At 71.0% G+C, this 56,155-nt stretch carries 51 protein-coding genes and 1 riboswitch (1 of these 52 running past the window's edge); of the genes, 15 read left to right on the top strand and 36 right to left on the bottom strand.

Translation table 11 applies throughout. The features are described from left to right. Window positions 1-212: 212 nt before the first annotated feature. The 3 genes from OG709_RS27875 to OG709_RS27865 all read right to left on the bottom strand — a co-directional run bounded on the left by OG709_RS27875 (window position 213) and on the right by OG709_RS27865 (window position 4,951). Window positions 213-488: a hypothetical protein gene (locus OG709_RS27875; RefSeq protein ID WP_329167979.1), complete on the bottom strand. Its 276-nt coding sequence runs from the start codon at window positions 486-488 to the stop codon at window positions 213-215. Window positions 489-1,272: 784 nt separating this feature from the next. Next, window positions 1,273-2,601, bottom strand: a complete 1,329-nt coding sequence (locus OG709_RS27870; RefSeq protein ID WP_329167977.1) for a class I SAM-dependent RNA methyltransferase — start codon at window positions 2,599-2,601, stop codon at window positions 1,273-1,275. Window positions 2,602-2,860: 259 nt separating this feature from the next. Next, window positions 2,861-4,951, bottom strand: a complete 2,091-nt coding sequence (locus tag OG709_RS27865; protein ID WP_250304753.1) for an APC family permease — start codon at window positions 4,949-4,951, stop codon at window positions 2,861-2,863. A gap of 218 nt (window positions 4,952-5,169) precedes the next feature. On the opposite strand from OG709_RS27865, the gene OG709_RS27860 reads away from it, so the two are divergent. Together OG709_RS27860 and OG709_RS27855 are read left to right on the top strand one after the other, a co-directional pair. Further along, window positions 5,170-5,844, top strand: coding sequence for a potassium channel family protein (locus OG709_RS27860; RefSeq protein ID WP_250304754.1), 675 nt, complete (start codon window positions 5,170-5,172; stop codon window positions 5,842-5,844). Further along, window positions 5,844-6,521, top strand: a complete 678-nt coding sequence (locus tag OG709_RS27855; protein WP_250304755.1) for a potassium channel family protein — start codon at window positions 5,844-5,846, stop codon at window positions 6,519-6,521. The genes OG709_RS27860 and OG709_RS27855 overlap by 1 nt, the downstream gene beginning before the upstream one ends. A gap of 64 nt (window positions 6,522-6,585) precedes the next feature. Here the strand turns inward: OG709_RS27855 and OG709_RS27850 are convergent, their stop codons facing one another. The 13 genes from OG709_RS27850 to OG709_RS27790 form a co-directional block, all read right to left on the bottom strand. Continuing rightward, a complete protein-coding gene (locus tag OG709_RS27850; RefSeq protein ID WP_250304756.1) occupies window positions 6,586-7,320 on the bottom strand; it encodes a DUF3159 domain-containing protein in 735 nt (244 codons plus the stop codon). Window positions 7,321-7,323: 3 nt separating this feature from the next. Next, window positions 7,324-7,674 carry an OB-fold nucleic acid binding domain-containing protein gene (locus OG709_RS27845; protein WP_250304848.1) on the bottom strand — a complete coding sequence of 117 codons (351 nt, stop codon included), beginning with the start codon at window positions 7,672-7,674 and terminating at the stop codon, window positions 7,324-7,326. Window positions 7,675-7,740: 66 nt separating this feature from the next. After that, window positions 7,741-8,436 (bottom strand): response regulator, encoded by a 696-nt coding sequence (locus tag OG709_RS27840; protein WP_250304757.1) that lies wholly within the window; start codon window positions 8,434-8,436, stop codon window positions 7,741-7,743. Further along, a complete protein-coding gene (locus tag OG709_RS27835; RefSeq protein ID WP_250304758.1) occupies window positions 8,433-10,982 on the bottom strand; it encodes a sensor histidine kinase in 2,550 nt (849 codons plus the stop codon). The genes OG709_RS27840 and OG709_RS27835 overlap by 4 nt, the downstream gene beginning before the upstream one ends. Before the next feature lie 216 nt (window positions 10,983-11,198). Next, a complete protein-coding gene (locus tag OG709_RS27830) occupies window positions 11,199-11,933 on the bottom strand; it encodes an ABC transporter ATP-binding protein (protein WP_250304759.1) in 735 nt (244 codons plus the stop codon). A 190-nt stretch (window positions 11,934-12,123) separates the two neighbouring features. Continuing rightward, window positions 12,124-12,789 carry a potassium-transporting ATPase subunit C gene (locus OG709_RS27825; RefSeq protein ID WP_250304760.1) on the bottom strand — a complete coding sequence of 222 codons (666 nt, stop codon included), beginning with the start codon at window positions 12,787-12,789 and terminating at the stop codon, window positions 12,124-12,126. 5 nt (window positions 12,790-12,794) lie between these two features. Then, on the bottom strand, window positions 12,795-14,888 hold the full coding sequence (kdpB, locus tag OG709_RS27820; RefSeq protein WP_266640392.1) for a potassium-transporting ATPase subunit KdpB: 2,094 nt from the start codon (window positions 14,886-14,888) through the stop codon (window positions 12,795-12,797). Beyond that, entirely contained in the window at window positions 14,885-16,549 is a 1,665-nt protein-coding gene (gene kdpA, locus OG709_RS27815; RefSeq protein ID WP_250304762.1) for a potassium-transporting ATPase subunit KdpA, read from the bottom strand. Before kdpA ends, kdpB begins: the two co-directional genes overlap by 4 nt. 6 nt (window positions 16,550-16,555) lie before the next feature. Further along, entirely contained in the window at window positions 16,556-16,654 is a 99-nt protein-coding gene (gene kdpF, locus OG709_RS27810) for a K(+)-transporting ATPase subunit F (protein ID WP_250304763.1), read from the bottom strand. Then, window positions 16,651-16,821 carry a hypothetical protein gene (locus OG709_RS27805; RefSeq protein WP_250304764.1) on the bottom strand — a complete coding sequence of 57 codons (171 nt, stop codon included), beginning with the start codon at window positions 16,819-16,821 and terminating at the stop codon, window positions 16,651-16,653. Before OG709_RS27805 ends, kdpF begins: the two co-directional genes overlap by 4 nt. Window positions 16,822-17,004: 183 nt before the next feature. Continuing rightward, a complete protein-coding gene (locus OG709_RS27800; RefSeq protein WP_250304765.1) occupies window positions 17,005-17,772 on the bottom strand; it encodes a DUF3710 domain-containing protein in 768 nt (255 codons plus the stop codon). A gap of 1 nt (window position 17,773) precedes the next feature. Next, the gene (gene dut / locus OG709_RS27795) at window positions 17,774-18,289 is read right to left on the bottom strand and encodes a dUTP diphosphatase (RefSeq protein WP_250304766.1); all 516 of its coding nucleotides are present in this window, start codon (window positions 18,287-18,289) and stop codon (window positions 17,774-17,776) included. Beyond that, entirely contained in the window at window positions 18,286-18,870 is a 585-nt protein-coding gene (locus OG709_RS27790) for a PaaI family thioesterase (protein ID WP_250304767.1), read from the bottom strand. The genes dut and OG709_RS27790 overlap by 4 nt, the downstream gene beginning before the upstream one ends. A 58-nt stretch (window positions 18,871-18,928) precedes the next feature. On the opposite strand from OG709_RS27790, the gene OG709_RS27785 reads away from it, so the two are divergent. After that, window positions 18,929-19,375 carry a DUF3093 domain-containing protein gene (locus tag OG709_RS27785; protein ID WP_250304768.1) on the top strand — a complete coding sequence of 149 codons (447 nt, stop codon included), beginning with the start codon at window positions 18,929-18,931 and terminating at the stop codon, window positions 19,373-19,375. On the opposite strand, the gene OG709_RS27780 is transcribed toward OG709_RS27785, so the two are convergent. The 4 genes from OG709_RS27780 to OG709_RS27765 all read right to left on the bottom strand — a co-directional run bounded on the left by OG709_RS27780 (window position 19,353) and on the right by OG709_RS27765 (window position 23,027). After that, entirely contained in the window at window positions 19,353-20,420 is a 1,068-nt protein-coding gene (locus OG709_RS27780) for a hypothetical protein (RefSeq protein WP_326693858.1), read from the bottom strand. The genes OG709_RS27785 and OG709_RS27780 overlap by 23 nt on opposite strands. A gap of 10 nt (window positions 20,421-20,430) precedes the next feature. After that, window positions 20,431-20,727, bottom strand: a complete 297-nt coding sequence (locus tag OG709_RS27775; RefSeq protein ID WP_164260119.1) for a DUF4193 domain-containing protein — start codon at window positions 20,725-20,727, stop codon at window positions 20,431-20,433. A gap of 394 nt (window positions 20,728-21,121) precedes the next feature. After that, window positions 21,122-22,366 carry a sensor histidine kinase gene (locus OG709_RS27770; RefSeq protein WP_250304770.1) on the bottom strand — a complete coding sequence of 415 codons (1,245 nt, stop codon included), beginning with the start codon at window positions 22,364-22,366 and terminating at the stop codon, window positions 21,122-21,124. Between the two features lie 7 nt (window positions 22,367-22,373). Continuing rightward, window positions 22,374-23,027: a response regulator transcription factor gene (locus OG709_RS27765; RefSeq protein WP_250304771.1), complete on the bottom strand. Its 654-nt coding sequence runs from the start codon at window positions 23,025-23,027 to the stop codon at window positions 22,374-22,376. A gap of 308 nt (window positions 23,028-23,335) precedes the next feature. Between OG709_RS27765 and OG709_RS27760 the strand changes: the two genes are divergently transcribed. Beyond that, window positions 23,336-23,509 (top strand): hypothetical protein, encoded by a 174-nt coding sequence (locus tag OG709_RS27760; protein ID WP_250304772.1) that lies wholly within the window; start codon window positions 23,336-23,338, stop codon window positions 23,507-23,509. Window positions 23,510-23,623: 114 nt separating this feature from the next. Here the strand turns inward: OG709_RS27760 and OG709_RS27755 are convergent, their stop codons facing one another. Next, window positions 23,624-24,424 (bottom strand): inositol monophosphatase family protein, encoded by an 801-nt coding sequence (locus tag OG709_RS27755; RefSeq protein WP_250304773.1) that lies wholly within the window; start codon window positions 24,422-24,424, stop codon window positions 23,624-23,626. A gap of 10 nt (window positions 24,425-24,434) precedes the next feature. Beyond that, window positions 24,435-25,547: a ferrochelatase gene (locus OG709_RS27750; RefSeq protein ID WP_250304774.1), complete on the bottom strand. Its 1,113-nt coding sequence runs from the start codon at window positions 25,545-25,547 to the stop codon at window positions 24,435-24,437. A gap of 139 nt (window positions 25,548-25,686) precedes the next feature. Here OG709_RS27750 and OG709_RS27745 point away from each other — a divergent pair, with 139 nt between their 5' ends. Both OG709_RS27745 and OG709_RS27740 read left to right on the top strand, forming a co-directional pair. Next, the gene (locus OG709_RS27745; protein WP_250304775.1) at window positions 25,687-26,949 is read left to right on the top strand and encodes an MFS transporter; all 1,263 of its coding nucleotides are present in this window, start codon (window positions 25,687-25,689) and stop codon (window positions 26,947-26,949) included. Continuing rightward, on the top strand, window positions 26,894-28,228 hold the full coding sequence (locus OG709_RS27740; protein ID WP_326693859.1) for a D-arabinono-1,4-lactone oxidase: 1,335 nt from the start codon (window positions 26,894-26,896) through the stop codon (window positions 28,226-28,228). Before OG709_RS27745 ends, OG709_RS27740 begins: the two co-directional genes overlap by 56 nt. Window positions 28,229-28,266: 38 nt before the next feature. Here the strand turns inward: OG709_RS27740 and OG709_RS27735 are convergent, their stop codons facing one another. Continuing rightward, window positions 28,267-29,271, bottom strand: a complete 1,005-nt coding sequence (locus OG709_RS27735; protein WP_329167966.1) for a hypothetical protein — start codon at window positions 29,269-29,271, stop codon at window positions 28,267-28,269. A gap of 475 nt (window positions 29,272-29,746) precedes the next feature. Between OG709_RS27735 and sepH the strand changes: the two genes are divergently transcribed. Further along, a complete protein-coding gene (sepH, locus tag OG709_RS27730; RefSeq protein ID WP_250304778.1) occupies window positions 29,747-30,802 on the top strand; it encodes a septation protein SepH in 1,056 nt (351 codons plus the stop codon). A gap of 103 nt (window positions 30,803-30,905) precedes the next feature. Here the strand turns inward: sepH and OG709_RS27725 are convergent, their stop codons facing one another. After that, the gene (locus tag OG709_RS27725; protein WP_250304779.1) at window positions 30,906-31,736 is read right to left on the bottom strand and encodes a sulfurtransferase; all 831 of its coding nucleotides are present in this window, start codon (window positions 31,734-31,736) and stop codon (window positions 30,906-30,908) included. A gap of 204 nt (window positions 31,737-31,940) precedes the next feature. Between OG709_RS27725 and OG709_RS27720 the strand changes: the two genes are divergently transcribed. The 5 genes from OG709_RS27720 to OG709_RS27700 all read left to right on the top strand — a co-directional run bounded on the left by OG709_RS27720 (window position 31,941) and on the right by OG709_RS27700 (window position 36,588). Beyond that, a complete protein-coding gene (locus OG709_RS27720; protein ID WP_250304780.1) occupies window positions 31,941-32,714 on the top strand; it encodes a VOC family protein in 774 nt (257 codons plus the stop codon). Window positions 32,715-33,076: 362 nt separating this feature from the next. Next, complete coding sequence (locus OG709_RS27715) at window positions 33,077-34,417, top strand: MGDG synthase family glycosyltransferase (RefSeq protein ID WP_329167962.1); 1,341 nt, start codon at window positions 33,077-33,079, stop codon at window positions 34,415-34,417. Continuing rightward, window positions 34,414-35,199 (top strand): polysaccharide deacetylase family protein, encoded by a 786-nt coding sequence (locus OG709_RS27710; protein ID WP_329167961.1) that lies wholly within the window; start codon window positions 34,414-34,416, stop codon window positions 35,197-35,199. The genes OG709_RS27715 and OG709_RS27710 overlap by 4 nt, the downstream gene beginning before the upstream one ends. 89 nt (window positions 35,200-35,288) lie before the next feature. After that, the gene (locus OG709_RS27705) at window positions 35,289-35,663 is read left to right on the top strand and encodes a BlaI/MecI/CopY family transcriptional regulator (RefSeq protein ID WP_308409509.1); all 375 of its coding nucleotides are present in this window, start codon (window positions 35,289-35,291) and stop codon (window positions 35,661-35,663) included. Window positions 35,664-35,667: 4 nt separating this feature from the next. Beyond that, entirely contained in the window at window positions 35,668-36,588 is a 921-nt protein-coding gene (locus OG709_RS27700; protein ID WP_250304784.1) for a M56 family metallopeptidase, read from the top strand. 25 nt (window positions 36,589-36,613) lie between these two features. Here OG709_RS27700 and OG709_RS27695 read toward each other — a convergent pair whose 3' ends face one another. The 4 genes from OG709_RS27695 to OG709_RS27680 form a co-directional block, all read right to left on the bottom strand. Then, the gene (locus tag OG709_RS27695; protein ID WP_250304785.1) at window positions 36,614-37,264 is read right to left on the bottom strand and encodes a thymidine kinase; all 651 of its coding nucleotides are present in this window, start codon (window positions 37,262-37,264) and stop codon (window positions 36,614-36,616) included. A gap of 65 nt (window positions 37,265-37,329) precedes the next feature. Next, on the bottom strand, window positions 37,330-38,526 hold the full coding sequence (locus tag OG709_RS27690) for an alkaline phosphatase family protein (protein ID WP_250304786.1): 1,197 nt from the start codon (window positions 38,524-38,526) through the stop codon (window positions 37,330-37,332). After that, window positions 38,526-39,113, bottom strand: coding sequence for a DUF5998 family protein (locus OG709_RS27685; RefSeq protein ID WP_250304787.1), 588 nt, complete (start codon window positions 39,111-39,113; stop codon window positions 38,526-38,528). Before OG709_RS27685 ends, OG709_RS27690 begins: the two co-directional genes overlap by 1 nt. 100 nt (window positions 39,114-39,213) lie before the next feature. Further along, on the bottom strand, window positions 39,214-42,051 hold the full coding sequence (locus OG709_RS27680) for a bifunctional acetate--CoA ligase family protein/GNAT family N-acetyltransferase (RefSeq protein WP_329167959.1): 2,838 nt from the start codon (window positions 42,049-42,051) through the stop codon (window positions 39,214-39,216). A gap of 129 nt (window positions 42,052-42,180) precedes the next feature. Between OG709_RS27680 and OG709_RS27675 the strand changes: the two genes are divergently transcribed. Then, entirely contained in the window at window positions 42,181-42,462 is a 282-nt protein-coding gene (locus OG709_RS27675) for an HPr family phosphocarrier protein (RefSeq protein ID WP_250304789.1), read from the top strand. A 289-nt stretch (window positions 42,463-42,751) separates the two neighbouring features. Here the strand turns inward: OG709_RS27675 and OG709_RS27670 are convergent, their stop codons facing one another. The 4 genes from OG709_RS27670 to OG709_RS27655 all read right to left on the bottom strand — a co-directional run bounded on the left by OG709_RS27670 (window position 42,752) and on the right by OG709_RS27655 (window position 47,633). Continuing rightward, on the bottom strand, window positions 42,752-43,429 hold the full coding sequence (locus OG709_RS27670) for a GntR family transcriptional regulator (protein WP_250304790.1): 678 nt from the start codon (window positions 43,427-43,429) through the stop codon (window positions 42,752-42,754). Between the two features lie 184 nt (window positions 43,430-43,613). Continuing rightward, window positions 43,614-44,414 (bottom strand): M23 family metallopeptidase, encoded by an 801-nt coding sequence (locus OG709_RS27665; RefSeq protein ID WP_266640404.1) that lies wholly within the window; start codon window positions 44,412-44,414, stop codon window positions 43,614-43,616. 13 nt (window positions 44,415-44,427) lie between these two features. Continuing rightward, a riboswitch (cyclic di-AMP (ydaO/yuaA leader) is annotated at window positions 44,428-44,586 on the bottom strand. A 309-nt stretch (window positions 44,587-44,895) separates the two neighbouring features. Then, on the bottom strand, window positions 44,896-46,263 hold the full coding sequence (locus OG709_RS27660; protein WP_250304849.1) for a M16 family metallopeptidase: 1,368 nt from the start codon (window positions 46,261-46,263) through the stop codon (window positions 44,896-44,898). Between the two features lie 20 nt (window positions 46,264-46,283). Next, the gene (locus OG709_RS27655) at window positions 46,284-47,633 is read right to left on the bottom strand and encodes a M16 family metallopeptidase (protein ID WP_266640406.1); all 1,350 of its coding nucleotides are present in this window, start codon (window positions 47,631-47,633) and stop codon (window positions 46,284-46,286) included. A 180-nt stretch (window positions 47,634-47,813) separates the two neighbouring features. Here OG709_RS27655 and OG709_RS27650 point away from each other — a divergent pair, with 180 nt between their 5' ends. Beyond that, complete coding sequence (locus tag OG709_RS27650; protein WP_266640407.1) at window positions 47,814-50,261, top strand: DNA gyrase/topoisomerase IV subunit A; 2,448 nt, start codon at window positions 47,814-47,816, stop codon at window positions 50,259-50,261. A gap of 46 nt (window positions 50,262-50,307) precedes the next feature. Here the strand turns inward: OG709_RS27650 and OG709_RS27645 are convergent, their stop codons facing one another. Both OG709_RS27645 and OG709_RS27640 read right to left on the bottom strand, forming a co-directional pair. Next, on the bottom strand, window positions 50,308-51,432 hold the full coding sequence (locus tag OG709_RS27645) for a CobW family GTP-binding protein (protein ID WP_329167956.1): 1,125 nt from the start codon (window positions 51,430-51,432) through the stop codon (window positions 50,308-50,310). Window positions 51,433-51,470: 38 nt separating this feature from the next. After that, complete coding sequence (locus OG709_RS27640) at window positions 51,471-52,616, bottom strand: citrate synthase/methylcitrate synthase (protein WP_250304795.1); 1,146 nt, start codon at window positions 52,614-52,616, stop codon at window positions 51,471-51,473. A 167-nt stretch (window positions 52,617-52,783) separates the two neighbouring features. Here OG709_RS27640 and OG709_RS27635 point away from each other — a divergent pair, with 167 nt between their 5' ends. After that, window positions 52,784-54,031 carry a citrate synthase gene (locus OG709_RS27635; RefSeq protein WP_250304796.1) on the top strand — a complete coding sequence of 416 codons (1,248 nt, stop codon included), beginning with the start codon at window positions 52,784-52,786 and terminating at the stop codon, window positions 54,029-54,031. Between the two features lie 21 nt (window positions 54,032-54,052). Here OG709_RS27635 and OG709_RS27630 read toward each other — a convergent pair whose 3' ends face one another. Both OG709_RS27630 and OG709_RS27625 read right to left on the bottom strand, forming a co-directional pair. After that, window positions 54,053-55,642, bottom strand: a complete 1,590-nt coding sequence (locus OG709_RS27630; RefSeq protein ID WP_250304797.1) for a glycoside hydrolase family 13 protein — start codon at window positions 55,640-55,642, stop codon at window positions 54,053-54,055. A 121-nt stretch (window positions 55,643-55,763) separates the two neighbouring features. Then, window positions 55,764-56,155, bottom strand: partial view of a carbohydrate ABC transporter permease gene (locus OG709_RS27625; protein WP_250304798.1) — the end only. The gene runs 484 nt beyond the window's last position; 392 of the gene's 876 nt are visible here — the last part of the coding sequence; its start codon lies off the right edge, out of view; the stop codon is at window positions 55,764-55,766.

Below are 56,155 nucleotides of genomic sequence, written 5' to 3'. Positions count from 1 at the left end.
GATGGTCACCAGCTGCACCGTGCCGTCGTCGGTGATGCCACGCCGCCGGTCGGCACGGACCATGACCGGCTTGTCGCTTCTCCTCGGCGACGTCGACCACCGCCTTGCCCACCCGCTCCTGGGTGATCAGGTCCCAGCACGCGACGACCGCGCGGGCTGCGAATTCGGCGTTAGCGCCGGTTTCCGTTCCGATGCCGCCGCTGGGTGTTCGCTCACTGCAGGAGTCGGTCCGTACGGGAGCTATCGGCAGGTTGCCCGCTCCGGGTGTCGCCAGCGGCCGGAGTTTCCGTTGTAGCGTCGGACGTCGTTTCGGCAGCAGCAGCGGTGCGGCGTTTGCTCCACTTGTCGTAGGCGACGGTCCCCGCGATGGAGGCGCTGGTGATGGCGCCGCCGATGATGATGCCCCGCCCGGTGTAGAAGGCGCGCAGCGCGGTGGGACCGCCGCGCTTAGCTGCTTCCTTGGCCAGTTCCGCGTAGGCCCACGCCATGGTGCTCCTCAATTCGTGTCGCTCACTCAAAGATGGATCAATGATCGCAGGGCGACACGTCGTGGGTGGGGCGTTCACGGACGTACGTCACCGGGTGCGGGAGCCTCCGCCGCCGATGGTGCGGCCGTAGGGTGAGGCGCTGCGGGCACCCTGTCCGTTGCTCGACGGTCCTGGCAGTGTCGGTGAAGGAGACCGACCGGCCCTGAAACCGGACGCCGTTCGCGATCACGCATGGTCACGAGCCGGTTGGAGTACCCGGCGAACTCGCGACAGTTGAATACGAGAGCCCACCAGTACAAGGCCGTTGAAAGAATGGGACGGCTGAGGCAAGGGGAAGGGAAATCTTCACCCTCGCATTCGAGGCCCTCGTCAAGGACCGCGGGGACACCTGATGGGGCCGGGACGAACTCGTCCCGGCCCCATCAGGCACTTGTACTTTCGAACTGAACTCCACCATGTCAGGCACGTGGTGGAGTTCACAAACTGAACCGGAATTCGACCACGACACGACGCGCTGACGTCGGCCGGTGGCGACCGACTCCACCGTAGCCCTCTCACCCGAGGCCAACCCGCTGTACCGAATCCGCCGCGAAAGACACGGCAAAGACCGAGCTCCCACTAACCCGTACCTGACGTTCCATCAGGGACGTCCACGATCTCCTGACACCCCATCAGGACGTGCGTCAACCGTGCGTCAAACGTGCGTCACGTGCGTCGCTCATGCGTCAAGATATCGCCCGTAACGCCCACAGCGCACATAACGCACACTCGGTGAAACCGCAGGTCAGACACCCTTTGCGGCGGGCTCAAGGATCGCGACGCACTCGACATGGTGGGTCATCGGAAACAGATCGAACGCCCGCAGCACCCGCACCTTGTACCCGCCCTCCCGGAAGTAAGCCAGGTCCCGCGCCAGCGCCGCCGGGTCGCATGCGACGTACGCGATGCGACGCGCGCCGAGGCCCGCGAGGTGCTTGACCGTCTGCTTGCCCGCTCCCGCGCGCGGCGGGTCCAGGACGATCAGGTCGGTCTCCGTGATGCCGGTGCGCGGGAGGGCCGCCTCGACCTTGCCGTGTTCGATGCGGACCCGCGGCAGGTCCTTGAGGTTGTGGCGGGCGTCCTCGCAGGCGCGCTTGGAGGACTCGATGCCGAGTACCGCGCCCTGTTCGCCGACGCGTTCGGCGATGGCTCCGGCGAAGAGGCCCACGCCGCAGTACAGGTCGATGGCCGAGTCGCCCTTGCGGGGCATGAGTCCCTGCATCACGGCCTTCAGCAGGGTGTCGGCGGCCTGCGGGTGGACCTGCCAGAAGCCGCCCATGCCGACGCGGTACGTGCGCTCGTCGGCCCGTTCGCGGACGAAGGGGCGGCCGTGGACGCGGTGCACTCCCCCGTCGTGCTCCTCGACCCGCAGGACCGAGACCGCCTTGTCGAGTTCGACCAGGGGCAGTCGGCCGCCGGGCTTCGGGGTGAGTACGACCTGGCGGTCGCCGGAGCCGGTGGCGGCGATGGCCTCGACCGATGCCAGCTGCGGCCATTCCCGCTTCTCGATGCCCAGTTCGGTGACGCCCGGCGCCGCGATGAGGCAGCGGTCGATGGCCTCGACCTCGTGCGAACGGTGCTTGCGCAGGCCCGCGCGGCCCGCTTCGTCCACGGTGTACTGGACGCGGGTGCGCCATGCGGGCACCTCGCCCGGCGGCAGTTTGTCACCGGCCGCGGGCATCACGGTGCCGTCCCAGCCCGCTTCCTCGGGGGTGAGTCCGGCGAGACGCTGGAGCTGCTCGGCGATGACCTCGCCCTTGAGCCTGCGCTGCGCGCCCGGCTTGGCGTGCTGCCAGTCGCAGCCGCCGCACTTCCCGGGGCCCGCGTAGGGGCAGGGGGCCTCGACGCGGTCCTTGGACGCCTCGATGATCCGGACGGCGTCGGCACGCAGGAAGCGCGAGCTCTCCTCGCCCTCGGTCACCCGGGCGACGACCTTCTCGCCGGGCAGGGTGTGACGTACGAAGAGGACACGGCCCTCGGCGTTGCGGGCGATGCAGTGGCCGCCGTGCGCGACGGGGCCGACCTCGACCTCGTACTCCTCCCCGACCAGCGATGACGTGGGTTCTGTCTGCATGGCGGGGGGACTCCAGAAGATCAAAAGGGAACAGCCGGACAACGACCCACCAGTCTACGTGGGTGTTCTCCGGCTGCTCACCAGTCGGACCGGATGCGGCTGTGCGTCTGCTCTCAGCGCGGGTGCCCGTACCCGTCCCAGCGCCGGTGCCGGTGCCGGTGCCCGTACCCGTCCGAGCACCGGTGCCTGTAGCCGTCCCGGTCGCTGTACCGGTCCCGGTCGCTGTACGCCGGGGCCGGCACGGGTCCCGGCGTACCGCTCAGCTCTTGCTCTTCGGGGTCTTGGCCGCGCCCGACCCCTTGCCGCTGCCGGGGCCCATGGGTTCCCTGGGCCGGGCCACCGGACCGCGGCGGACCGCGCCCGGCGCGTTCCATTCGGCCCGCTTCCTCGCGCGCTTCTTCGCGACTTCGGAGGACTCCAGCTGGTACGGCACCGAGGTGACCATCACGCCGGGGGTGAAGAGCAGCCTGCCCTTGAGGCGCAGGGCGCTCTGGTTGTGCAGGACGTGCTCGTACCAGTGCCCCACCACGTACTCGGGGATGTACACGGACACGACGTCCCGCGGGCTCTCGCGCCGCAGCCCCCGCACGTATTCGACGATCGGCCGGGTGATCTCGCGGTACGGCGAGTCCAGGATCTTCAGCGGCACGTTGATGCCCCGCCGCTCCCACTCCTCCTTCAGCGCCTTCGTCTCCGCCGGGTCGACACCGATGGAGAGCGCCTCCAGCTGGTCGGAGCGCATCAGCTTGGCGTACCCGAGGGCGCGCAGCGTCGGCTTGTGGACCTTGGAGACCAGGACGATCGAGTGGACGCGGGAGGGGCGCAGGCTGTCGTCGGACGGTTCGTCCGGCGCCGCGATCTCCTCGGAGACCCGGTCGTAGTGCTTCCGGATCGCGGTCATCGTCCCGAAGAAGATCACCATGCCGAGCAGGGCGACCCAGGCGCCGTGGGTGAACTTGGTCGCCAGGACGACGACCAGCACCAGTCCGGTGAAGAAGGCACCGAAGGTGTTGATCGCGCGCGAGCGGATCATGCGGCGGCGCTTCTCCGCGTCCTTCTCGGTCGCCAGGTGGCGGTTCCAGTGCCGGACCATGCCGGTCTGGCTGAGGGTGAAGGAGACGAACACGCCGACGATGTACAGCTGGATCAGCCGTGTCGAGTCGGCTCCGTAGATCACCACGAGCAGTACGGCGGCCCCGGCCAGCAGCACGATGCCGTTGGAGAAGGCGAGCCGGTCGCCCCGGGTGTGCAGCTGACGGGGCAGGTAGCGGTCCTGGGCGAGGATCGAGCCGAGCAGCGGGAAGCCGTTGTACGCGGTGTTGGCGGCCAGGAAGAGGACCAGCGCGGTGGCCGCGGAGAGCACGATGAAGAGGAAGGTGCCGTTGCCGAACACGGCGGCGGCCACCTGGGAGATCACCGGGTCCTGGTTGTAGCCGGAACCGACGGCGACACCGTGGTCGAGCAGGTCGGTGGCGGGGTTGGACGCCATCCGCACGTTGGTGGCCATGGCGAGCCCGATGATCCCGCAGAACATCGTGACGGCCAGGATGCCCATCAGGGCCAGCGTGGACGCCGCGTTCTTGCTCTTGGGCTTGCGGAAGGCCGGGACGCCGTTGCTGATCGCCTCGACACCGGTGAGCGCCGCACAGCCGGACGAGAAGGCCCGCAGCAGCAGGAAGACCATGGCGAAGCCGCCCAGTCCGCTCCGTTCCGCGTGGATGGTGAAGTCCGCGGTCGGCGCCTTCATGGTGTCGCCGAGTACGAGCCCGCGGAACGCGCCCCAGCCGATCATGATGAAGACACCGGCGACGAAGACGTACGTCGGGATGGCGAAGAGCTTCCCGGACTCCTTCACCCCCCGCAGGTTCATCAGCGTCAGCAGCACGATGGTGCCGACGGCGCAGAGCACCTTGTGTTCGACGACGAACGGGACGGCCGAGCCGAGGTTCTCGACGCCGGAGGAGATCGACACGGCGACGGTGAGGACGTAGTCGACCAGCAGGGCGCTGGCGACCGTCAGCCCGGCCTTCGGCCCGAGGTTGGTGGTGGCGACCTCGTAGTCACCACCGCCGCTCGGGTAGGCGTGCACGTTCTGCCGGTACGACGCCACCACGGTGAACATCAGCACCACGACCGCGACGGCGATCCACGGGCTGAAGTGGTAGGCCGACACACCCGCGACGGAGAGGACGAGCAGCACTTCTCCCGGGGCGTACGCCACCGAGGACAGGGGGTCGGAGGCGAAGACGGGAAGCGCGATGCGCTTGGGGAGGAGCGTCTCCCCCAGCTTGTCGCTGCGCAGCGCCCGGCCGATCAGGATGCGTTTGGGCACGTCGGTCAGTTTGGACACGGTGAGGATCGTAAGCGTTCGATATGGAGCCCGCGCACCCCCCACCCCCCGATCAGCACGGAATCTCCCGCTCCCCTCGCGGAGGGGTCCGTACCCCTACCGTGCGTGTGTAGCTTGGCCGCACGTCTGAGACTCTTTATTCCTCTGCCGGACGTTTTCCGGTGGAACAGCGCCGAACAGTTATGACCGAAAATTTACGGACGTGTGGAAGGACGGTCGTGCACATCGTCATCATGGGCTGCGGGCGAGTGGGAGCCGCTCTCGCGCAGACCCTGGAACAGCAGGGGCACACGGTCGCAGTCGTCGACCAGGACCCCACGGCCTTCCGCCGCCTGGGTGCCGGGTTCGGCGGGCGCCGGGTCACCGGAGTCGGGTTCGACCAGGACACCCTCCGCGAGGCCGGGATCGAAGAGGCCGGTGCGTTCGCCGCGGTGAGCAGCGGGGACAACTCCAACATCATCGCCGCGCGGGTCGCCCGTGAGATGTTCGGGATCGAGAACGTCGCCGCCAGGATCTACGACCCCCGTCGTGCCGAGGTCTACCAGCGCCTGGGGATTCCGACCGTCGCCACGGTCCGCTGGACCGCCGACCAGATGCTGCGGCGGCTGCTGCCGTCCGGCGCCGAACCCCTGTGGCGCGACCCGAGCGGTGGTGTGCAGCTCGCCGAGGTGCACACGTCCGCCGCCTGGATCGGCCGCAAGATCAGCCAGCTCCAGGAGGAGACGGGCGTCCGTGTCGCGTTTCTCACGCGTCTGGGTGAAGCCATGCTGCCCACCTCGCAGACGGTGCTCCAGGAGGGCGATCTGGTGCACGTGATGATGCACACGGACGACGGCGACATCCAGCGGGTCGAGGCGGCCTTCGCCCAGGGTCCAGAGGAAGGCGGTCACTGATGCGCGTGGCTATTGCCGGGGCCGGTGCGGTGGGACGTTCCATCGCGGGCGAGCTGCTGGAGAACGGGCACGAGGTCCTGCTGGTCGACAAGGCGCCCACCGCCATCTCGGTGGAGCGGGTGCCGCTGGCCGAATGGCTGCTGGCCGACGCCTGCGAGATCACCTCGCTGGACGAGGCGGCGCTGCAGCGGTGCAACGTGGTGATCGCGGCGACCGGTGACGACAAGGTCAACCTGGTCGTCTCGTTGCTGGCGAAGACGGAGTACGGGGTGCCTCGGGTGGTGGCCCGGGTGAACAACCCCAAGAACGAGTGGCTGTTCAACGAGTCCTGGGGCGTCGACGTCGCGGTGTCCACCCCGCGCCTGATGTCGGCGCTGGTCGAGGAGGCGGTGAGCGTCGGCGATCTGGTACGGCTGCTGCGCTTCAGCCACGGTGACGCCAACCTCGTCGAGCTGACGCTGCCGCCCGAGTCGGCGCTGGCCGGCACCCAGGTCGGTGATGTGGCGTGGCCGGAGGACACCTCGCTGGTCACGATCATCCGCGGCACGCGCGTCCTGACGCCGAGCCCGGAGGAGACGCTGGAGCCGGGCGACGAGCTGCTGTTCGTCGCCGCGCAGGCGCGCGAGGAGCAGCTGGAGGACCTGCTGTCGGTACGGAGCGAGGGCGCCGCCGGTTAGGGACGTACGCCCGAAGGGCGGGGCCGCAACCGGCCCCGCCCTTCGGTGTGTGTCCGCGCGGTTGTTATGCCTCGCCGCGCTGTGCCTCGGCTGCGGCGGCCTTGCGGGCCTTCTCGGCCTGCTCCTCCGCCTCCATCTCCGCGAACACGTCGATCGGCGGCGGCGCCTTCGCCAGGAAGACCCAGGTCAGATAGACGGCGAGCAGGAACGGCGGGATCTTCAGCGCGATCAGCACCCAGCCGAACTTCGTGGTGTCGGCCCACCAGTACATCGGGAAGAGGATCGCGCACTTGGCCAGCAGGATCAGGCCCCAGGCCCAGCTGGACTTGGCGTACGCCGTCTTGCGGCCGGGGTTGCGGGTGCGCCAGGAGAGGTTCTCCTTGAACACCGGGCCGAGGATCACCCCGATCAGCGGGAAGCCCACCGCGGCGGTGACGATGTACGCGAGGGCCAGCCCCAGCGTGTAGATCATCCCCGGCAGATAGAAGTCCTTGGCGTTGCCGGTCATCATCGCGAAGACGACACCGAAGGCCACGCCGAAGACGCCGCTGAAGGCGTGCTTGACGGTGTCCTTGCGGACCAGCCGTACGGCGACGAGCACCAGGGAGACCGCGACGGCGGCGATCGCGGAGGACTTCAGGTCCTTGTTGACCGTGAAGATCGTCACGAACAGCAGGCCGGGGAGCACGGTCTCCACCATGCCCCGCACCCCGCCGAAGGCCTCGAAGAGAGCTGCCTCGGTGACAGCTCTCGCATCGGTGTCCTGGTCGGTTGCGGTCGGCTTGTCGAGAGACGTCACCGGCTACTCCTGTCCGAGCGGTCGCAGTTCGTATTTGGGGTTGAACAGCACCCGCCGGCCGTGGCTCATCGAGATCCGGCCGGAGGCGATCAGCCTGCGTCCCGGTTCTATGCCCACGATCGAGCGCCGTCCCAGCCACACCACGTCCAGCGGGGCCGTGCCGTCGAACAGCTCGGCCTCCAGGGCGGGCACACCGGCCCGGGGACGCAGGGTGACCGTGCGCAAGGTACCAGTCACCTTGACGATCTGGCGGTCGGTGCACTCGGAGATACGGGTGCACCCGGCGGCCTGTGCGTCCTCCTGCAGCTCCGCGGAGTGCAGGTCCTCCAGGGAGGTCGACAGCCGGTCGATCATCCGGCGGAAGCGGCCGGTCGGCTTAACACTCATACCCGAAGGGTACCGGGGAGCCGGGCCGTGGGATCAATGCTCGAACCGGTAGCCCATGCCCGGCTCGGTGACGAAGTGCCGGGGGTGCGAGGGGTCCGCCTCCAGCTTGCGGCGCAGTTGGGCCATGTAGACCCGCAGGTAGTTGGTCTCCGTGCCGTAGGAGGGGCCCCAGACCTCCTGGAGCAGCTGCTTCTGGCTGACGAGCCGACCGGTGTTCCGTACGAGCACCTCCAGGAGGTGCCACTCGGTGGGGGTGAGCCGTACGTCACGGCCCGCGCGCTGGACCTTCTTGGCCGCCAGGTCGACCGTGAAGTCCTCGGTCTCCACGAGCGAGACGTCCTCGCCGCCGCCGGATTCGGATCCGAGGGGTTCGGCCCTGCGGACCGCCGCGCGCAGCCGGGCCAGCAGTTCGTCCATGCCGAAGGGCTTGGTGACGTAGTCGTCGGCGCCCGCGTCCAGGGCCTCGACCTTCTCGTCCGAGGTGTGCCGGGCGGAGAGCACCAGGATCGGCACCCGGGTCCAGCCGCGCAGGCCCTTGATGACCTCCACGCCGTCCATGTCGGGCAGCCCGAGGTCCAGCAGGACCACGTCGGGGTGGCGGGCGGCGGCGAGCTGGAGGGCGGTGGCCCCGTCGGGGGCCGCGTCCACCTCGTACTTGCGTGCCTTCAGGTTGATCACAAGGGCGCGCACGATCTGCGGATCGTCCTCGACCACGAGCACCCGCGTCATAGCGAGATCTGCCTTTCTGCTGACGGTGTGGGGCATGCGGCGGCCCGTCCTCCGGCCGCCGCGAGTGTGAGGACCATGGTCATGCCACCGCCGGGGGTGTCCTCGGCGCCCAGCGTGCCGCCCATGGCCTCGACGAAGCCGCGGGCCACGGCGAGGCCGAGGCCGACCCCTACGCCGCGCGGGGCGTCGCCGAGGCGCTGGAAGGGCTCGAAGATGCGTTCCTTGGCCTCGTCGGGGACTCCGGGTCCCCGGTCGGCGACGCGGAGCTCCACCCGGTCGCCCAGGGCACTGGCCGCCACGGTGACGGGCACGTCGCCCGGGTTGTACTTGACCGCGTTCTCGACGATGTTGGCGACGGCCCGCTCCAGCAGGCCGGGGTCGACGGCCACCATGGGCAGCGTCTCGGGGATGTCGAGTTCGGCGCTGCCCTCGGGGACCCCGCCGAGGGCCATCGGGACCACTTCGTCGAGGTCGATCTCGCGGATCAGCGGGGTGACGGTGCCGGTCTGCAGCCGGGAGACGTCCAGGAGGTTCCCGACGAGGTGGTCGAGCCGGTCGGCGCCGTCCTCGATGCCTGCGAGCAGTTCCGCCTCGTCCTCGTCGGACCAGGAGACGTCGTCGGAGCGCAGGGAGCTGACGGCCGCCTTGATGGCGGCGAGCGGGGTGCGCAGATCGTGGCTGACGGCGGCGAGCAGAGCCGTACGGATGCGGTTGCCCTCGGCCAGCCTGCGGGCCTCCTCGGCCTCGCCGACGAGCCGCTGGCGGTCCAGTACGACGGCGGCCTGGGCGGCGAAGGCGCCGAGCACCCTGCGGTCCTCCGCGGGCAGGACCCGTCCGGAGAGCGCCATCGCCATGTGGTCGCCGATCGGCATGTCCACGTCCGCCTCCTCGGGGCGGGCGAGCGTACGGGGTCCGACGCTGCCCGCACAGACCCACGGGTCGACATCGCTCTTGCGTTCGAGGAGTGCCACGGAGTCCATGGCGAAGGTCTCCCTCACTCTTTCGAGAAGCGCGTCCAGGGTGGTCTCCCCGCGCAGCACGCTGCCCGCCAGGAAGGAAAGGATCTCCGACTCGGCCCGCAGCCTGGCCGCCTGGTGGGTACGGCGGGCCGCCTGGTCCACCACGGAGGCCACCGCCACGGCCACCGAAACGAAGATCACGATGGCGACGATGTTCTTCGAGTTCGAGATGGTCAGCAGGTGCAGCGGCGGGGCGAAGAAGTAGTTCAGCAGCAGCGAGCCGAAGGCCGCGGAGGCGAGCGCGGGCAGCAGACCGCCCAGCAGGGCCGCCGCCACGGTCAGCGACAGGAAGAGCAGCATGTCGTTGGCGAGGCCGAGGTCGGCGTCGATGTTGGTCAGCAGCACGGTGAGGATCGCCGGGCCGACCACGCCGGCCAGCCAGCCCCAGATGATCCGCACCTTCCCCAGCCGGGCGCCGCGGGCGACCGGCAGACCGCGCCCCTTGGCGACCTCCTCGTGGGTGACGATGTGGACGTCCAGGTCGGGCCCGGAATCGCGGGCCACGGTCTGTCCGACACCCGGGCCGAAGATGTACTGCCAGGTCTTGCGGCGGCTGGAGCCGAGCACGATCTGGGTGGCGTTCACACCCCGGGCGAATTCGAGCAGCGCGGAGGGGATGTCCTCCCCTATGACGTGGTGGAAGGTGCCGCCCAGGTCCTCGACCAGGGTCCGCTGGACCGCGAGCTCCTTCGGTGACGCCGAGGTCAGCCCGTCGCTGCGGGCGATGTAGACGGCGAGGATCTCGCTGCCGGAGCCCTTGGCGGCCATCCGGGCGGCCCGGCGGATGAGCGTGCGGCCCTCGGGGCCGCCCGTCAGCCCCACGACGATGCGTTCGCGGGCCTGCCAGGTGGAGCGGATGTTGTGCTCGCCGCGGTACTGCTGGAGGTATTCGTCGACCCGGTCGGCGACCCACAGCAGGGCGAGCTCGCGCAGCGCGGTGAGGTTTCCCGGGCGGAAGTAGTTGGACAGGGCCGCGTCGACCTTGTCCGGTTTGTAGATGTTGCCGTGCGCCATCCGGCGGCGCAGCGACTGGGGCGACATGTCGACGAGTTCGAGCTGGTCGGCACGGCGGACCACCTCGTCGGGGACGGTCTCCCGCTGGGCGACACCCGTTATCGACTCGACGACGTCACCGAGCGACTCCAGGTGCTGAATGTTGACGGCGGAGACGACGTCGATACCGGCCTGGAGGAGTTCCTCGACGTCCTGCCAGCGCTTGGTGTTGCGCGAGCCGGGGACATTGGTGTGGGCGAGTTCGTCGACCAGCGCGACGGCGGGCGCCCGCTCCAGGACCGCGTCCACGTCCATCTCGGTGAAGACGCTGCCCCGGTAGGTGATCTCACGGCGCCGGATCTGCTCCAGGCCGTGCATCATCACCTCGGTCCGCGGCCTGTCGTGGTGCTCGACGAAGGCCACGACGCAGTCCGTCCCCCGCTCCACCCTGCGGTGGGCCTCGGCGAGCATCGTGTACGTCTTGCCGACGCCCGGTGCCGCGCCGAGGAATATTCGAAGCTTGCCTCGTGCCATGGCCCCATTGTCTTTCAGAGAACAGGTGAGTACTCTCCGTCGACCATACGGCCAGGGATTCCGGCATAACGGACGGGGGGCCGTCCCGAGGGGGGTCTTGACACGATCCTGATGGGCCCGGCCGGCGCCCGCCTGGCCCGGATCCACGCTGGTCAGCCGCGACCGGACGGCTCTGGGCCGTCGGCAGCGCTCCCGCGGCAGGACGGTCAGCAGGGCTCAGCCGTGGTCGATGATCTGCCCGTCGCTGAGTTCCAGCACCCGGTCCGCGAGGTCGAGCAGCTGGGCGTCGTGCGTGGCCACCAGCGCCGTCACCCCCTCGCTCCGTACGACCGCGCGCAGCAGCTCCATCACCGCGAGCCCGGTCTCCGCGTCCAGCTGGCCGGTCGGCTCGTCCGCGATGAGCAGCGCGGGCCGGTTGGCGAGCGCACGGGCGATGGCCACCCGCTGCTGCTGCCCGCCGGACATCTCGCCGGGGCGCTGCGCCATGTGGTCGGCGAGGCCGACGAGGCCCAGCAGCAGAGCGACGCGCTCCTCCCGCTCGCGCGGGTCGGCCTTGCGCAGCCGCATCGGTACGCCGACGTTCTCGGCGGCCGAGAGGATCGGGATCAGTCCGAACGACTGGAAGATGAAGCCGATGCGGTCACGGCGCAGATCGAGCAGCCCGTTCTCACCGAGCCCGACCAGCTCCGTGCCGTCCACGGTGATCCGCCCCTCGCCGGGGGTGTCCAGACCGCCGACCAGATTGAGCAGGGTGGTCTTGCCGGAGCCCGAGCGGCCCTTGAGGGCGACGAGTTCACCGCGCGGCACGTCGAAGGAGACCCCGCGCAGCGCGTGCACGGCGGCGGCGCCCGTGCCGTACGAACGGTGCAGGTTCTCCACCCGCACCATCGGCTCGTCGGGCCGGTCGTCCGCCACGGCCGTGCCGGCCTGTCCGCTGGTGCCCTCGGTCATGCTCGCTCCCCCGTACGGTCCGGTCGATCGGCGTCAGTATGGTCACCGGACGCGCCGTCGGGCAATGGCGGGGCGCCGGTGCGTCCGCTGACAGCGGTGCGGCGGACCCGGTACGCGGGCGCGCGGAAGCGGCCCGCGGCGCTCTGGACACACCAGAACCACCGCGGGCCGCTGGGCAGTCGGCCGGGGATCAGCCCTTGACCAGCTGCTTCAGTGCCACGTTGAGTTCGAGGACGTTCACCCGGGGCTCGCCGATGAATCCCAGCCCCCGGCCGGTGGTGTGGTCGGCGACCAGCCTGTCCACCTGGGCCACGGTGAGGTGGTTGCGCTCCGCTACCCGGTGCACCTGGATCTCGGCGTACGCCGGGGAGATGTCCGGGTCGAGCCCGGAGGCCGACGAGGTGACGGCGTCGGCAGGCACCTCGGAGGGCTTCACCGTGTAGCCGGCCGCCGCGTTGTCCTCGATGACGGCGGCCTTGGCCTCCTTGACCGACTTGATCAGCCCGGCGTTGTCGCCGGACAGGTTGGTCGCGCCGGACACCAGCAACTTGTACTGGGTGTTGATGCTGTTGGTGCCGAGCCCGTTGGACGGCCGGGGCTGGAACCACTTGAGGTCGGGCGCCGGGGTCTCCTGCCCCTTCTTCAGCGGCAGGGTGTAGCTCTGCCCGATGAGGGAGGAACCGACGACCTTGCCCCCGGACTTGATCTCCGAGCCGTTGGCCTTGTCGTGGAACAGGGCCTGGGCGACGCCGGTGACGGCGAGCGGGTAGATCACCCCGCACACCACGGTCAGGACCAGAAGGGCACGCAGGGCGGCCCAGAGCAGCCGTCCCGTTCCGCTCACGGAGTTGTTCATGATGGTCACCCGATGCCAGGAATGAGGGAGAGGAGCAGGTCGATGATCTTGATGCCGACGAACGGCGCGACCAGGCCGCCGAGTCCGTAGATCCCGAGGTTGCGACGGAGCATCCGGTCCGCTCCCGTCGGCTTGTACTGCACGCCCTTCAGGGCGAGCGGCACCAGCGCGACGATGACCAGCGCGTTGAAGACGACCGCCGACAGGATCGCGGACTCCGGCGACGCGAGGTGCATGACGTTGAGCTTGTCCAGGCTCGGGTACGCCACCGCGAACATCGCCGGGATGATCGCGAAGTACTTCGCGACGTCGTTGGCGATCGAGAACGTCGTCAACGCGCCCCGCGTGATCAGCAGTTGCTTGCCGATCTCGACGATCTCGATCAGCTTGGTCGGGTTGGAGTCCAGGTCCACCATGTTCCCGGCCTCCTTGGCGGCCGAGGTCCCGGTGTTCATGGCCACCCCGACGTCCGCCTGGGCCAGCGCGGGGGCGTCGTTCGTACCGTCGCCGGTCATCGCCACGAGCTTGCCGCCGGCCTGCTCGCGCTTGATGAGCGCCATCTTGTCCTCGGGGGTGGCCTCGGCGAGGAAGTCGTCGACACCTGCCTCCTCGGCGATGGCCTTGGCGGTCAGCGGGTTGTCGCCGGTGATCATGACGGTCCTGATGCCCATCCGGCGCAGTTCGTCGAACCGCTCGCGCATGCCCTCCTTGACGACGTCCTTGAGGTGGATGACGCCCAGCACCCGGGCGCCCTCACCGTCCTCGACGGCGACGAGCAGCGGGGTGCCACCGGCCTGCGAGATCGCGTCGGTGAGCGTCCGGGCGTCCTCGGACACCTGACCGCCGCACTCCTCGACCCAGGCCACCACCGAGCCGCTCGCGCCCTTGCGGATCCGGCGCCCGCCGGTGTCCACCCCCGACATCCGGGTCTGGGCGGTGAAGGTGACCCAGTCGGCCCCGGTCAGCTCGCCCCGGCTCCGCTCGCGGAGCCCGTACTTCTCCTTGGCGAGTACGACGACCGAGCGTCCCTCGGGGGTCTCGTCGGCCAGCGAGGAGAGCTGCGCCGCGTCGGCGAGCACCGCCTCGGTGACTCCCCTGACCGGCACGAACGCGGCGGCCTGCCGGTTGCCCAGCGTGATGGTGCCGGTCTTGTCGAGCAGCAGTGTCGACACATCGCCCGCGGCCTCGACCGCGCGCCCCGACATGGCGAGGACATTGCGCTGCACCAGGCGGTCCATGCCCGCGATGCCGATCGCGGAGAGCAGGGCTCCGATGGTCGTCGGGATCAGGCAGACCAGCAGGGCGGTCAGCACGATCATGGACTGCTTGGCGCCCGCGTACGTGGCGAACGGCTGGAGGGTGACGACCGCCAGCAGGAAGACGATGGTGAGCGAGGCGAGCAGGATGTTCAGCGCGATCTCGTTCGGCGTCTTCTGCCGGGCCGCACCCTCCACCAGCTTGATCATCCGGTCGATGAAGGTCTCGCCCGGCTTCGTCATGATCTTGACGACGATCCGGTCGGAGAGCACCTTCGTACCGCCGGTGACGGCCGAGCGGTCACCGCCCGACTCCCGGATGACGGGGGCCGATTCACCGGTGATCGCGGACTCGTCGACCGACGCGACCCCTTCGACGACGTCGCCGTCGCCGGGGATGATGTCGCCGGCCTCGCAGACCACCAGGTCACCGATGCGCAGGCCGGTGCCGGGCACCTGCTCCTCCACCGAGCCGTCGAGCCGCCGTGCGACGGTGTCGCTCTTGGCCTTGCGGAGCGTGTCGGCCTGGGCCTTGCCCCGGCCCTCGGCGACCGCCTCGGCCAGGTTGGCGAAGATCGTCGTCAGCCAGAGCCAGCCGGTGATGGCCCAGCCGAACCAGTCGCCCGGATCCTTCAGGGCGAACACCGTGGTCACCACGGAACCGACCTCGACCACGAACATCACGGGCGACTTGACCATGAGCCGCGGGTCGAGCTTGCGTACCGCGTCGGGGAAGGACTTGATCAGCTGCTTGGGGTCGAACAGCCCACCGCCGACGCGCCCTTCGGGCTTCTGGTCGGGTGCGTCCGGGTGGGGCGCACGGGCCGGGGTGAGGGTACTCATGACGCCAGCCCTTCAGCGAGCGGACCCAGCGCGAGCGCCGGGAAATAGGTCAGTCCGGCGACGATCATGATCGTGCCGACGAGGAGCCCGGTGAAGAGCGGCTTGTCGGTACGGAGCGTGCCGGCGGTCGCGGGCACCGGCCGTTGTTCTGCGAGCGAACCGGCCAGCGCCAGCACGAACACCATGGGGACGAAACGGCCGAGCAGCATCGCCAGTCCGATGGTGGTGTTGAACCACTGGGTGTCCGCGCCGAGCCCGGCGAAGGCCGAGCCGTTGTTGTTGGCGCCCGAGGTGTAGGCGTAGAGGATCTCCGAGAAGCCGTGTGCACCGGAGTTGGTCATCGAGTGGCCCGGTGTCGGGAGTGCCAGCGCCGCAGCGGTGAAGCAGAGCACCAGCGCCGGGGTGATCAGGATGTAGCAGGCCGCGAACTTGATCTCGCGGACGCCGATCTTCTTGCCCAGGTACTCGGGCGTACGGCCCACCATCAGTCCCGCGATGAACACCGCGATGACCGCCATGATCAGCATCCCGTAGAGGCCGGAGCCGACACCGCCGGGGGCGATCTCGCCGAGCTGCATGCCGAGCATGGTGATGCCGCCGCCGAAGCCGGTGAAGGAGGAGTGGAAGGAGTTGACCGCGCCGGTCGAGGTGAGCGTGGTCGCCACCGAGAAGATCGACGAGCCGCCGATCCCGAAGCGCGTCTCCTTGCCCTCCATCGCGCCGCCCGCGAGGTCGAAGGCCGGGCCGCCGTGGTGGAACTCGGTCCACATCATCAGCGCGGTGAAGCCGATCCAGATCGTCACCATCGCGGCGAGGATCGCGTATCCCTGCTTGAGGGAGCCCACCATCCGGCCGAAGGTCCGGGTCATCGCGAAGGGGATGACCAGGATCAGGAAGATCTCCAGGAGGTTGGAGGTGCCGTTCGGGTTCTCGAAGGGGTGGGCGGAGTTGGCGTTGAAGTAGCCGCCGCCGTTGGTGCCCAGCTCCTTGATGGCCTCCTGGGAGGCGACGGCGCCGCCGTTCCACTGCTGCGAACCACCGCCGAACTGGCCGACCTCGTGGATCCCGGCGAAGTTCTGGATGGCACCGCAGGCCACCAGGATCAGCGCGCCGACGACGGCGATGGGGATCAGGATGCGGACGGTACCGCGCACCAGGTCGGCCCAGAAGTTGCCGAGTTCACCGGTGCGGGAGCGGGCGAAGCCGCGTACGAGGGCGACCGCGACGGCCATGCCGACGGCTGCCGAGACGAAGTTCTGCACCGCCAGGCCGCCGGTCTGCACGACGTGGCCCATGGCCTGCTCACCCGAGTACGACTGCCAGTTGGTGTTGGCGACGAACGAGGCGGCGGTGTTGAACGCCTGGTCCGGGTCGATCGACGCGAAGCCGAGTGAACCGGGCAGGCTGCCCTGCACCCGCTGGAGCAGGTACAGGAAGAGGATGCTCACCAGCGAGAAGGCGAGGACGCCCCGGAGATAGGACGGCCAGCGCATCTCGGATGCGGGGTTGGCGCCGATGGCCTTGTAGATCCACTTCTCGACCCGCAGATGCTTGTCGGAGGAGTAGACACGGGCCATGAAGTCGCCGAGCGGTCGGTAGGCCAGACCCAGCGCCACGATCAGCGCGAGCATCTGGAGCACACCGGCGAGGACGGGGCTCATCAGGGCTCAGAACCTCTCCGGGTGAACAAGGGCGAGGACGAGGTAGCCCAGCAGGGCGACAGCCACCACGAGGCCGACGACGGCCTCCACGGAAGAACCGCTCACAGCTTCGCCACCCCCTTGGCAATGAGCGCCACCAGTGCGAAGACCGCGATCATGGTGACGACGAAGGCCACATCGGCCATCGTGAGCTCCTGAAAGAGTTCGAAAATTCGGACTCCCTGAGCAAACCCTCTCGAACGGCCACAGAGCCTTCCGTTGACGGCACCCATACGGCGAGCGGCCCGCCCTTGATGCGATCCCTACGCGCAAGGCCGTGACCAGCAGAAAAGCCGGTGGCCCGCACCCCCGTGGGGGTGCGGGCCACCGGCTCTGCCGGATCGGGCCGATGGACGCGCGCCGACCTGGCCGATGTCCTGCCTGATGCCCTGGCCGATGTCCTGGCGGACGGCCGGTCAGCGCACCTCGGTGATCTCGGGACCGCGCTGAAGCTGTCCCATGCCGCCGGAGAAGCGCGAGCCCTCCTGCTCCTCCTGCTGGACGCCGTCGGGCATCATCTGCGCGTCGTCGGGCAGCTTGAGGACGATCGGGTCGCGGGGGGCCATCGGCCCTTCACCCCGGACGACGACGGTGTCCCGGAAGATCTGCTCAAGGAGGCCGGCGGCCTCGGGCTGGACCGCGCCCTGCCCGGAGATCACACCGCGCAGGAACCAGCGCGGCCCGTCGACCCCGACGAAGCGCACCAGCTGCACGCCGTTCGTACCGTCCGGGAGCTGTACGGGCACCTGGGCCCGCAGCTCCCAGCCGAGCGGACCCTCGACCTCGTCGATGATGCCGCCCTGCTGGGTGATGCCCGAGGCGATCTCCTCGCGCACCTCGCCCCAGATGCCTTCCTTCTTGGGCGCGGCGAAGCCCTGGAGCTGGACGGCACTGTCGCGCAGGACCACCGTGGCGGCGACGATCGCGTCACCCGCGACCTCGACGCGCAGCTCCATGCCCTCGACTCCGGGCACGAAGAGACCGCCGAGGTCCACCCGGCCCTCGCCCGGGGCGCCGACCTCGGAGATGTCCCACGGGCCGTCGGGCCGCGGGGCGGGCGGCAGGCCGGACCTGCGCGGCTCGCTCACCTCTGTCGCCTCGTTGCTCTCGGCGCCGTCGACGACCTGCTCGGCCTCGCCCGTCGCGTCCTCGTCGGAACCGCTGTTCTTGCGACGTCCGAACACGTCACTGTCCTTCCCGGTCGGATACGACCGATGCGTATCGATTCCCACCCTGTGAGCCGTCCACAGACGCGTGACCGCCGGTGGACCCGAAGCCCCCGCCGGCCCGCGCGGAGCCCGGAAGCTCCGCCACCTCATGGAAGCGCACCTTCTCGACCTGCTGTACTACCAGCTGGGCGATCCGGTCGAAACGCTCGAACCGCACCGTCTCGCGCGGATCGAGATTGACCACGATCACCTTGATCTCTCCACGGTACCCGGCATCCACCGTCCCCGGGGCATTCACCAGAGCGACTCCGCAGCGGGCGGCGAGACCGGATCGGGGGTGCACGAAGGCGGCATACCCATCGGGCAGGGCCACTGACACTCCGGTGGGCAGCACGATCCGCTCCCCGGGAGCGAGCTCGGCCGCCTCGGTGGTGACCAGATCGGCGCCGGCGTCGCCGGGATGCCCGTACGCCGGGATCGGCACCTCGGGATCGACACGGTGGATCAGTACGTCCACGGGGGCGCGGCTCACGGGTTCACCTCGAAGGCGCGGACGCGCTTGATCTGGTCGGGGTCGGCCATCGCGGCCCGGATCTCCTCCGGGCGTCCGTTCTCGGTGAAGTGGTCGACCTTGACCTCGACGAAAAGCGCGTCGGCACGGACCGCGACGGGCCCTTCGGGGCCGCCGATCCGGCCGGTGGCCGTGGAGTAGATCTTCCGGCCGTGCACCGCGGTGACCTCGGCCTCCAGGTGGAGCACGGTGTCCACCGGGACGGGCCGTACGAAGTCCGTCTCCAGCCGTCCGGTCACCGCGATGACCCGCAGCAGCCAGTTCAGCGAACCGAGCGTCTCGTCGAGCGCCGAGGCCAGCACGCCGCCGTGGGCGAGGCCGGGCGCACCCTGGTGGGCGGACTGCACGGTGAATTCGGCGGTGATCGTCACACCTTCGCCGGCCCTGGTCTGGAGGTGCAGCCCGTGCGGCTGTCCCTCGCCGCAGCCGAAGCAGTGCGCGTAGTGCGCTCCGAGCAGCTCTCCGGGGGCCGGGGCATCGGGATGGCGCACGGGCGCCATGGCATCGGCCGGGGGCGTCAGCGCTGAAGATGTTCGTGTCACAGCCGCAGACATTACCCGCGCGGTCACGCCGGTACCGCACCATGCCAAGCTTGGTTTCATGCAGCCTTACGAAGAACGTCTCACCGCGCCCCGTTCCTGGTGGCTGATCGCCCTGCTCGTCGGGATCGCGGGCGGGCTGATCGCGCTGCCGCTGGGCACGCTGCCGATGCTCGGCGGTCTGGTCGGCGGTGCGGCGGTGGCGGGCGTGATCGTGAGCTCGTACGGTTCGGTCCGCATCCGCGTCGTCGCGGGCTCACTCGTCGCGGGGGACGCGAAGATCCCGCTGACCGCGCTGGGCGAGGCCACGGTGCTGGACGCGGAGGAGACCGTCGCCTGGCGCTCGTACAAGTCCGATCCGCGTGCCTTCATGCTGATGCGCAGCTATGTGCACACGGCGCTGCGGGTGGAGATCACCGACCCGGCCGACCCGACGCCGTACGCCTATCTCTCGACGCGGGACCCCGAGGCGCTCAAGGCGGCACTCACGGCCGTGCCCGCCACCTAGGACTGTCCGGCCGGTTTCTGCCGGGCGGGAAAGGAGCGGGGCGCTCAGCACCCTTCGGGTCCTCGGGCGGTACGAGCTTCCCGGGCCGTGACAGCGGGGGCAGCTCGGGGAGGGCGTCCCAAGGGACCTGGCGCTTGCGCATGTCCTTGCGGATCTTCTCCGCGACTCTCCTGGTGTCCCGGCGGTTCATGGCCGCGCCGACGGCGGCGCCCACCATGAACGGCATCAGGTTCGGCAGGTCGCGGAAGGTGCGCTTCATGATCTGCTGCCGCAGTTCGCGCTTCATCTGACCGCCGAGGGCCGCGTTCACCGTGGCCGGCTTGGTGATGTCGAAGCCGCGCTCGCCCGACCACGCGTTCAGATACGCGGTGGAGCGGTCCTTGAGATTGCCCGGCGGGCGCATGCCGTAGACCTCGTGGAGCTCGGCGATGAGCTTCAGCTCGATCGCCGCGACTCCGGTGATCTCGGCTGCGATCTCAGCCGGTATCGCGGGCGGTACGGGCAGCATCGCGGCTGCTCCGATGCCCGCGCCGACGGTGGATGTCGCATTGGCCGCACCCGCGACCAGCTTGTCGGCGATCTCCTCCGGGCCCAGGCCCGGGAAGTGTCTGCGCAGAGTCGCGAGATCGCGGACCGGGATCCGCGGCGCGATGTCGATGACGCGGTCGACGACGTACGCCAGCCCGGCCCTCGCCCCCCGACCGCTCTTCTGCACGCCGTTCTGTATGCCGTGTTTCAGGGCGCCCAGGCGGCGGGCCCCGGTCTTGGGTCCGTCCTGCACGCCCTGTACCACCGCACCCGTCACCGCATCTGCCACTGCGTCGAAAGGTGCCGCTTCGTCGAGCGAGGCCGACCGGCCCCGCTCGTCGTCACGTGCGCTGCTGACGAGCGCGCTCGCCCCGTGGTCGTTCTCCTCCGGGAGCCGGAGGGCATAGGGCTCGGCAGACGCTTCCGCGCCTTCAGCCGGGCCCGTGCCGTCCTGCTGGCCCTCGGGGGAACCCTTCCGCCGGAAGCTTCGCTTCCGGGACGGTTTCGCGCCTGCCACGGCCGACTGCCTAGTCGCAGTCGCGGCAGATGGGCTGGCCGTTCTTCTCGCGCGCCAGCTGGCTGCGGTGGTGCACGAGGAAGCAGCTCATGCAGGTGAACTCGTCGGCCTGCCGGGGCAGGACCCGGACCGACAGCTCTTCGTTGGACAGGTCTGCGCCGGGCAGCTCCAGTCCCTCGGCCTGCTCGAACTCGTCGACGTCGACAGCAGCCGTCGACTTGTCGTTCCGACGTGCCTTGAGCTCTTCCAGACTGTCCTGGTCGCTGTCGTCGTCGGTCTTGCGTGGAGTGTCGTAATCCGTAGCCATGTCGCGCTCTCCCCCTCTGGGTATTTGCGGTGTCTCCAGCGCACGTAACGCGTGAGAGGCCGGACTTGTGCCCGACCTGAGGCGGAGATTTTGCCTCACATCAAGGTCTGTTACTCAATCGACACCCAACCGGATCCCCCGGGAGAGATCGATTTGGATGGCGATCGGGACCGTACACGGTCCGGGCGTGGCGCTTTGCGGGTACCACCCCGTGTACTTCCCGTGATCGCACCCCCTGGAAACCCCGGATTTTCCCGGTTTTTCGGGGATTTGGGGTTCACGGAGAGTAGGTGGGCGGAAATCCGGACCTGTGACCGATCGCACATATGTTTCTCGGGAACGCGTCCCGGAAATTCCGCGCAAAGCGAACATCTGGACTGCCCCCGGAAACGTCTCAAACAGGCAACGTGACACGCATCACGAGGCCGCCGCCCTCGCGAGGCTCCGCGATGATACGGCCTCCGTGGGCGCGCGCGACGGAGCGGGCGATGGAGAGCCCGAGCCCCACCCCCTTGTCGCTCCCGGTCCGCTCGGTACGCAGGCGCCTGAACGGCTCGAAGAGGTTGTCGATCTCGTACGCGGGGACCACGGGTCCCGTGTTCGACACCACCAGCACCGCCTGTCCGGGCTGGAGCTCGGTGGTGACCTCCACCCAGCCGCCCTCCGGGATGTTGTAACGCACCGCGTTCTGCACCAGGTTCAGGGCGATCCGCTCCAGCAGGACGCCGTTGCCCTGGACCACCGCGGGCGCCTGCTCCCCGCGCAGTTCCACGCCCTTCGCCTCGGCCTCCGCGTGGGTCTGGTCGAGGGCGCGGGTGGCGACTTCGGCCAGGTCGACCGGTTTCCGCTCGACGATCTGGTTGTCGCTGCGGGCGAGCAGCAGCAGCCCCTCCACCAGTTGCTCGCTGCGTTCGTTGGTGGCCAGCAGCGTCTTGCCCAGCTGGGTCAGCTCCACCGGCGCGCCCGGGTCGGAGAGGTGGACCTCCAGAAGCGTGCGGTTGATCGCGAGCGGGGTGCGCAGCTCGTGCGAGGCGTTCGCCACGAAGCGCTGCTGCGCGGTGAAGGCCCGCTCCAGTCGGTCGAGCATCTCGTCGAAGGTGTCGGCCAGCTCCTTGAGCTCGTCGTCCGGGCCGTCCAGCTCGATCCGCCTGGTCAGGTCCGTTCCGGCCACCCGGCGGGCGGTACGCGTCATCCGACCGAGCGGCGACAGCACCCGCCCGGCCACGGCGTAGCCGAAGGCGAAGGCGATGATGCTCAGGCCCACGAGGGCGTACAGCGAGCGGGTCAGCAGATTGTCGAGGGCGTGCTGACGCTGCTCGCTCATGCATGCCTTCAGCACGCTGTTCAGCTGGTCGCTGTTCTGTGTCTGCCCGAGGTTCGGACAGGTCGGGCTGGCGATGGACACGTTCTGGCCGGACACCTGGAAGGCAGGGGTGCTGCTGCCGCTGTGCAGCGCCTGCGCCGCCAGCATGTAGATGATCGTGAGCAGCAGGATCCCGGCGATCAGGAACATCCCGCCGTACAGCAGGGTCAGGCGTATCCGGATGGTCGGACGCAGCAAGGGCGACAGGGACTCGGCTGATTTCGGGTCCCAGGTCGGCTTGGGAGGCGCCGTCGGCGGCGCGGGGGTGGAGGCCACCGGGCGGTCAGATCCGGTATCCGGAGCCGGGCACGGTCACGATGACCGGGGGCTCACCGAGCTTGCGGCGCAGCGTCATGACGGTCACCCGCACGACGTTGGTGAACGGGTCGGTGTTCTCGTCCCAGGCCTTCTCCAGGAGCTGCTCGGCGGAGACCACCGCACCCTCGCTGCGCATCAGCACTTCGAGGACGGCGAACTCCTTGGGCGCGAGCTGGATCTCGTTGCCCTCCCGGAAGACCTCGCGGCGGTTGGGGTCCAGCTTGATGCCGGCCCGCTCCAGGACGGGGGGCAGGGCGACCGTCGTACGGCGCCCCAGCGCCCGTACCCGCGCCGTCAGCTCACTGAAGGCGAAGGGCTTGGGCAGGTAGTCGTCCGCGCCGAGCTCCAGGCCCTCGACCCGGTCGCTGACGTCACCCGACGCGGTCAGCATGAGGACCCGGGTCGGCATGCCGAGTTCGACGATCTTGCGGCAGACGTCGTCCCCATGGATCAGCGGCAGGTCGCGGTCGAGGACGACGACGTCGTAGTCGTTGACCCCGATCCGCTCCAGGGCGGCGGCGCCGTCGTACACGACGTCGACGGCCATGGCCTCCCGGCGAAGTCCGGTGGCCACCGCATCGGCGAGCAGCTGCTCGTCCTCGACGACGAGTACGCGCACGGCGCTGTCCTTCCTCTGAGCCCTGTTCAGGGCAGCTCTGGCACGGAGTGTGTGTACGTCCATCCTGCCCCGTACGGCCATAAACCGGCTGTAAGACAATGCCGGGCCCCGGAACGGTGGGAATTCCGTGATTCCCGGGCCGGTTGAGGTTTCTCTGAGGTGGAGCGAGGGGAGGACGATTGCACACCCGCCGATCACGCCCTGTATGTGGCGCGCCACAGGCCGCTCCGCCGCCCCGGGGAGCCCGTGATCAGTTGATGACCCTCGGCACACCCCCGTGCCACCGACCCACGACGAGGGGGCGCACCATGGACGCATTCACCGCAGGTCTGCTGCAGCGCATAAAGGCAGCTCAGACCGACCTGACCCTTGCTCGCGAGACCGGCGACGACTTCCTGGCGGAGGTCGAGCAGGGCGAGTTGGACGATCTGCACCGCCTCGCCGCCGAACACGGCGTGGAAGTCCGCACCGCGAGCGTCTGACGTACGGCGTGCGGGGCCCCGGCACCACAGGACGACGGTGCCGGGGCCTTCGCATGCGCTCCCCGTGCCCTGTCCCGGCCGCCGGGGCCTGTCAGCGTGCTCGGAGCCGGGGCGTCAGTCGTGCCAGGCGCCGTACTCCTCCAGGAGGGCCTGGAGGGGCTCGAAGACGCCCGGCGACCCGGCGACCGTCAGATCGTCCGTAGGGCGCTCCCCGGGCCGCCCACCGGTCTTCGCACCGGCCTCGCGGGCGATGAGGTCCCCGGCCGCGCGGTCCCAGGGGTGCAGTCCGCGTTCGTAGTACCCGTCGAGCCGGCCCGCGGCGACGTCGCACAGGTCGACCGCGGCCGAGCCGCCCCGCCGGATGTCCCGCAGCTGCGGGATCAACTGCTGGGCCACGGACGCCTGGTGGACGCGCACCGTCGTGACGTAGTTGAAGCCGGTCGACACCAGCGCCTGGTCGAGGGGCGGTGCGGGCCTGCACCGCAGTCGCCGGTCGCCGAGGTACGCCCCGCCGCCGCGGACCGCGTGGAACGTCTCGCCGCGCATCGGCGCGGCCACCACACCCACGACGGTCTCGCCGTCCTGCTCGGCCGCGATCGACACGGACCAGGTGGGCAGGCCGTAGAGGTAGTTGACGGTGCCGTCCAGCGGATCGATGACCCAGCGGATGCCACTGGTGCCCTCGGAGCTCGCGCCCTCCTCGCCGAGGAACCCGTCGTCGGGACGGAGACCGGCGAGGTAGCCCGTGATCAGCTTTTCGGCCGCGATGTCCATCTCGGTGACGACGTCGATGGGGCTGGACTTGGTGGCCGCCACTTCCAGGTCGGCGGGGCGCCCGTCCCGCAGCAGGGTGCCGGCGCGCCGGGCTGCCTCCTGGGCCAGTTCGAGCAGTTCGGTGTGGAGCGGATCGGTCACGGTTCTCCCTCTAGGCGTACGGGCTGTCGGCGCCCGCGGCTGCGGGCCTGGCACTGCGGGCCGGGCAGCAGCCGACCGGGCACACGTCGTGCGAGGCGCCGAGCGTTCCCAGCGCGCAGCGCGCCACCGGGAGCCCCCGCTCCGCGGCTGCCCGCTCCAGCAGCAGCTCGCGCACCGCTGCCGCGAAGCGCGGGTCGGCGCCGACCGTCGCGGACCGCGCGGCGGGGAGCCCCAGCTCCGCGGCCTTGGCGACGGCTTCGGTGTCCAGGTCGTAGAGGACTTCCATGTGGTCCGAGACGAAGCCGATGGGCACCATGACGACCGCGGGCGCGCCCGCGCCGTGCAGCTCCGCCAGGTGGTCGCAGATGTCGGGTTCCAGCCACGGGATGTGCGGGGCGCCGCTGCGCGACTGGTAGACGAGCTGCCAGGGGTGCTCGATCCCCGTCTCCGCGCGGACCGCGTCGACGATCACCCGCGCCACGTCCAGGTGTTCGGCGACGTACGCCCCGCCGTCGGGCCCCGAACTGTCGGCCGCGGCGGTGGGGATGGAGTGGGTGGTGAAGGCCAGGTGCGCCCCGTCGCGTACCTCGTCGGGCAGCCCGGCCAGCGACTTCAGGACACCGTCGGTCATGGGCCGTACGAAACCCGGGTGGTTGAAGTAGTGCCGCAGCTTGTCGACGCGCGGCAGCTCAAGGCCTTCCGCCTCCAGCGTCGCCAGCGCCTCGGCGAGGTCCTCGCGGTACTGCCGGCAGCCGGAGTACGAGGCGTACGCGCTGGTGGCCAGCACGGCGATACGCCGGTGGCCGTCCCGGACCATCTCCCGCAGGGTGTCGGTCAGGTACGGCGCCCAGTTGCGGTTGCCCCAGTACACCGGCAGTTCCACGCCGTGCTCGGCGAAGTCCTTGCGCAGCGCGTCCAGCAGGGCGCGGTTGTGGCCGTTGATGGGGCTGACCCCGCCGAACAGGAAGTAGTGCTGCCCCACCTCCTTGAGCCGCTCCTTGGGGATACCGCGGCCGCGGGTCACGTTCTCCAGGAACGGGACCACGTCGTCCGGGCCCTCGGGGCCGCCGAAGGAGAGCAGCAGGAGGGCGTCGTAGGGATCTGGATCACGCTGATCGGACATGGCTCCGATCCTGCCACCCGCCTCCGGCAGGCCGGGGGACCCCCCACGCAACGGGTGCCCGTTCCTGACCCCCGGTGCAGGACCCGTCACTGCGACCGTAAGCTGCGCAAACGACACTTACGCCTTACCGGAGCCCTTCTTGACCAGTCCCTACCGTGCGATTTTCGCCGCCCCCGGCACCAAGGGGTTCTCGGCGGCCGGACTCTTCGGCCGGATGCCGCTCTCCATGCTGGGGATCGGTGTGGTGACGATGATCTCCCAGCTCACCGGGCGCTACGGGCTGGCCGGTGCGCTCTCCGCGACACTGGCACTGTCCGCGGCGGCGATCGGTCCGCAGATCTCCCGGCTCGTCGACCGGCACGGGCAGCGCCGGGTGCTGCGCCCCGCCACCCTGGTCTCGGCCGCCGCCGTCGCGGGCCTGCTGATCTGTGCGCAGCAGGAGCTGCCGGAGTGGACGCTCTTCCTCTTCTCGGCGGGCGCGGGCTGCGTACCGAGCATCGGCTCGATGGTCAGGGCCCGCTGGGCGGCGATCTACCGGGGCACCCCGCGCAGCCTGCACGCGGCGTACTCCTGGGAGTCGATCGTCGACGAGGTCTGCTTCATCTTCGGCCCGATCCTCTCCATCGGGCTGTCCACGGCCTGGTTCCCGGAGGCGGGCCCGCTGATGGCCGGGGGCTTCCTGGTCGTCGGCGTCTTCTGGCTGACCTCGCAGCGCGCGACCGAACCGGCGCCGCATCCGCGCGGCCAGGGACCGGCCGGTTCGGCGCTGGCCTCGCGCGGGCTGCAGATGCTGGTCCTGACCTTCGTGGCGACCGGGGCGATCTTCGGGGCGATCGACGTCGTGACGGTCGCCTTCGCCGAGGAGCGCGGGCACAAGGCGCTGGCCAGTGTCGTTCTCGCCGTGTACGCCCTCGGCTCCTGTCTGGCCGGCGCTGTCTTCGGACTGCTGCACCCTCGCGGCCCGGCCTCACGCAGGTGGCTGGTGGGTGTGTGCGCGATGGCGCTGAGTATGATCCCCCTCCAACTGGCCGGGAACCTGCCGTTTCTGGCCGGGGCGCTCTTTGTCGCGGGCCTTGCCGTAGCACCGACGATGGTGACCACGATGGCCCTCGTCGAGCAGCACGTACCGCGCAGCAAACTGACCGAGGGCATGACCTGGACCAGTACCGGGCTCGCGGTCGGGGTGGCACTCGGCTCTTCGGCCGCCGGCTGGGCGGTCGACGCGGGCGGGGCCGGCCAGGGGTATCTGGTGCCGCTCGTGGCGGGAGCGCTCGCGGCCGTGGTGGCGTTGCTCGGGTATCGCCGGCTCCATGTGCCGGCGCCACTACACGAGGGGAGCGGGGCAGATGACGGGTACGGCACGGACATCGGTGACAGCGCGAACGGCGGGCACGTGGCGTAACTGGGCGGGGAACGTCACCGCGCGCCCGGTGCGGGAGGTGACCCCCGCGTCGGCCGAGGAGCTCGCGGGCGCAGTCCGGCGGGCGGCGGACGAGGGCCTGAAGGTGAAGGCCGTCGGCACCGGCCACTCCTTCACGGCGACGGCCGCGACCGACGGGGTACTGATACGCCCCGATCTCCTCACCGGCATCCGGGAGATCGACCGCACGGCCGGCACCGTGACCGTCGAGTCGGGTACTCCGCTGAAGCGGCTGAATCTGGCACTCGCCCGTGAGGGGCTCTCCCTCACGAACATGGGCGACATCATGGAGCAGACGGTGGCGGGCGCCACCAGTACCGGCACGCATGGCACCGGCCGTGATTCGGCGTCGATCTCCGCGCAGATCCGCGCGCTGGAGCTGGTGACGGCCGACGGCACGGTACTGAAGTGTTCGGAGCAGGAGAACCCCGAGGTCTTCGCCGCCGCCCGGATCGGCCTGGGCGCGCTGGGGGTCGTCACCGCGATCACCTTCGCGGTGGAGCCGGTCTTCCTGCTGACGGCCCGCGAGGAGCCGATGGCCTTCGACCGGGTGACCGCCGACTTCGACCAGCTCGTCGCCGAGAACGAGCACTTCGAGTTCTACTGGTTCCCGCACACCGGCAACTGCAACACCAAGCGCAACAACCGCAGCGCGGGCCCCGCCGCACCTCCCGGCAAGGTAGCCGGGTGGATCGAGGACGAGCTCCTCTCCAACGGCCTCTTCCAGGCGGCCTGTTCGCTGGGCCGGGCCGTCCCCGCGACGATCCCCGCCGTCGCGAAGATCTCCAGCCGCGCGCTCTCCGCCCGCACCTACACCGACGTCCCCTACAAGGTCTTCACAAGTCCGCGCCGGGTGCGCTTCGTCGAGATGGAGTACGCCCTGCCGCGCGAGGCCGCGGTGGCGGCGCTGCGCGAGGTGAAGGCGATGGTGGAGCGTTCACCGCTGCGGGTGAGTTTCCCGGTGGAGGTGCGGACGGCGCCCGCCGACGACATCGCGCTCTCCACGGCTTCGGGACGGGAGAGCGCGTACATCGCGGTGCACCTGTACCGGGGCACACCGCACCGGGCGTACTTCACCGCCGTCGAGCGGATCATGACCGCGCACGGCGGCCGGCCGCACTGGGGCAAGGTGCACAGCCGTGACGCCGAATATCTGGCCGGGGTGTATCCGCGGTTCGGCGAGTTCACGGCGTTGCGCGACCGGCTGGACCCGCAGCGGCTGTTCGCCAACGACTACCTGCGCCGGGTCCTGGGCGACTGACCGCCCGAGGGGGGGCTCCGCGCCGCACAGGTTGAAGATCACGTCAGGGAGTCGTCGCCCCGGGAGCCCGCCCCCTTGTCCTGCTGGACGGTGCCGTCGTGGCCCGTGGTGCCGCCCGTCCCGCTGTCGGCCGGGCCGGACGGTGCCGGGTCGGGTGCCGTGGAGGCGTCACCCGACGAGGGCGGTGAAGGGCTCGGGGCCGGGTCGGCCGGAGCGTCGCTCTTCCCGGGGCCCGGCCCGGTCTGCCCGCCGTCGCCGGAACTGCGGCTCGGCGACGGGTCCGGGCTCCGGCTCGGGTCCGGGTTCCCGCCCTGCTGCCGGTCCTGCTCCGTCGAGTGCGAAGGGGCGGGCGAGGGCTTCGACGCCTTCGTACCGCCGCCCTGCACGGCCGATCCCACCGTCGTTCCGCTGCCGCCGCTGAGGCCGTGCCCCGAGAGCAGCTCGAACCCGGTGATCCCGGACATCGCCACGAGGAACGCGACGCCGGCCGCGAGCGACGAGCGCTTCCAGCCGCGCACCCGTGTGCCGTGGGTCGTGGCTTCGGTGAACTCCCCGTCGAGGGGCAGCAGCCGAGTCGCGTCCGGACCGGGACCCGGGGCCGCCCGGTCCCCGGCCCGACGGCCGCCCGTGGTGGTGCTGCTCAGCTCGTCGGGCCACGGCGCGGCGACCGTGGGCGGCATCTCCCCCGGCTCCGCGGTCCCGGGCACCTGGCTGACGGAAACCCGGCTGACCGGCACCTGCCGGGTCGGGAACCTCGGGCCCTTCGGCTTCACCTGCACCGTGACTTCGCGGATCTGCTCCCCGGTACGCCGGAAGAGATGCTGGAAGATCGTGCCGCCACAGGTCGCGATCACACTGACCACACCTGCGCCGATGATCGTTCCGTACACCCCGAGCTTCGAGGCCAGCACCGCCGCCACGACAGCCGCGAAGGCGCTGCCCGCGACCTGCGGCACGCTCAGGTCGAGCTTCTTCTTCGTCGCGTTCTCGGACTCTGTCCCGCTGTCCGGCTTCTGCTCCATCTCCAGCCTCTGTTTGCCCATCTGATGACACTCTGCACCAGAAAGGGACATGTGAGCGAAGTGGATAGTTCCGATTCGGGAGATTGTGTGAAGCACAACACCCGAGGGCATACACCGGAGGCAATTATCGGGATTCCGCTCCCCCGGGCCGCCAGAACTCGAGCGGCGAGCCGTCCACCCACTTGGCCCGAATGGAGTACTGTGTCGAGCCCTGGGCCCGGCCTCCCACAAGGGTGTCCGGACCAACGGGAGGGGGCCGAAGGCGGCACTCGAACCGGCGGAGCCGTGGCACCGCACGGGCGCCCGCTGCACAGAGTGATCGCCAGTCGCTCTGCGTTGCGAACAGGTAACCGTGCCATAACGGCGTTCCAGGACTGAGACCCGACACGCCGGGTAACTCGGCAAGGTTGTGGCGTGCCGAACCCGGGCAGGCCACACTCGACTAGCGGAAGCAGCGACGCACGTGACGTCGGCAGGCACCACCCGGGAGGTTCCCATGCCCGAACTGCGTGTCGTGGCCGTCTCGAATGACGGCACACGACTGGTGCTCAAAGCTGCGGACAGTACGGAGTACACGCTTCCGATCGACGAGCGGCTGCGTGCGGCGGTCCGTAATGACCGCGCGCGCCTCGGCCAGATCGAGATCGAGGTGGAGAGCCACCTCCGTCCCCGCGACATTCAGGCACGTATAAGAGCCGGTGCCTCCGCCGAGGAGGTCGCCCAGATGGCCGGGATCCCGGTCGACCGGGTCCGCCGCTTCGAGGGTCCCGTGCTCGCGGAGCGCGCCTTCATGGCCGAACGGGCCCGTAAGACGCCCGTGCGCCGTGCCGGTGAGAACACCGGCACGGGTCCGCAGCTCGGCGAGGCGGTGCAGGAGCGGCTGCTGCTGCGCGGCGCCGACCGGGACACCGTGCTGTGGGACTCCTGGCGCCGTGACGACGGCACCTGGGAAGTCCTGCTGGTGTACCGGGTCGCGACCGAGACCCACTCGGCGAGCTGGACGTACGACCCGCCGCGCCGTCTGGTGCAGGCCATGGACGACGAGGCACGGTCGCTGATCGGCGAGTCCGACAACTCGCTGGTGGCGCCCGAGCCGAGCTTTCCGTTCGTACCGCGGATCGCCAGGCTGCCGCGCGACCGGCCGCTCGACCGTGCCCTGGACCGGCAGATGGAGCGGCCCACGGCGCCCGTGCCCGCGCCTCCCGAGCCGGACGACAGCATCAGCGAGCGCGATTCGCTGACCAGCCTGCTGGAGGCCGTCCCGAGCTTCCGCGGCGACATGGTCGTACCGGACCGGCCCGCTCCGCCGGAGCTTCCGCCGGCCGAGCCGGTGCGCGAGTCGGAGGCCGAGGAGCCGCCCGCGGCGTCGGTCGGCGCCGGTTCGGCGTACGCGGACGTACTGATGCCCCGCGCGGTGACCGGTCACCGCGACCGGCTCACCGGGACGACGGACCGGCAGGCCGAGGCCGACGGCGTGCGGCCGGGGCGGCGTGCGGCCGTACCGAGCTGGGACGAGATCGTCTTCGGGACGCGGCGCAAGAAGCAGGATTAGGGACTGCCCGCCCCCCGGTCCGCCGGGCGGCCTTTGGGCGGGAGAGACAGAGGAGTGGGGCCCGTACGCGCCGCGTGCGGGCCCCACTGCTGTCCGGCGGCGGCTACCGGGGATCGGGACCGGTCGCCACCGGGCGGGATTCGTCGGACGACCATTCCGACCAGGATCCCGCGTAGAGAGCGGCCGGGAAGCCCGCGACCTCCAGGGCGAGCACCTCGTGGGCCCCGGAGACACCGGACCCGCAGTACACACCGATCTCGGTGTCCTCGCCCGCGGCCCCCAGCCCGGCGAACCGGGCCCTGAGCTCGTCGGCCGGCAGGAACCGGCCGTCCGGGCGGACGTTCTCCGTGGTCGGCGCGGACACCGCGCCGGGGATGTGCCCGCCGACCCGGTCGATGGGCTCCACGTCGCCGCGGTAGCGCTCGGCGGCGCGGGCGTCCAGCAGCAGCCCCTTCCCGGCCAGCCCGGCCGCGCCGTCCGCGTCGAGGAGCGGCAGGGAGCCGGGTACGGGGGTGAAATCGCCCCGGGCGGGCGCCGGAGTCTGCGCCGAGAGGGGGCCCGTCCAGGCCGCGAGACCGCCGTCCAGGACCCGGACATCGAGGTGGCCGGTCCAGCGCAGCAGCCACCAGGCGCGCGCGGCGGCCCAGCCCTGGCCGCCGTCGTACACGACGACCGGGGTGTCCCGCGAGACACCCGCCCGGCGCAGCACCTCGCCGAACTCCGCCGGATCGGGCAGCGGATGACGGCCGCCGGTGCCGGGCGGACCGGCCAGTTCCGCGTCCAGGTCGACGAAGACCGCGCCGGGGATGTGCCCGGCCTCGTACTCGGGGCGCAGATTCGGGCCGCCGAGCTTCCAGCGGATGTCGAGGAGCACCGGTGGCCGCGTTCCGGCCGACTCGCTGGCGAGTTCGGCTGCGGTGATGATGGGAGTCATGGATCACATCCTCGCCCAGGGACCGGCTCGCACGTAACGCCGTAGAAACGGACGAGGAGTATCAAAACAGGCATCCTCCTGCTGGAACGTGCAAAATACGGCGCGGCCGGGGCCCGGCGCGCGGCAGGTGGTGGAAGCATCTGGGTGAGGGCCGCCCACCGACCCCCGCACGGCCACCACCGATGGTCCGAGGAGAGAGCGAAGATGACCGAGGCAGCCACTCGGCGTACGCCCGGAACCCCCTGCTGGGTAAGTCTGATGGTGCACGGCCTGGCAGCGACCCAGGAGTTCTACGGGGACCTGTTCGGCTGGGAGTTCCAGCCTGGCCCCCTCCAACTGGGGCCGTACGTACGCGCGCTGCTCAACGGCAAGGAGGTCGCCGGCATCGGGCAGATGCCGCCCGACCGGCATCTGCCGATCGCCTGGACGACCTATCTGGCGTCCGACGACGCCGACGCGACCGCGGAGACCATCCGGCACTGCGGCGGGACGGTCGGAGTGGGGCCGCTGGACGCGGGCGAGGCGGGGCGGCTGGCCATAGGGTCCGACCCCGCGGGCGCGGTCTTCGGCGTCTGGCAGGCGACCGCCCACGCCGGGGTCGCGGAGGCGGGCGTCCCCGGGACGCCGGTGTGGAACGAACTGGTGACCCGGGAGACCGGGACGGTCGGCAAGTTCTACCAAGCGGTGTTCGGATACGAGACGGAGGCCGTGGTCTCGGCCGACTTCGACTATCTGACCCTGTACCTGGAGGGCCACGCGGTGGCCTCCCTGCACGGGGTCGGTCAGGCGCTGCCCAGGGACAGGGGTGCGCACTGGATGACGTACTTCGAGGTGGCGGACACCGACGAGGCCGCACACCGGGTGGTCGAGCTGGGCGGGCACGTGCTGCAGCAGCCGCGCGAGGGCGAGACCGGGCGGCTGGCCACGGTCGCCGACCCGGAGGGCGCGGCCTTCACGATCGTCCGGACGGCCCGCTGAACGCGGCGGCACACTGAACCCGGCGCCACACCGACCCCGGGCAGGCACGGCGCCCCCCGGGGCGGGCGTCGCACCCCCTGGGCAGGCACGGACATCACCACCGGCCGGACGGAGCAGCAGGCTGCCGTCCGGCCGGTTCGCCGTCTCCCCGGCCGGTTCGCGATACCCCCGGCGGACCACCCCATCCGAGGGGCCATTCCCTTACTTCTACATCATGTAGTAGTTTCAGACGGCAGCCCTCCGCGCCGTCCTGATCCCTCAGGCCCCGCCGGACGGCGTCGTTTTCGCGCGCCCGGCACTTCCGTCAGCCCGGCGAGAGCGAACCCCTGTCCCGCTCTTGCCAGTTCGGAGGCTGATCGGCCGTGTCGTACCACCAGGACCCCGAATTCCCCGTGGGCGGCGGGGTGTTCCCGCGCCGGACCCACCGGCGGGAACACGCGCTGCCGCTGATCGTGATCATCTCGGCGAGCGTCGGCGCGGGACACGACGGCGCGGCCCACGAGTTGGCGCGCCGTCTGGAGGCCGAGGGCTTCACGGTCGACCGGCACGACTTCCTCGATCTGCTCCCCGCCCGGCTCGGGAAACTGCTGTCGGGCAGCTACCACCGCCTGCTGACCTGGGCGCCCTCCGGCTACCAGCGGATCTACGCCGCCACCGAGCACACCGGGGGGCCCGGCCCGGTCCTGCGCGCCCTGTTCCGCGTTGCCCAGCGGCGCACCCTGCGGGCCGTCCCCGCCGACGCCTCCGCGGTCGTCTCGACCTATCCGTGCGCGAGCCAGGTACTCGGCGGTCTGCGGCTGCGCGGGCGGCTGTCCGTACCGGCCATCACCTACCTCACCGACTTCTCGGTCCATTCGCTGTGGGTGGCGCCCGGGATAGACACGCATCTCGCCGCCCATGCGATACCCGCCGGACAGGCCACCGCCCAGGGCGCCGCCGGGGTGACCGTCAGCGGACCCGTCACCGCTGACCGTTTCGCCCCCGCCACGCCCCGGCGCCGCAGCGCCGCGCGTGCCCGCTTCGGCCTGCCCGACGAGGCCCCGGTGGCGCTGCTGGTGGCCGGATCGTGGGGGGTCGGGCCGGTGGAGCAGGTGGCCGCCGAGATACGGGCGAGCGGCACAGCCGTACCGGTCGTCGTGTGCGGGCACAACGAGGCGCTGGCCGGGCGGCTCCGCAGAGCCGGGATCGAGCATGTGCACGGCTGGGTGGCGGACATGCCCGCACTGATGTCCGCGGCGGACGTCCTGGTGCAGAACGCGGGCGGCCTCACCTCGCTCGAAGCCTTCGCCAGCGGCCTGCCGGTGGCCAGTTACCGCTGCATTCCCGGCCATGGACAGACCAATGCCGCCGCGTTGCACGAGGCCGGGCTCGCCACCTGGATACGGGAACCGGCCGACCTCGCACAGACGCTCACCGAACTGCTCGACGGCCCCCTCGGCCGGTCCCAGCGCGCCGCGGGACTGGCCCTGTACGACAAGGGGCCCGGCCCCGCCGCGGCCATCGCCGCCGCCGCCCGCCACCGCCCCGCCGCCTGGGGCACACCGCCCGGCCGCCGGGCCCGTCGCCGGGCCGCCGTCGTGACCGTCGCCATGGCGGCCACCCTGCTGCTGGGGATCGGCGCCCCGCTCGCCGAGGCGTACGGTGACTCACCGGCCCGCTTCGGCTCGTTCACGCATTTCCTGGACGGCGACGTGCGCCGATGACCCTGCACCGAACGGCCCGTACCGTCCTGCTCGCCGGCGCCGCGGTGCTGCCCGCGCTCGCCGCCGTGCACGCCGCACCGGTCGTCTCCACCTTCGGGCCGCTGCGCAACAGGTTCATGCCCCGGCTGTCCGGGCAGGGCCGGGCCGGTCACGCCGCGCTCACCTTCGACGACGGCCCCGACCATCTCTCCACCCCGCACTTCCTGCGCCTGCTGGACGCCCGCCGGGTGCACGCGACCTTCTTCCTGCTCGGCTCGATGGCGGTGCGCTCCCCCGCCCTGGTACGGGAGATGACCGCCGCCGGGCACGAGATCGCCCTGCACGGCTGGGCCCACCGGCCGCTGCTGGTGCGCGGCCCCGCCGCCACCTACGACGACCTCGCCCGTGCGCACGACACCGTCACCGGCATCACCGGCGTCCCGCCCCGGCTGTTCCGGCCCCCGTACGGGGTGATGACCGCCGGGACGTACCTGGCCTGCCGCCGCCTCGGCCTCACCCCCGCCCTGTGGACCACCTGGGGCGAGGACTGGCGCAAGCGCGCGACCCCCGCGTCCGTACACGACACCGTCGCGCGCGACCTGCGCGGCGGCGGCACCATCCTGCTGCACGACTCCGACTGCACGTCCGCCACCGGCTCCTGGCGCAACACCCTCGGCGCGCTTCCCCGGATCCTGGACACCTGCCACGAGCGCGGGCTGGAGGTCGGACCGCTCGGGGAACACGGGTGGCCGGACCCCGCTCACCGCGGATCCGGGCGGACGCCCGCGCTCCGTATGCCGTAGTAGCTTGGAGGACCGGCGCGGTTCATGGACACGGAGCGGCGCGGACGGAGCTGCGGCGCAGCCGGGCGGAGTACAGAGGGGTGCGGAGCGTGAGCAAGCAGGGGCCATCGGGACGGCGTGCGCCGGGCGAGCTGGAGAGCGAGGTCCTGGCCGCTCTGTGGGCGGCCGGTGAGCCCGCGGGCGCCGGTACGGTGCGCGAACAGGTCACCGGCGACCCCGCCTACACCACCGTTCTGACGATCCTGTCCCGGCTGCACGCCAAGGGCCTGGTGACCCGTACCCGGGCCGGACGCGGGTATCTCTACTCCCCGGTGCGCGACGAGGCCGGACACGCGGCGGCCGGGATGCGCGATCTGCTGGAGCACGGCGGGAACCGGGCCGCGGTGCTCGCCCGTTTCGTCTCCGAGCTGCCCGCCGACGACGAGAAGCTGCTGGAACAACTCCTGCGCGACGCGAAGGAGTAGGACCGTGTGGATCAGCCTGTGCGTGGCGCTGTCGGCCGGTGTGGTCCTGACGCTGAGCGCGCCCCGGACCGCCCGCAGGCTGCCCCCGCGCGCCGCCGCCTGGATGCTGACCTCGGCCGCCGTGATCGCGGCGGGCGCCTGGGTCGCGGTCCTGGCCATGCTCGGTGTCACCTTCATCGGACAGATTCCTCAAGTGGCCGCCGAGGGCCGGTGGTCACCCCGGGTGCTGGCCGCCGACAACCCGCTCGACTGGCCGGTGGCCGCGGCGTGCGCCGTCGGTGCTCTCGGCTGTCTGGCGGCCCTCGTCGTGTCCGCGTACCGCTGGGTGCGGGTGTTCGTCCGGGCCCGGCACGACTTCCGGCCCCTGCCCACCTCGGGTGATCTGGCGGTTCTGGACGACCCCGCTCCGGTGGCCTTCGCGCTGCCCGGGGCGCCCGGCCGGATCGTGGTCTCCACCGGCATGCTCCGCGCCCTGAACGCCGACGAGCGCCGCGCCCTGCTGGCGCACGAGCGCGCTCATCTGCGCCACCGTCACCATGTCTTCCTGCTGGTGCTGCAACTCGCCGCGGCGGCCAACCCGTTGCTCAGGCCGCTCACCCGGGCCGGGGCCCACGCGCTGGAGTGCTGGGCCGACGAGTCGGCCGGAGCCGTCGTGGCCGACCGCCATCTGGTCGCCCGCGCGGTCGCCCGCGCGGCACTCGCCACCGGTCGTGCCCCGCAGCCCGCACTGGCCGCCACCGGCGGCCCGGTGCCCCAGCGGGTCCAGGCCCTGCTCGCCCCGCCCACGCCGTTGCGCCGCCGTCTGGTCGTGGCCGTGGCGGCCTTGATGGTGATCTGCTGCGCCGGTCCGGCGCTGACCGCCCACGACGTGGACCAGCTGTTCGATGCCGCCGCGCCTGCCCGTACCGAGGCACCGCAGCACTGACGCGGGTGTCGGGAATACCGGGTGATCAGCGCGTCGCGACCGGCAGGACATCGGGCGAGAGCGCCCCCGCGCGGGCCGACCGGGCGGTCATCCTGCGCCGGTGGTGGCGTCGGCACAACACCTCGTAACCGACCTCGCCCTGCTGCCGGTTGACGTCCCCGATCACCACCTGCGCGCCTTCGACGACCATCTCCCCGCCCACCGTGCGCGCGTTGTGCGTGGCCCGTGCGCCGCACCAGCACAGCGCCTCGACCTGAAGCGCCTCGATCCGGTCGGCCAGTTCGATCAGCCGCTGCGAGCCGGGGAACAGTTTGGTCCGGAAGTCGGTGGTGATCCCGAAGGCGAAGACGTCCCGGTCGAGGTCGTCCACCACCCGGGCCAGCTGGTCGATCTGGTCCGGCGCGAGGAACTGCGCCTCGTCCACGATCACGTAGTCCACCCTGTCGCCGTGGGTGATGCGGCCCACCAGGTACGCGTAGAGGTCCATGCCCTCGTCCGCCTCGACCGCGTCGGTGACCAGGCCGAGCCTGGACGAGAGCTTGCCCTCCCCCGCACGGTCGTCGCGGGTGAAGATCACGCCTTGGAGGCCACGGGCCGAACGGTTGTGTCCGATCTGCAGCGCCAGAGTGCTCTTTCCGCAGTCCATCGTTCCGGAGAAGAACACCAGCTCGGGCATGGGAAGTCGAGGACCTTTCGGATCCGGGGGAAACGGGTGGGGAACGCGTGGGTGGGGTACGCGGGTCAAGAGCGTACTTCGAGGAGCGGCACCAGCTGCTCCACGGGGGTCATCGAGCCGTGCATGCCGACCATGACGGACTCGTGGGGCTCGCGGCGGGACGCGGTGATCACCACGTCGGCGTGGGCGGCGGCGACCACGTCGCCGATCCGCCCGTGCACCCGCTCGTCGACCTGCGGGCCGAACCAGCCCGCCGCGACGGCCTCCTCGCGGCTCGCCACCCAGAACTGCTCACCGAGCACCTCGCGCCAGACGGTCAGCACATCGGCCTCGGCGCCGGGCACCGCGTAGACGTGGCGGGCACGGCCCTCGCCACCCAGCAGCGCGACGCCCGCGCCCAGTTCCCAGTCCTCGTCGAAGTCGATGCGGGACTCCTCGTCGAACGGGATGTCGATCATCCCGTGGTCGGCGGTGACGTAGAGCGCGGAGCGCGGCGGGAGTTGTTCGGCGAGGCGCTGGACGAGCCGGTCGACGTACATCAGCTGGCCGCGCCAGGCGTCCGAGTCCGTCCCGAAGCGATGGCCCTTGCCGTCGACCTCGCTGTAGTACGTATAGATCAGCGAACGGTCCGCCGCGCCCAGTTGGGCCGCGGCCAGGTCCATCCGGTCCTCGCCGGTGAGCTTGCCCCGGAAGGTGCCGCCGCTCAGCGCGATCTTGGTGAGCGGGGTGTGCTGGAAGTCCGGTGAGGAGACCTGGGCGGTGTGGACGCCTGCCGCGTCGGCGAGTTGGAAGACCGTGGGGTACGGCTGCCAGACGTGCGGGTCCGTCCAGGGCCGCCAGCGGAGCTGGTTCATCAGCTCACCGGTGGCGGGATTCCGGGTGGTGTAGCCGGTGAGACCGTGCGCGCCGGGCGGCAGACCGGTGCCGACCGAGGCCAGCGAGGTGGCCGTGGTGGCGGGGAAACCGGCCGTGATCGGACGGCCGGTGCCGCCGCGCGAGGTGCCGAGGAGCGAGTGGAGGTACGGGGCCTCGTCCGGGTGGGCGCGGATCTGCTCCCAGCCGAGGCCGTCGATCAGGAAGACGCAGTTCCGGTCGGCCGGGGTGAGCTCCGGGATCGCCGCGGTGAAACCCGGGACGCCGAGGCCCGCGGCGAGCGTCGGCAGCAGATCGGCGAGCGAGCCCGAGCCGTACTCCGGGACGGGGGCGGTGGAGAGCGCGAGCGGGGCGACGTCGTCCTCGTACCGCCAGTCGGGCTGGACCATCAGCGGCCGGCCGCCGCGGTCGCCTCGGAGAGCGCCTGGGAGAAGGCGAGGGTCTGGCGGACGGTGTCGGGGCCGTCACCGGCCTCGCTGACGCGCAGGCTCAGGTCGTCGGCCGTGGAGCTGCCGGTGTACCCGTGGTCCGCCTCGCAGTTGGGGTCGCCGCAGGCGGCGGGCTCCAGGTCGAGACGGGCGACCGCGCCCCAGCCGATGGTCAGGACGACCTCACGGGGCAGGGTGCCCGGGACGTACTTCTCCGGGTTGGCCACCACCCGGCTCAGGACCACCGAGGAGATCCGGCCCAGCTTCACCGACTCGGTGGAGGTGGTGGCGAACGGCGTCGGAGAGCCGCCGTCGGCGGCCTGCTCGTCGGTGTGGCTGACGATGAAGCGGTTGCCGGTCAGGACGAGGACCGTGACATGGCGGCGCACCTCGTTGGAGTCGAACGTCGTCTCCTGGTGCACCAGGTACGAAGAAACCGGCTCGCCGCCGACAGCGGCCTCCACCGCCTCGGCCACGAGGGCCGGGTAATAGCCGCTGCGCTCGATCGCCGCGCGCAGCCCCTGGGTCGTTGTACCGGTCTTCGCCATGGGCTCCATCTTAGACCGACGGGCACATGGGAGGTGGGCGCGGTACGGGCCCCGCCACAGGGCGGAGAAGGCACGTCCGGCCCTCATGACAGCTGCCTCCTCAGTAGCTGGGCATCCGGCGCGGCCCGAGGTCGCCGAGGGCGTTCGCGGGCGCCAGCCGTACGGACGCGCCGAGCACCGACAGACCGCTCGGCCCGACCACCACCGGCTCCAGGGCGACGGACACCACCTCGGGGTGGTCGTCGACCAGCCGGGACACCCGGAGCAGCAGCTCTTCGAGGGCGTGGGTGTCCACGGGCGCCGAGCCCCGCCAGCCGAAGAGGAGGGGGGCCGTCCGGATGCTCCTGATGAGTTCGGCGACGTCCCGGTCGGTGGCCGGGACCAGCCGGTGTGCGGTGTCGCCGAGCAGTTCGGACGGCGCCCCGGCGAGCCCGAAGGAGAGGACGGCGCCGACTGCGGGGTCGATCGCGGACCGGACGACCGTGTCCACACCGCGGGGAACCATCGCCTGGACCACCGGCTGGACCACCGCCGGTGCGCCGAGCGCCCGGGTCAGTTCGGTGTAGGCGCGGCGCAGCCCGGTCTCGGACCCGAGGTCCAGACGTACACCGCCGAGGTCCGGGCGGTGGCGGAGGTGCGGTGCGGTGGCCTTGAGCGCCACGGGGTAGCCCAGGTGCGCGGCTGCCGCGACGGCGGTGTCCGCGTCCGGCGCCGGGCGGGCCGGGAGGACGCGGATGCCGTAGAGGCCGAGCAGTTCGCAGGCGTCGTCGAGGGACAGGGTCAGGCCGCGGGCGACGTCGACGTGGGCGGTTTCGAGCAGCGCCCCGATCCGCTCGGCGGCGCCCGGCTCGTCGATGTCGTCGTACGCGGGGACCCGGCCGGGGTCGGCGGCCTGGCGGCGCCACTGTCCGTACCGGACGGCCTGGGCGAGGGCGCGGACGGCCCGCTCGGCGGCGGGGTAGGCGGGCATCCCGCCGGGGCGGTCCCAGGCGAGCGGCGCATCGGTCCCGCCGTCGGAGTCGGACGTCGCCGCTTCCCCGCCGCCCGCCGTCCTCGGACCGGCGGGCGGCGGCGTCCCCTTGGGGTGGCGCACCGAGTTCGTGGCGGCGGCCAGCGCCTCCGCCAGTCCGCCGATCTCCAGGTGGACCACGGCGACCGGCTTGGCCGGGGAGTGGGCGGCGGCCTCGCGGAGCGCGGCGGCGAGCACTTCGCCGTCGCCCGATTCGGTGACGCCGTTCTCCCCCACCCAGGGGATCGCCGTGATCAGGACCGCGTCGCAGCCCTCGTCGGCCAGCGCCCCGGCGAGCGCGTCGCGGAAGTCCTGCGGGGTCGCGTCCGTCGTCAGGTCGACGGGCAGCAGCGGACGCAGCCGTTCCGTCAGACAGGCGTCGTACGTCAGCAGGCCCAGGGATTCGGAGTTGCCCAGGATCGCCACGCGCGGCCCCTCGGGCAGCGGCTGGTCGGCGAGCAGCAGCCCCGCGTCGACGAGCTCGGTGACGGTGTCGACGAGGATGACGCCGGCCTGCCGCAGCAGCGCCGAGACCGTGGCGTCGGGGAGGCGGGTGACCGGGACCGCGTGGCCGGGCGGGGCGCTGCCGCTGTGCCGGGCGCCCTTGACCACGACGACCGGTTTCACCGCTGCCGTGCGCCTGGCGAGCCGGGTGAACTTCCTGGGGTTGCCGATCGATTCGAGGTAGAGCAGGGCGACATCGGTGTCCGGGTCTTCGTGCCAGTACTGCAGGAAGTCGTTGCCGGAGAGATCCGCGCGGTTGCCCGAGGAGATGAAGGAGGAGAGTCCGGCTCCGCGCCGGTGCAGCCCGGAGAGCAGGGCGATGCCGATCGCGCCGGACTGGGTGAAGAGACCGATCCGGCCGCGGACCGGGGACTCGGGGGCCAGTGAGGCGTTCAGCCGGACGGCCTCGGCGGTGTTGATGAGGCCGAAGGCGTTCGGGCCGATGATGCGCATGCCGTACGAGCGGGCCTGGCGGAGCAGTTCGCGCTGGCGGCGCAGCCCCTCGGCGCCGCTCTCGGCGTACCCGGCGGAGAGGACGACCAGCCCCTGCACGCCGCTCTCGCCGCAGTCGGCGACCGCTTCGGGGACGCGTCCGGCCGGTACGGCGATGACCGCCAGGTCCACGGTGTCGTCGATCGAGGCGACGGTACGGTGCGCGGGGACCCCGTCCAGCTCGGTGACGCCGTCGGGGAAGGCGCGGTTCACCGCGTACGTACGGCCGGTGAAGCCCGAGCCGAGCAGATTGCGCAGGACCGTGCGCCCCACCCCGCCGGGTGTGCGGCCCGCGCCGACCACGGCGACGGCGCGCGGGGCGAGCAACCGCTGTACCGAGCGCGCTTCGGCGCGCTGTTCGCGGGCGCGCTGGACCGCGAGCGAGGCCGCGGTGGGTTCGAGGTCGAGGGTGAGGTGGACGGAGCCGTCCTCGAAGCTGCGTTTCTGCTCGTACCCGGCGTCCGTGAACACCTTGATCATCTTGTTGTTGGCGGGGAGCACCTCGGCGACGAAGCGGCTGACCTCGCGTTCACGGGCGACGGCCGCGATGTGTTCGAGGAGGGCGGAGGCCACACCGCGCCCCTGGTGCGCGTCCTGGACGAGGAAGGCGACCTCCGCCTCGTCCTCGCCGATCCTGTCGTAGCGGACGGTCGCGATGAACTCCCCGCCGACGGTGGCCGCCAGACCTACCCGGTCGACGTAGTCGTGATGGGTGAAGCGGTGGACGTCCTTGGCGGACAGCCTGGGGTAGGGGGCGAAGAAGCGGTAGTACTTCGACTCGGGCGAGACCTGTTCGTAGAAGCTGACCAGCCGCTCGGCGTCCTCGGTGGTGATGGGCCTGATCCGGGCCGTACCGCCGTCGCGCAGCACCACGTCCGCTTCCCAGTGGGCCGGGTACTCCTGGTGCGGGCTCTGCTCCAGCGGGGGCTGCATGGGGAAAGCGTACGGGTCGCGGCGGTACCGCGAGCGGTGCAGTCTGGGATCCGGCACGGCCCCCGGCACGCCGCGCACCCCGTGCAAGAATGGTCTAGACAACCGTCAGAGAACTCGAAGGGCAACACCATGGCTGAGCGCCGCGTCAAGGTCGGTTGGGCCGAGGGTCTGCACGCCCGTCCGGCCTCCATCTTCGTCCGTGCCACGACGGCTTCCGGAGTCCCGGTGACGATCGCCAGGCCCGACACCAGCCCCGTCAACGCCGCGTCGATGCTCGCGGTTCTCGGCCTGGGCGCCGAAGGTGGCGAGGAGATCGTGCTGTCCTCGGACGTCGACGGTGCCGAGGCGGCACTCGACCGGCTGGCCAAACTGGTCGCCGAAGGACTCGACGAACTGCCCGAGACCGTCTGAGACGTGTGCCGCTCCGCCCGGCCGGTTCGTTCCGGACACCGGAGTCGGGCGTTCCGAGAAACCGCAGTGTCCCGAATTCGGGCGCTGCGGTTCTGCTTTTCCTGCCCTTCGCGCTTTCCCTGGGCTTCGTACTCTTCCTGCGCTTCGCGCTCTCCTGCTCTTCGCACTCTCCCTGTCATTCCGTCTTTCCGGCGCGGTCAATTGCCGGGGACCGGTCGAGGGCACGCAGAAGACCGGCTGCGGGAATACAACTATTTCCGTATGCCGCTCTTTTTCTACGGCACGCTCGTTAATCCGGGATGCCCGAAACGTTTACGGCATGTTGCGAAGTCCTCACACGCCCCCGCTTGCGGAGCCGGTGCGCCGCCGTCGCCCGGTCCGCGTGCGCCGTGGTCAGTGACCGGGCCCGCTCGGCGTCACCACGGGCCACCGCGTCCACGATCGCGCCGTGCTCGGCCCAGGAATCGACGGGCCGGACCGGCTGATCGACGGTGTACATCCAGGCGGTCTTCTGCCTCAGCTGAGTCAGCAGGGTGGTCAGCGCCGCACTCCCGGACGCCTGCGCGAGCGTTTCGTGGAACCAGCCGCCGAGTGAGCGCAGATCCTCACCCTGCCCCCGACGGGCCCGTTCCTGCCCCAGGCCGACCAAGCCCCGCAGGACTTTCAGATGGGCCTCGGTCCGGTGCCGGGCGGCGCGTGCCGCGCCCATCGACTCCAGCAGCATCCGCATCTCCAGCAGGTCGGCGGCCTCCTGCTCGCTCGGCTCGGCGACCCAGGCGCCGGCGTGGCGGCGGGTGACCACGAAGCCCTCGGACTCCAGGGTGCGCAGGGCTTCGCGCACCGGGACGCGCGAGACCCCGTAGCGGCGCGCGAGCACCTCCTCGGTCAGCCGGGTGCCGCGTTCCAGGACCCCCGAGATGATGTCGTCGCGAATTGCCGTGCATACCGAATGCGCGGGAATGCGCATGGCCGAACCTCCGCCTGATCCCCCGCGAAATCGCGGTCGATCCATACCTGTGCGGCGACTCTATGACAGTGCACGTGAATTTCCGAAGGCCACCGGTAAATGATGACTGTCTTTTGGCCATAAAAAGCGGTGGCCCCGGCGCGCATCTGCGCCGGGGCCACCGGGGGACGGGGGTGTGCGTGGGTCAGACGTTGACGCCGTGTGAACGCAGGTACGCGACCGGGTCGATGTCGGAACCGTAGTCGGGGCTCGTACGCGCCTCGAAGTGGAGGTGCGGGCCGGTGACGTTGCCGGTGGCGCCGGAGAGCGCGATCTGCTGGTCCGAGGTGACGGACTGGCCGACCGAGACGCCGATGGACGAGAGGTGGCCGTACTGGGTGTACGTACCGTCGTTCATCTTGATGACGACGTTGTTGCCGTACGCGCCGCCCCAGCCCGCCTCGACGACGGTGCCCGCGCCCACGGCGTGCACCGGGGTGCCGCTCGCCGCGTGGAAGTCGATGCCGGTGTGACTGCCGGAGGACCAGAGATTGCCGCCGGTCCGGTAACCGGTGGAGACGTACGAGCCGGTCACGGGGGCCACATAGGCATTGAGGCGCTTGCGCTCCGCGTCGCGGGCCGCACGCTCCCGGCCGGCCTTCGCCTTCGCGGCTGCCTCGGCCCGCGCCTTGGCCTTCGCTTCCGCCTTCGCCTTGGCGACCGCCTTGGCCCTGGCCTCCGCCTTCGCCGCGGCCTGCTCGGCCTCGTACTGCTGCGCGACGGCCTGGGCGGCGATCCGGTCGGCGACGGAATCGCCGACAAGGATGGTCCGTTCCAGGCTGACTTCCTGCGCGGAGGGAGCCTTGACGTCGTCGGCCATCGCCGGGGACGCGAGAGTGCCGATGACACCCGCGGTGGCGAGGGTGGCCACACCGGCCACGGTCGCAGTCCTGCGGGTCAGACGGTTCGGGGCACGGTGCTTACCGGCAGGGCGGGTGAACGCCATGAAGTGGCTGGTCCTTTCCTTCCTTCTCGCCTACCGGGTTAGCTGACGGGTTCGGAGCAGGAAGGTCTCCTACGGGCCGGCTCCACGCGGAGCGGCCCGATTCACCCCAGGGACTGCGTGGGTCCCCGGCTCCCCAGGCTCGCGCCTGACGGGGACTCGGCGATCGCTGTTCGGCGCCGCGATCGCGGCTTACGTCCGACGAACAGCGAGTGAGACGCTAAACGGTGGTTGTCGGTTGAACCAAACAGATGGGCAGTTTTGTCGGTCATGCCACAGGAAATACAGGCAACCTTGCGAATAAACCGGACATCGCGTGCGCACATCGGACACAGAAGTGGGTGCGTAAGAGACACCGGAAACCGGTGCGCAGCGGACACCGGAAGCGGGTGCCCGGCGGACACGGAACAGGACTCCGGCGGCAGCCGAGCCGCCGGAGTCCTGTCCGTCCTTCACTCCCCCGCGCCCGCGGGGCAGCCGGGGGTCAGCCCGCGACCACCGTCACCTCGCCGATGCCCAGCGCCCTGACCGGCTCCGCGATCTGCGCGGCGTCACCCACCAGCACCGTCACCAGGCGGTCGTCGGGGAAGGCGCTGACGACCGCCGCGGTCGCCTCGACCGTGCCCGTCGCCGCGAGACGCGCGTACAGCTGCGCCTGGAAGTCGTCCGGCAGGTGCTGCTCGACCTGGTCCGCGAGGGTGCCCGCGACCGCGTCGGCCGTCTCGTACTTCAGCGGGGCGACGCCCACCAGGTTCTGCACGGCCACGTCCCGCTCGGCGTCGGTGAGACCACCGGCGGCCAGGGTCCGCAGCACCTTCCAGAGGTCGTCGAGCGCGGGCCCGGTCGACTCCGTGTCCACCGAACCGCTGATGGCGAGCATCGCCGCGCCGGTCCCGTCCGGCGCGGAGCGGAGCACCTGGCTGAAGGCGCGCACCCCGTAGGTGTAGCCCTTCTCCTCACGCAGCACCCGGTCCAGCCGGGACGTGAGGGTGCCGCCCAGGCAGTACGTACCGAGAACCTGCGCGGGCCAGACGCGGTCGTGCCGGTCGGCGCCGATGCGGCCGATGAGCAGCTGCGTCTGGACGGCCCCGGGACGGTCCACGATGACCACCCGGCCCGTGTCGTCCGCGGTGATGGGCGCCACCGGCCGGGGCGTGCCCGCGCTGCCCTTCCAGTCGCCGAGGGTGTCGGCGAGCAGGCCGTCCAGGTCGGTGCCGGTGAGGTCACCGACGATCACCGCGGTGGCCGTCGCGGGCCGGACGTACGCCTCGTAGAAGGAGCGGACGCCCGCCGCGTCGATGCGCGCCACCGTCTCCTCGGTGCCCTGCCGCGGGCGTGACATGCGCGCGGTGGCGGGGAACAGCTCCTTGGAGAGCTGCTTGGCCGCGCGGCGGGCCGGGTTGGCCAGCTCGTGCGGGATCTCGTCGAGGCGGTTGCCCACGAGCCGTTCGATCTCGCTCTCCGCGAAGGCGGGCGCGCGCAGCGCGTCGGCGAGCAGGCCGACCGCCTTGGGCAGCCGGGAGACCGGGACCTCCAGGGAGATCCGGACACCGGGGTGGTCGGCGTGCGCGTCGAGGGTGGCACCGCAGCGCTCCAGCTCCGCGGCGAACTCCTCGGCGGTGTGCTTGTCGGTGCCCTCGGAGAAGGCCCGCGCCATGATCGTGGCGATGCCGTCGAGCCCTTCCGGCTCGGCGTCCAGCGGGGCGTCGAGGCTGATCTCGACGGCCACCACCTGCTGTCCGGGGCGGTGGCAGCGCAGCACGGTCAGGCCGTTGGGGAGCGTGGACCGCTCGGGGGCCGGGAAGGCCCAGGGCCTGGCGGTACCCGCCTGCGGCTGCGGGTGGAAGGTCATGCTCACGGTTGCGGCGTCGGTCACAGGTCCGCCTCGTCAGTCCGGGTGTTGTCGTCGGTCTCGTCCGCCGTGACGGGCTCGTACACGAGCACGGCGCGGTTGTCGGGGCGCAGCCGCGCCTTCGCGACCTCCTGCACCTCTTCTGCCGTGATGTCCAGCACCCGCTGCACGGCGCTCAGCGCGAGCTGCGGGTCGCCGAACAGCACGGCGTACCTGCACAGTTCGTCGGCGCGGCCGGCGACCGTACCCAGCCGGTCCAGCCATTCGCGCTCCAGCTGGGCCTGCGCGCGCTCCATCTCCTCGGCCGTGGGGCCGTCGGCGGCGAAGCGGGCCAGCTCCTCGTCCACCGCGGACTCGATCTGCGGGACCTCGACCCCGCCCGACGTCTTGACGTCCAGCCAGCCGAGCGAGGGCGCACCGGCCAGCCGCAGCAGGCCGAAGCCCGCGGCGACCGCTGTCCGGTCCCGCCGGACCAGGCGGTTGTGCAGCAGCGACGACTCGCCGCCGCCCAGGATGGTCAGCGCGATGTCGGCCGCGTCGCACGCGCGCGTGCCGTCCTCCGGGAGCCGGTAGGCGGCCATCAGCGCACGCGAGGGGACCTCCTCGTGGACCTCTTCGCGCACCTCGGCGCCGAGGGTGTCGGGGAGGCCGCCGTCGCGCGGCGGCTGCTTGCCGTCGTGGGACGGGATGGTGCCGAAGTACTTCTCGACCCAGGCCAGCGTCTGCTCGGGGTCGATGTCACCGACGACCGACAGGACCGCGTTGTTGGGCGCGTAGTTCTTACGGAAGAAGTCCCGTGCGTCCTCCAGCGTCGCGGCGTCCAGGTCGGCCATCGACCCGATCGGCGTGTGGTGGTACGGGTGACCCTCGGGGTACGAGAGGGCGGTCAGCTTCTCGAACGCCGTGCCGTACGGCACGTTGTCGTAGCGCTGGCGCCGCTCGTTCTTGACGACGTCCCGCTGGTTCTCCATGGACTCCTCGTCGAGCGCGGCGAGCAGCGAGCCCATCCGGTCCGCCTCCAGCCAGAGAGCGAGCTCCAGTTGGTGCGTGGGCATCGTCTCGAAGTAGTTGGTGCGCTCGAAGCTGGTGGTGCCGTTGAGCGATCCTCCGGCCCCCTGTACCAGCTCGAAGTGACCGTTGCCCTCGACCTGTCCGGAGCCCTGGAACATCAGGTGCTCGAAGAGGTGGGCGAGTCCGGTACGCCCCTTGACCTCGTGCCGTGAACCGACGTCGTACCAGAGGCAGACCGCCGCCACCGGGGTCAGGTGGTCCTCGGAGAGCACCACCCGCAGGCCGTTGGCCAGCCGGTGCTCGGTCGCTGTCAGGCCGCCGGAAGCGGCCTCGGCTGTGGCCGTGTGACCCATGGGCATGTACGTCCCTTCGCTCGCGTGTGTTGACCGCGTTGAATGCTGTCCTGCCACTGTATGCAAGCGCGCTGACACCTGGCAGCCACCCGGGCGTCCCCGGGTCGCGGTCGGTGTTGTCGGTGGGACAGTCCACAATGGTCGGCATCAGTACCGGACCAGGCACGTGAAGGAGCCGCAGCAGCGATGGCCCGCCGCAGCACGAAGACCCCGCCGCCGGAGGACTTCGAGGAGAAGATTCTCGACATCGACGTCGTCGATGAAATGGAGAACTCCTACCTGGAGTACGCGTACTCGGTGATCTACTCACGGGCCCTGCCGGACGCCCGTGACGGCATGAAGCCCGTCCACCGCCGCATCGTCTACCAGATGAGCGAGATGGGGCTGCGCCCCGACCGCAGCTATGTGAAGTGCGCCCGTGTCGTCGGCGAGGTCATGGGCAAGCTGCACCCGCACGGCGACGCCTCCATCTACGACGCCCTGGTGCGGATGTCGCAGCCCTTCTCGATGCGGCTCCCGCTGGTCGACGGTCACGGCAACTTCGGCTCCCTCGGCAACGACGACCCGCCCGCCGCCATGCGGTACACCGAGTGCCGGATGGCTGACGCCACGTCACTGATGACGGAGTCGACCGACGAGAACACCGTCGATTTCCAGCCGAACTACGACGGCCAGGAGCGCGAGCCCGTCGTACTCCCCGCCGCCTATCCGAACCTGCTGGTCAACGGCGCGTCCGGGATCGCGGTCGGGATGGCGACGAACATGCCGCCGCACAATCTGGGCGAGGTCATCGCCGCGGCCCGGCATCTGATCAAGCACCCCGGTGCGGATCTCGACTCGCTGATGCGTTTCGTGCCCGGACCCGACCTGCCGACCGGCGGCCGGATCGTGGGGCTCGACGGCATCAAGGACGCCTACGCGTCGGGCCGCGGCACCTTCAAGATCCGCGCCACGACGACGATCCAGGACGTCACCCCGCGCCGCAAGGGCATCGTCGTCACCGAACTGCCCTTCGCGGTCGGCCCGGAGAAGGTCCGCGCCAAGATCAAGGACCTGGTGGCTTCGAAGAAGCTCCAGGGCATCGCCGACCTGAAGGACCTCACCGACCGTGCGCACGGTCTGCGGCTGGTCATCGAGGTGAAGAACGGCTTCGTACCGGAAGCCGTTCTGGAACAGCTCTACAAGCTCACCCCGATGGAGGAGTCCTTCGGGATCAACAACGTCGCGCTGGTGGACGGGCAGCCGCTGACGCTGGGGCTCAAGGAGCTGCTGGAGGTCTATCTCGACCACCGCTTCTCGGTCGTCAGGCGCCGCAGCGAGTTCCGCAGGGGCAAGCGGCAGGACCGGCTGCATCTGGTCCTGGGCCTGCTCGTGGCGCTGCTCGACATCGACGAGGTCATCCGGCTCATCCGCTCCAGCGACAACTCGGCACAGGCCAAGGAGCGGCTGATCTCGCACTTCTCGCTGAGCGAGATCCAGACCCAGTACATCCTGGACACACCGCTGCGCCGGCTCACCCGGTTCGACCGGATCGAGCTGGAGAGCGAGCGCGACCGGCTGAACAGCGAGATCGAGGAACTGACCAAGATCCTTGAGTCGGACGCGGAGCTGCGCAAGCTGGTCTCGGGCGAACTGGCCGCGGTGGCGAAGAAGTTCTCCACCGACCGGCGCACGGTCCTGCTGGAGTCCGCGGGCACCCCGCTCGCCGCGACCTCGCTGGAGGTCGCCGACGACCCGTGCCGGGTGCTCCTGTCGTCGACGGGCCTGCTGGCCCGTACGGCCACCGCCGAGCCGCTGAGCACCGAGGGGCAGAAGCGCACCAAGCACGACGTGGTGGTCTCGGCCGTCCCGGCGACCGCGCGCGGTGACATCGGGGTGGTCACCTCGGCCGGCCGGCTGCTGCGGGTCGCGGTGATCGATCTGCCACAGCTGCCGGACACCGCCTCCGCGCCCAATCTGGCGGGCGGCGCGCAGATCTCGGAGTTCGTCTCGCTCGCGGACGACGAGCAGGTCGTCTGTCTCAGCACGGTGGACGAGGCCTCACCCGGGCTGGCGATCGGCACCGAGCAGGGCATCGTGAAGCGGGTGGTGCCCGACTACCCGCCCAACAAGGACGAGTTGGAGGTCATCGGCCTGCGGGACGGTGACCGGATCGTCGGCGCGGTCGAACTGCGGACCGGCGAGGAGGACCTGGTCTTCATCACCGACGACGCGCAGTTGCTGCGCTATCCGGCCGGGCAGGTACGGCCGCAGGGCCGCCCGGCGGGCGGGATGGCGGGCATCAAGCTGGCCGAGGGCGCCAAGGTGATCTCGTTCACCGCGGTGGACCCGGCGGCGGACGCGGTGGTCTTCACGATCGCGGGCTCGCACGGCACGCTGGACGACTCGGTGCGTACGGCGAAGCTGACGCCGTTCGACCAGTACCCGCGCAAGGGGCGGGCGACCGGAGGGGTGCGCTGCCAGCGCTTCCTGAAGGGGGAGGACCTGCTGGTGCTGGCCTGGGCGGGCGAGGCCCCCGCCAGGGCCGCCGCGGCGAACGGCACCCCGGCGGAGCTGCCCGAACCGGACCCGCGCCGTGACGGCTCGGGCGTCCCGTTCGCCCCGGCGGTGGCGACGCTCGCGGGGCCCGTGTAGCCGGTACGGCTCACTCGCCGAAGCGGACGGGACCGGCCCGGCCGGGTCAGTCCGCTTCGGCGAAGGCGTCCGCTCCGGCGAAGGCGTCCGTTCCGGCCTGCCCGGGGTCGGCCTCGTCTGTTCCGGCCGGATCCGGTACGTACCGCAGCACGCCCCACATGGATTCCGGGCGGACGTCCTGCGGTGCCGGCTCCCGGCAGCCGTCGAGCTGTTCCCGCACCGCGTCCGCGTCGATGCCCGACCCGATGAGGACCAGCTGCGTCAGGGGTTCCCCGTCCCCGGCCCGCGCCATCGGATAGAAGCGCAGGAAGTTCCCCACCGCGTGCAGGCTGTACCGCTCACGGTGGCCCGGGACGTCGAAGTGGACGAACCCCTTGATGCGGTACAGGCCGTCTGGCCTGCCGTCGAGGAAGTCCATCAGCCGTCGCGGATTCACCGGCTCCGGTGCGACGAACTCGACGCTCTCGTACCGCGCGTGCAGATGACGGCGGTGATCGCCGTCCTCCTCCGCCGCCGCGTCTTCCCCGTCGGCGCGCAGGTCGTCGAAGGAGAGCTGACCGATGCGTTCGCCGCCGGGCCTGCGGTCGATGAGCAGCTCCGGGTCGACCTGCCCGTACGACGCGCGGACCACCGGGGTGCCCGCGGCCTGCTCGCCGATCACCGCGACGATCCGCTCCTGCTCCGGTCCGTCCACCCGGTCGGCCTTGTTGACGACGACCAGATCGGCGAGGGTCAGATGGCGGTCGGTCTCCGGGTGGCGGGCGCGGGTGGCATCGAACTCGGCGGCGTCGACGATCTGGACGAGCCCCCCGTACACGATGTGCGGGTTCTCGCTCGCCAGGATCATCCTGATGAGCTCCTGCGGCTCGGCGAGACCGCTCGCCTCGATGACGATGACGTCGATCCGCAGGTCGGGGCGGGCCAGCCGGGCCAGATAGTCGTCGAGCTCGCTGGTGTCGACGGCGCAGCACAGACAGCCGTTGCCGAGCGAGACCATCGAGTCGACCTGACCCGCCACGGTCATCGCGTCGATCTCGATGGCGCCGAAGTCATTGACGACGGCGCCGATACGCGTGCCCCTGCTCTGCCGGAGCAGATGGTTGAGCACGGTGGTCTTACCGGAGCCGAGGTATCCCGCGAGAACGACGACGGGCACGGGTTTCCTGGACATGGGCCCCGATTTTAGTCAGCCCCGCACCGCACCTGCGATCAGCCCCGGCCCGCGTCCGGCACCGGCTGTGGCGCAGGGGGTCCCACATAGCGGGCGGCAGGGCGGATGATCTTGGAGTCCGCCGCCTGTTCCAGGATGTTGGCGCTCCAGCCGACCACCCGCGCCGCGCAGAAGGTGGGCGTGAACATCTCCCGCGGCAGTCCGCACAGCTCCATGACGACCCCGGCGTAGAACTCGACGTTGGTGTGCAGCTCACGGCCCGGCTTGAGTTCGGCCAGGATGGCCTCCACCCTCTCCTCGACCTGCACGGCGAAGTCGACCAGGGGGCCGCCGAACTGCTGGGCGATGCCGCGCAGCATCCGGGAGCGCGGATCCTCGGTGCGGTAGACCGGGTGGCCGAAGCCCATGATCCGCTCCCCCGCCAGGACCTTCTCCCGTATCCAGGGGTCGATGCGGTCCGGTACGGCGATGGCGTCGAGGGTGTCCAGGGCGCGGCTCGGCGCCCCGCCGTGCAGCGGTCCGGACAGTGCGCCGACCGCGCCGACCAGGCAGGCCGCCACATCGGCGCCGGTGGACGCGATGACCCGGGCGGTGAACGTCGAGGCGTTGAAGCCGTGGTCGACGGTGGAGACGAGGTACTGCTCCACGGCCCGCGCCTTCACCGGATCGGGCTCCGAACCGGTGAGCATGTACAGGTAGTTGGCCGCACAGGACAGGTCGTCGCGCGGCTCGACCGGGTCGAGACCGCGGCCGAGCCGGTGCAGTGCGGTGAGCAGGGTCGGTACGGCCGCGCAGGCGGCGAGGGCGTCGGCGGTGCGCCGGTCCGCGTCGATGTCGTAGACGGGCCGGAACCCGCCCGCCGCGCCGAGCAGCGAGAGCGCGGTACGCAGCCCGGCCAGCGGGCCCGATCCCGCTCGGGCCAGCGCGGGCAGCACCTCGCGCACCTCGGCCGGAAGCCGGCGCAGTTCGGCGGTCCTGGCGGTGAAGGCCGCGCTCTGCGCCGCGTCCGGGAGCGCGCCGTGGACCATCAGGTACCAGACGTCCTCGAAGCTGCGGGTCTGCGCGAGGTCCACCGCCGAGTACTGGCGGTAGTGGTAGAAGCCTTCGCGACCCCGGACGTCACCGAGTGCGGTGTCCGTGACGACGACGCCCGCGAGCCCTCGTGGGGCGGTGATGGTGGACATGGTCTCCTCCTGCTTCCTGCCTCTGTCATCAGCGTCTGCGTCGATAGCGGCTGCATCGATAGCGGCTGCATCGATTCGCTTTATTGATTCGACTGTCCATGCTTGACTGTAATCCTGTCAATGTTGATTGAATCAATATACGGATGGTTCTGGATACGGTGAACGGCATGAGCGATCAATCAGCGGCGCCCGAGGACCCCCGGCTGACCACCAGGGAGGCAGCCGCCAGACTCGGTGTGAAGCCGGAGACGGTGTACGCGTACGTCAGCCGCGGGCAGCTCAGCAGCCGTCGCGCGCCCGGCGGACGCGGCAGCACCTTCGACGCGGCCGAGATCGACGCGCTGGCCCGGCGCGGCGCCCGGCGGGAGCCCCCGTCCGGCGGCGCCGAGCTCGTCTTCCGTACCGGCGTCACGCTGATCGACACCGAGACCGACCGGTACTACTACCGCGGGGTGGACGCGACCGCGCTCGCCCGTCGCCACAGCTACGAGGAAGTCGCCGAGTGGCTGTGGACCGGAGAGCTGCGGGCCGGGACCCGGTTCACCGCACCGCCGGAGGCCCTGGAGGCGGGCCGTCGCGCGGTCGGCGCGCTGCCCGCGCACAGCACGCCGATGGACCGGCTCAGGGCGTCCGCCGTCGCGGCCTCGGCCGCCGACCCCCTGCGATTCGATCTCTCACCGGAGGCGGTGCTCGGGGCGGCGCGCAGTCTCGTCCCCACCCTGGTGGGTTCGCTGCCCGCATCGGGCGCCCCGGACCGGGAGGGCGACGGACTGGCGCGGCGGCTCTGGTCGCGGCTGACCGCCCGCGCACCTGACGCAGCCTCACTTCGGGTGCTGGAAACGGCTCTTGTCCTGCTCATCGATCACGATCTGGCGGCGTCGACGCTGGCGGCCCGGATCGCCGCGTCGGCCCGCGCCCATCCGTACGCCGTCGTGTCCGCCGGGCTCGGCGCGCTGGAGGGGCCCCTGCACGGCGCCGCCAGCGGCCTCGCCCACCGGATGCTGGCCGAGGCCCTGGAGCGGGGCGGCGCCGCCCCGGTCGTCGCGGACCATCTGCGAGCGGGACGCCGGGTACCCGGGTTGGGCCACCGGCTGTACCGGGGCGAGGACCCGCGCGCCCAGGCGCTGTTCGCGCTGCTGGCCGACGTACCCGCGGCTGCGCCCGCACTGGCCGCGGCCCGCGACGTGGTGACGACCGCGGCCCGCCGCACCGGGCTGCACGCCAATGTCGATCTCGCGCTGGCCGTGCTCTCGGTGTCGGCGGGGATGCCCGCCGAGGCCGGGGAGACCCTGTTCGCCGTGGCCAGGACGGCGGGCTGGATCGCCCATGCACTGGAGGAGTACGCGGAGCGGCCCCTGCGGATGCGCCCCAGCGGCCAGTACACCGGCCCGCGCCCGCCGCAGCCGCTCCCCTGAACCAGCGCGCGACGGTCACGGTCAGGCCCGCAGCCACACCGCGGTGTCCTGCGGGAGGCGTCCTCCGCCGTCCATGGGACCGCTGCTGAGCAGCACGTGCGCGTGGCCGGGGAGTTCGGCGGGCTCCGCGGCGAGGTTGACGACGCAGATCAGGCCATCGGGCCGGGCGAAGGCGAGTACGTCGTCGGCGGCGGGCAGCCAGTGCAGCGGCCCGTCCCCGAAGCCCGCCTCGTACCTGCGCAGCCGGAGCGCCGTGCGGTACAGGGACAGCATCGACTCCGGTTCATCCGCCTGGAGTTCGGCCGCGTACCGGGTCCAGCCCGCGGGCTGCGGAAGCCACGGCTCGGCGGCGGGTGCTTCCGCGGTCCAGGGCAGCGGCACCCGGCAGCCGTCCCGCCCCGGGTCGCTGCCGCCCGAGCGGAAGTGCATCGGGTCCTGGATCCGGTCCAGCGGGATCTCCACCTCGGGAAGGCCCAGCTCCTCCCCCTGGTAGAGATAGACGGATCCCGGCAGGGCGAGCGAGAGCAGCGCCGCCGCACGGGCCCTGCGGGTGCCGAGTTCCAGGTCGGTGGCGGTGCCGAAGGTCTTCGCGGCGAATTCGAAGCCGGTGTCGTCGCGCCCGTAGCGGGTGACCGTGCGGGTCACGTCGTGGTTGCAGAGCACCCAGGTCGCCGGCGCTCCGACCGGTGCGTGCTCCGCGAGGGTGTCCTCGACCGCCCGGCGCAGCCGGGTGGCGTCCCAGGGGCAGGTCAGAAAATTGAAGTTGAAGGCGGTGTGCAGCTCGTCGGGGCGCAGGTACCGGGCGAAGCGCTCCGCGTCCGGCAGCCAGACCTCGCCGACGAAGATGCCGTGGTACGCGTCGGCGACGGCCCGCCAGGAGCGGTAGATCTCGTGGATCTCGTCCTGGTCGATGTACGGATGCGGGTCGCGCCCCGCCACGAAGTCGGGCAGCCCTGCCGCCTTCGTGAGCAGCGCGGCGGAGTCGATGCGTACGCCCGCGACGCCCCGCTCGAACCAGAAGCGCAGCACGTCCTCGTGCTCCCCGCGCACCAGCGGGTGCGACCAGTTGAGGTCGGGCTGCTCGGGGGCGAAGAGGTGCAGGTACCACTCGCCGTCGGCGACACGGGTCCAGGTGGATCCGGCGAACTGGGACGGCCAGTCGTTGGGGGCCAGTTCACCCCTCTCGCCGCGCCCGGGGCGGAAGTGGAAGAGCTCCCGTTCCGGGCTGCCGGGCCCGGCAGCCAGCGCGGCCCTGAACCAGTCGTGCTGGTCGGAGACATGGTTGGGCACGATGTCGACGATGGTGCGCATGCCCAGTTCCCGGGCTTCGGCGATGAGCTTCTCGGCCTCACCGAGAGTGCCGAACGCGGGGTCGATGACGCGGTAGTCGGCCACGTCGTAACCGCCGTCGGCGAGCGGCGAGAGGTACCAGGGCGTGAACCAGAGTGCGTCGACGCCGAGTTCGGCGAGGTACGGCAGCCTGGCGCGCACACCCGCCAGATCGCCGGTGCCGTCACCGTCCGCGTCGGCGAAGCTGCGTACGTACACCTGGTAGATGACTGCGGAACGCCACCAGTCACCGGTGGCCTCGAAGGGAGGGAGGGCTGCCACGTGACGGTCCTTTCGGGCAGGTGGGACTCCGCCGTCGCCCCGGACAGCCGGCCCCGGACAGCGGGCGCCAGGAGGAGGACCGGCGGCGGAGTACTCGGAGGGAGGGGGTGCGAGGGCGTGGTCAGCCCTTCAGGCTGCCCGCGGTCAGACCGCTCATGATGTTGCGCTGGAAGATCAGAAAGATGATCAGGGTCGGCGCCGATGCCATGGCGAGTGCGGCGACGAGCCAGTTCTCGGGCACCCCCTGGGCGAGGGAGTAGATACCGACGTTGAGGGTCTGTTTGTCCGGGTCCGGCAGGGTGAGCATCGGCCAGAGGAAGTCCTTCCAGACGCCGACGACCGCGAAGATCGAGACGACGCCCAGGATGGGACGGGAGATCGGCAGCACCACGGAACGGAGCGTGCGCAGGGGGGAGGCGCCGTCGATGGAGGCCGCGTCGAGGAGTTCACGCGGGATCGAGTCGAAGAACCGCTTCAGCAGGAAGATGTTGAAGGCATTCGTGACGGACGGAA

The organism is Streptomyces sp. NBC_01267 (assembly GCF_036241575.1).
In the GTDB taxonomy this organism is placed as follows: domain Bacteria; phylum Actinomycetota; class Actinomycetes; order Streptomycetales; family Streptomycetaceae; genus Streptomyces.
Note: the sequence above shows the minus strand (reverse complement) of the source record. Positions and strands in the feature narration are given on the sequence as shown.

What these genes read in the sequence shown, in the direction of transcription:
- OG709_RS27875 (WP_329167979.1), bottom strand. Translation starts at nt 488, where the DNA reads ATGGCGTGGGCCTACGCGGAACTGGCCAAGGAAGCAGCTAAGCGCGGC.
- OG709_RS27870 (WP_329167977.1), bottom strand. Translation starts at nt 2,601, where the DNA reads ATGCAGACAGAACCCACGTCATCGCTGGTCGGGGAGGAGTACGAGGTC.
- OG709_RS27855 (WP_250304755.1), top strand. Translation starts at nt 5,844, where the DNA reads ATGCGCGTGGCTATTGCCGGGGCCGGTGCGGTGGGACGTTCCATCGCG.
- OG709_RS27845 (WP_250304848.1), bottom strand. Translation starts at nt 7,674, where the DNA reads ATGATCGACCGGCTGTCGACCTCCCTGGAGGACCTGCACTCCGCGGAG.
- OG709_RS27840 (WP_250304757.1), bottom strand. Translation starts at nt 8,436, where the DNA reads ATGACGCGGGTGCTCGTGGTCGAGGACGATCCGCAGATCGTGCGCGCC.
- OG709_RS27835 (WP_250304758.1), bottom strand. Translation starts at nt 10,982, where the DNA reads ATGGCACGAGGCAAGCTTCGAATATTCCTCGGCGCGGCACCGGGCGTC.
- OG709_RS27830 (WP_250304759.1), bottom strand. Translation starts at nt 11,933, where the DNA reads ATGACCGAGGGCACCAGCGGACAGGCCGGCACGGCCGTGGCGGACGAC.
- OG709_RS27825 (WP_250304760.1), bottom strand. Translation starts at nt 12,789, where the DNA reads ATGAACAACTCCGTGAGCGGAACGGGACGGCTGCTCTGGGCCGCCCTG.
- kdpB (WP_266640392.1), bottom strand. Translation starts at nt 14,888, where the DNA reads ATGAGTACCCTCACCCCGGCCCGTGCGCCCCACCCGGACGCACCCGAC.
- kdpA (WP_250304762.1), bottom strand. Translation starts at nt 16,549, where the DNA reads ATGAGCCCCGTCCTCGCCGGTGTGCTCCAGATGCTCGCGCTGATCGTG.
- OG709_RS27805 (WP_250304764.1), bottom strand. Translation starts at nt 16,821, where the DNA reads ATGGGTGCCGTCAACGGAAGGCTCTGTGGCCGTTCGAGAGGGTTTGCT.
- OG709_RS27785 (WP_250304768.1), top strand. Translation starts at nt 18,929, where the DNA reads ATGCAGCCTTACGAAGAACGTCTCACCGCGCCCCGTTCCTGGTGGCTG.
- OG709_RS27775 (WP_164260119.1), bottom strand. Translation starts at nt 20,727, where the DNA reads ATGGCTACGGATTACGACACTCCACGCAAGACCGACGACGACAGCGAC.
- OG709_RS27760 (WP_250304772.1), top strand. Translation starts at nt 23,336, where the DNA reads ATGGACGCATTCACCGCAGGTCTGCTGCAGCGCATAAAGGCAGCTCAG.
- OG709_RS27750 (WP_250304774.1), bottom strand. Translation starts at nt 25,547, where the DNA reads ATGTCCGATCAGCGTGATCCAGATCCCTACGACGCCCTCCTGCTGCTC.
- OG709_RS27740 (WP_326693859.1), top strand. Translation starts at nt 26,894, where the DNA reads ATGACGGGTACGGCACGGACATCGGTGACAGCGCGAACGGCGGGCACG.
- OG709_RS27735 (WP_329167966.1), bottom strand. Translation starts at nt 29,271, where the DNA reads ATGGGCAAACAGAGGCTGGAGATGGAGCAGAAGCCGGACAGCGGGACA.
- sepH (WP_250304778.1), top strand. Translation starts at nt 29,747, where the DNA reads ATGCCCGAACTGCGTGTCGTGGCCGTCTCGAATGACGGCACACGACTG.
- OG709_RS27725 (WP_250304779.1), bottom strand. Translation starts at nt 31,736, where the DNA reads ATGACTCCCATCATCACCGCAGCCGAACTCGCCAGCGAGTCGGCCGGA.
- OG709_RS27720 (WP_250304780.1), top strand. Translation starts at nt 31,941, where the DNA reads ATGACCGAGGCAGCCACTCGGCGTACGCCCGGAACCCCCTGCTGGGTA.
- OG709_RS27710 (WP_329167961.1), top strand. Translation starts at nt 34,414, where the DNA reads ATGACCCTGCACCGAACGGCCCGTACCGTCCTGCTCGCCGGCGCCGCG.
- OG709_RS27695 (WP_250304785.1), bottom strand. Translation starts at nt 37,264, where the DNA reads ATGCCCGAGCTGGTGTTCTTCTCCGGAACGATGGACTGCGGAAAGAGC.
- OG709_RS27690 (WP_250304786.1), bottom strand. Translation starts at nt 38,526, where the DNA reads ATGGTCCAGCCCGACTGGCGGTACGAGGACGACGTCGCCCCGCTCGCG.
- OG709_RS27685 (WP_250304787.1), bottom strand. Translation starts at nt 39,113, where the DNA reads ATGGCGAAGACCGGTACAACGACCCAGGGGCTGCGCGCGGCGATCGAG.
- OG709_RS27680 (WP_329167959.1), bottom strand. Translation starts at nt 42,051, where the DNA reads ATGCAGCCCCCGCTGGAGCAGAGCCCGCACCAGGAGTACCCGGCCCAC.
- OG709_RS27675 (WP_250304789.1), top strand. Translation starts at nt 42,181, where the DNA reads ATGGCTGAGCGCCGCGTCAAGGTCGGTTGGGCCGAGGGTCTGCACGCC.
- OG709_RS27670 (WP_250304790.1), bottom strand. Translation starts at nt 43,429, where the DNA reads ATGCGCATTCCCGCGCATTCGGTATGCACGGCAATTCGCGACGACATC.
- OG709_RS27665 (WP_266640404.1), bottom strand. Translation starts at nt 44,414, where the DNA reads ATGGCGTTCACCCGCCCTGCCGGTAAGCACCGTGCCCCGAACCGTCTG.
- OG709_RS27660 (WP_250304849.1), bottom strand. Translation starts at nt 46,263, where the DNA reads ATGACCTTCCACCCGCAGCCGCAGGCGGGTACCGCCAGGCCCTGGGCC.
- OG709_RS27655 (WP_266640406.1), bottom strand. Translation starts at nt 47,633, where the DNA reads ATGCCCATGGGTCACACGGCCACAGCCGAGGCCGCTTCCGGCGGCCTG.
- OG709_RS27650 (WP_266640407.1), top strand. Translation starts at nt 47,814, where the DNA reads ATGGCCCGCCGCAGCACGAAGACCCCGCCGCCGGAGGACTTCGAGGAG.
- OG709_RS27645 (WP_329167956.1), bottom strand. Translation starts at nt 51,432, where the DNA reads ATGTCCAGGAAACCCGTGCCCGTCGTCGTTCTCGCGGGATACCTCGGC.
- OG709_RS27640 (WP_250304795.1), bottom strand. Translation starts at nt 52,616, where the DNA reads ATGTCCACCATCACCGCCCCACGAGGGCTCGCGGGCGTCGTCGTCACG.
- OG709_RS27635 (WP_250304796.1), top strand. Translation starts at nt 52,784, where the DNA reads ATGAGCGATCAATCAGCGGCGCCCGAGGACCCCCGGCTGACCACCAGG.